Below are 57671 nucleotides of genomic sequence, written 5' to 3' on the forward strand. Positions count from 1 at the left end.
GTGGCAGTGGTGGCGCTGCTCACGTGGATAGTGTTCGGCAGCACGGCGAGCACGATGACCGTAGAGAGAGCTGACGTCACGGTGAGCGATGTCACACGTGGCAAGTTTGACGACTATGTGCGTCTTAACGGACAGGTGGTGCCCATCCAGGTGGTGCAGATATCGCCTGAAGAGGGAGGCATCGTGAGAGAAAAGGTTGTTGAGGAAGGCACTCGCGTGAAGAAAGGCGACGTGATATTGCGACTGAGCAACAGCAATCTGGACCTGCAGATTCTCAATGCTGAGGCTGAACTTGCCGAAAAGCAGAACCTGCTGCGCAACACGCAGGTGACCATGCAGCAGGACAGGCTCAACAACCGCACGGAGGAAGCCACGCTCGACATGGACTGCAATCGCAAGCTGCGTGCCTTTCAGCAGAACTCGCGCCTGTACAAGGAGAAGCTGATAAGCAAGGAGGTTTATCTTCAGAGCCGCGAGGACTATAATCTCGCTCAGCGCAAGCAGCGTCTTATAGGTCAGCGACTGAAGCAGGACAGCGTCTATCGTCACGTCCAGATGGCGCAGATGGAGGACAATCTTCAGAATATGTGCAAGAACGTGCTGCTCGTTCGTGAGCGCAAGAACAAGCTGGAGGTGCGGTCTGCCATCGACGGCGAGTTGGGACTGCTGGACGTGGAGCTTGGTCTGAACATACAGGCTGGTCAGAACATCGGACAGATAAACGATCTCAGCGACTTCAAGATAGAGGCGAAGATAGACGAGCACTACATCGACCGTGTGCGTCCGGGACTCATCGCCACCATCACGCGCGACGGCAAGCAATATCAGTTGCGTGTCCGCAAGGTTTATCCTGAGGTGCGCGACGGATCGTTCCGCACCGACTTCGTCTTCGTTAGCTCGCGTCCAGCACAGATGCGCAGCGGTCAGACTTACTACGTGGAGCTGGCTCTCGGCAAGTCGTCGCAGGCAACGCTAATCCCCCGCGGCACCTTCTTCCAGACCACCGGCGGCAACTGGATATACGTGCTCGACCGTTCGGGCAAGAAGGCGTACCGCCGCAAAATAAGCATAGCCCGCCAGAACCCGCAGTATTATGAGGTGACCGAGGGCTTGGAGCCTGGCGAAAAGGTAATAACCAGCGGCTACGAAGCATTCAAGGACAATGAAGTATTAATTTTAAAATAGTAATAATCATGATAAAGACAGAAAATCTTTCGAAGATCTTCCGCACGGAAGAAGTGGAGACAGTGGCTCTCAACGGTGTTAGCATAAACGTGGAAGACGGCGAGTTTGTCGCCATAATGGGACCGAGCGGTTGCGGCAAGTCGACGCTCCTCAACATCCTCGGACTCCTTGACAATCCCAACAGCGGCGAGTACTGGCTCGACGGCGAACCCGTTGGCAAGCTGAAGGAGAGCGAACGCACGAAGTATCGTCGCGGCAGGATAGGCTTCGTCTTCCAGAGTTTCAATCTCATCGACGAGCTTACCGTAGAGGAGAACGTAGACCTGCAGCTACGTTACCTCAATGTACCGTCCAAGGAACGCCGAGAACGCGTAACTGAGATTCTGCGCAAGGTGGGACTCTGCCAGCGTGCCAAGCATTATCCGCAGCAACTCTCCGGCGGTCAGCAGCAGCGTGTGGCTATAGCACGTGCCGTGGTGGGCAAGCCGAAGCTCATACTCGCCGACGAGCCGACAGGTAATCTCGACTCGAAGAGCGGACTCGCCGTAATGGAACTGCTCTCGCAGCTCAACGCCGAAGGAACCACCATCGTGATGGTGACCCACTCGCAGCACGACGCCAAGATGGCAAACAGAATTATCAACTTGTTCGACGGACAAGTAGTGGAGAATAAAAATATTCTTTAGGAGGATAGCGTATGAAAAGCTTATTATACATGTTTCGTCGCTACCGCGTAGCCACTCTGCTCAATCTCCTGGGCTTGGGTGTAGCCGTAGCCACGTTCTATTTGTTCATGACGCAGGTGATATACAACCGCACGTATAACCATAACATTCACGACTACAAGCACATGTATCGCTTGGAGATATATGGCAACTTTGGCGATGTATGGGGAGCTAATGTCTGTCGCCCGTTCGTGACATTACTCAAGGAAATACCGCAGGTGAAGGACGTCACCTATATCAGTCCGTATGTACACGATTCAGACGTCAAGGTGGGCAACCGCACCATAGCAGTTCCTGTGATAACTATGGGCATGCCTGGCATAGAGTTCTTCACAGGCAAGCTGCTGTCAGGCTCAAGCAAGACATGTGCAGATGGAAAACATAATGTTATTGTAAACCGAAGCACAGCCGAGAAGATTTTCGGCACGGCGAACGCAGTAGGCAAGACGTTTGAGGGTGAAAATAACAATGAAACCAAAACTACCGTTACCGTGGTAGGTGTGAGCGAGGATATGCCCGACAACTGCACCCTGCCAAACGGCGTGTATACATGCGAGAACGAGAGTGTGATGAATGAGTGGAGCGAATGGAGCTTTAATGTCTATATGCTACTCGACAAAGGTGCCAACCCTAAGAAAGTGGAGCGTGCCATAAAACTTGCCTTTATGAAAGAAAACGGCTATAGCGAGAAGGACGAGAAGAAGTTTGACAAGGAGGTCAACATGAAAATCCGCATCACTCCCGTGGACGACATATATTTCTCAGGCGTAGGTCCGAAAGACCGTGGCAATCGTGGCTTGGTGGATGTCCTGACCGTTGCGTCGGTGTTTGTGCTGTTCATTGCCATGCTCAATCTGCTAAACTTCTCGCTTTCTGAGGTGCCGATGCGCATGCGTGGCATCAATACCCGCCGTGTTATGGGAGCTTCTATAGGAAGTTTGCGAATGAAGATGATATTGGAGAATGTGGTCTTTGCCTTCGTGGGATTGGTTATAGGCATTCTGCTTATTGTTGCCTTCCAGCGCAGCGAGACCTGCATGAAGCTGGTTTCGGGCGACATCCATTTCGCTTCACACATGGTTCTGGCTGCGGCAATGGCTGTTTCGGCTCTCGTCGTGGGTGCCTTGTCGGCAATGATTCCTGCCTTTTACAGCACGTCGTTCGCGCCGGCAATGGTGCTGAAAGGATCGTTCGGACTCTCGCCGCGCGGCAGACGTCTGCGTATGGCTATCATGGCGGTACAGTTCTGCGTGGCTTTCGCATTGGCTATATATATAGGTGTGATGTCGAACCAGTCGAGCTACATCTTCAACAGCGACTACGGATTCAACAAGAACGAGGTGTTCTATGCTTGGCTTTCGCAGGAGGCGAAGGCTAAGAGGGATGCCATACGTGCCGAACTGAAGAAGCTTCCGTTCGTGGAAAGCGTCGGTTTTGCGCAGAATGCCATCGGCACAAGTGATGGTTATATGAGCTGGGGACGTGGCGTTAACGAGCATCAAATGACGCTTCAGGTGCTGCCTTGCGACTATGAATATCTGCGCACCATGCAGCTGAAGATTACGGAAGGTCGCGACTTCCGCGAGGCGGACATGAAGACGGGTGCCTACGTGCTCAACGAGGCTGCCATGAAACAATACAAATGGCTGGCGGTAGGCGACTCCATAGGTCGTCAGAACGAGTGGGGACCAACGAGCAATTATCTCATTGTTGGCACCTGCAACAACTTCAAACTCAAGTCTATGCGCTGCGACAACAGCAATGTGGCTGTGGCGTTCATCATCTTCGGTCCCGATATGGAACAGTGGGGCGATCGCTGCAATCAGGTGTTCGTACGAGTGGCGAAGGGTCAGGATAAGATAGAGGCAAAGCATCGCATAGCCGAAGTTCTGAACAAGCTGGACGGATCGCAGAAGTATGAGATGGATTTCCTTGACGACGACTTGCAGTGGACCTATATAGAAGAGTTCCGCTTCATCTCGCAAGTGAAGCTTTTCGCCATCATCTGCATCATCATAACCGTCATCGGCGTCTTCTCTCTGACAATGTTCGAGACCGAATACCGTCGTAAGGAGATAGCCATCCGCAAGGTAATGGGTTCGTCAGTAGGCTCCGTGGTCAGTCTCTTCGCTCTGCGTTACGCCGTTCCCCTCGTCGTAGCCTTCGTCATAGCGGCTCCGATAGGCTGGTGGCTCAGCAACAGCTGGCTGCAAAGCTTCGCCGAGCACACGCCAATACACTGGTGGCTCTTCCCCATAAGCTTCGTAGCTGTATCGGCAGTAGTGGTGCTGACGGTAGTGGTGCAGTCGTGGCGAGTGGCAACGGCAAACCCGGTGGAAAGCATAAAGACGGAATAATTGCAGTTTAGCGGTTGGGCTGCTATGGTAGGCAGTGCTTTTACAAGCAAATTCCCTCCACTTCCTGCACTTGTTCTGGCTTGAAATGGCGGTCGCCGCTGATGGTTATCTTTCGCATGAATGCGGGATTGAAGCGGGCGAAGGCTTGCTCGTCTATCTCGCCGGAGCAGACGTAAAGGAGGTTGCCTATTCTTATGCGTTCGCCACGGCGGCATCCTCGCAGCGTGACACGTACGAAGCCGAAGAATCCTGGGGCGAAATCGTACGAGACGGAATGGCTGTCTATGATGTCGAAATAGCGTGGGCGGAGAATAGTGTGAGCGCGTTGAACGTTGTCTGTCAGCGTGTTGTACGAGTGGTGACTGTAGCCGAAGATGCTCTCCGCTGTCACTCCATTGTCATGTACGGATGCTGACGGATAGCCTTCCGTGGGGACGGCTGGCTGCCAAAGGGCTGTCGCCATGTCGCCGTATGCAGGGTGGGGGATGTCCTCCGAGGCGTCCATAGTTTCTCCTTCCTCCGTCATCCATCTGCCGGCGTGGCAAGACATCCATCCTTCCTCAGTGCTCCAAGCGAACCGTTCGCCCATAATGTCGCTGCCGAAGAAGCTCACTGCAAGCGAGGCAGCCTCACGGCGAAGCAGCGAAGGGCTGGTCCGGACAGCCACAATGTTGGTGTCGGGGCGCAGGAAACGTGTCACGTCGTAGGTGGAGCAGGACGGCATTCGTCTGTCAGAGGGCGTATAGAGCGCCGTAGAGACGTTCCTGCCGTTGACGTAAAGAACATAACGGCAGTCGGCTGCTATGGTCACAGCGGCGCGATAAGGGCATTCCTTGGCGATGAAAGTGCGTCGGAACCAAAGGCAGTCCGTGCCGTTTGCGCCGCCAGCGGTCATCCAGCGTCCACCGAAGGGTTGCGCTGAGGCTGTGATGGCAGAGAAGACGATGATAAGAAGAAGGAGAATGCGCTGCATTTGTATGAAAGTGTGAAAGCGAAAAGGGCTTGCACCGTGAGTCAGCAATAGAGTCACATGGTGCAAGCCCTTGATGTTTGTATGTATTAATCTTTATGCGTCAATGTTGGCGTATGTGGCGTGTTCCTCGATGAACTTGCGGCGTGGCTCCACATCGTCGCCCATAAGCATTGAGAAAATCTCGTCTGCCTCGGCGGCATTGTCGATGGTAACCTGCTTGAGTCGGCGTGTTGCGGGGTCCATAGTGGTCTCCCAAAGCTGCTCAGGGTTCATCTCACCCAGACCTTTATAGCGCTGTGTGTGGATGGCCTTGCCGTCATCGCTGCCGTTGCCGTAGGTGTCGAGGAACGCCTGGCGCTCCTGCTCCGTGTAGCAGTACTGCTTCACCTTGTTCTTGTAAGAGCACTGGTAGAGCGGCGGGTTGGCGATATAGAGGTGTCCGTCCTGGATTACCTTCGGCATGAAGCGATAGAAGAGAGTCATGATGAGCGTGTCGATGTGCGAACCATCGACATCGGCATCGGTCATGATGATAATCTTGTCGTAGCGGAGCTTGTCGATGTTGGCCTCCTTGTCCTCCTCGCCGTCAACGCCGAAGCGTACGCCGATGCTCTGGATGATGTTCATTACCGATTCAGACTCGAACACCTTGTGCCACATCACCTTCTCCACGTTGAGGATTTTGCCTCGCAGCGGGAGGATGGCCTGAGTGTAACGGTCGCGTCCCTGCTTTGCAGATCCGCCGGCGGAGTCACCCTCGACGATGAATATCTCGCACTTGCTGGGGTCACGGTTGGAGCAGTCGGCAAGCTTGCCGGGCAGACCGCCACCCGTCATCGGGTTCTTACGCTGCACGCTCTCACGTGCCTTGCGTGCTGCGATACGTGCTGTGGCAGCTAAGATGACCTTCTCGCAGATCATCTTTGCCTCCTTCGGGTTCTCCTCCAGGTAGTTGCTGAGAGCCTCGCCCACTGCCTGCTGCACGGCTCCAGCCACTTCGCTGTTGCCGAGCTTGGTCTTGGTTTGTCCCTCGAACTGCGGTTCAGCCACCTTGATGGAGATAACAGCGGTGAGTCCCTCGCGGAAGTCCTCGCCTGCAATCTCAATCTTAGCCTTTTCGATCTGCTTTGAGATGGCAGGGTCAGCGTCTGCGTAAGCCTTGAGCGTACGTGTGAGAGCGGCGCGGAAGCCGGTGAGGTGCGTACCGCCCTCTATGGTGTTGATGTTGTTAACGTAAGAATGGATGTTCTCCGAGTAATCGTTGTTATACATGACAGCCACTTCGATGGGTATGCCCTGCTTCTCTGTCTTGAGATAGATGACGTCGTCGAAGAGGTGGGTGCGGTGACGGTCTACGTAACGCACAAACTCCTTCAGTCCGTCCTTGGCGTGGAATACCTCCTCGCGTGTCTTGCCTTCCTCGTCGGGGCGCATGTCGCGGAGCGTGATACGGATGCCGGCGTTAAGGAAAGCCAGCTCACGCATGCGGCGTGCCACGATGTCCCACTGGTAGTGAGTGGTGGTGAAGATGGTGGGGTCCGGCCAGAACTGCTGGCGTGTACCGCGCTGTGTGGTCTCGCCTACAACCTTTACGGGATAGAGCGGCTTGCCCTTCTCGTACTCCTGCTGATAGATTTTGCCGTCACGGAACACCTGCGACTTCATGTGAGTGGAGAGCGCATTTACGCAGCTCACGCCCACACCGTGCAGACCTCCGCTGACTTTGTAAGAGCCCTTGTCGAACTTGCCTCCGGCGTGGAGGACGGTCATTACCACTTCAAGTGCCGACTTGTGCAGCTTCTTATGCTCGTCCACGGGGATGCCTCGTCCGTTGTCCTGAACGGTTATCGACTCGTCCTCGTTGATGGTCACTTCGATGTCCGTGCAATAGCCCGCCATCGCCTCGTCGATGGAGTTGTCAACGGTCTCGTTGACGAGGTGGTGGAGACCCTTTTCGCTGATGTCTCCGATATACATCGCAGGGCGCTTGCGCACTGCCTCAAGTCCTTCGAGGACCTGGATGTTGCTTGCCGAATAGTTGTTACCGGCGTTCTGTGTTTCTGCCATTTTTGATGTTGTGTATTATAGACTACAAAGGTACTGATTTTTTGTGATTTTCAGAAATTATAATGTTAATATTTAGCCGTTTTGAATTTCTGTTTGTATGCTGATATTTCAGAAATTATCCATAATTTTGCAGTATGAATAGAAAAATGCTTTCGATTGTTATGTTACAGTTCGTCATGTCGATGCCGGCGGTTGCCGCAGCCGACTATTTCGACGTTGTGCCGCTGTCGTGCCGCGAGGGTTCGGGCAGCGTCAGGTATGAGGCTTCCGTCGACTTTCCTGTCGGTGGAGGCAGGGAGGTCATGGCTGCTGCAAAGGAATGGATAGGTGAGATACTTGAGGTGGATGGAACGATGGCTGAGCAGGACGTGAGCGGCATGTCTGCGGACGATTTCGGACGCTTGCTGGGCGCTGTGGCTGCCGATTTCGTAAAGACGGGTGACGGACACCGTGAGGTAAACATCACGTGGCTCTATGAGGATCCGACGTGCGTAAGCTACGAGGCGGTGGTGACGGATCGTGATTCGGTGGCGTGGATCGCCAGTTCGGTTGCTACATTCTCTAAGCGAGACGGCCACAGGATAACGCCGGAGGAGGTGTTCAGCTGCGACGAGAAGCAGATAAAGCGCCTTATGTGGCAGTATCGCGGCGACCTGCCGATGGAGGTGTCGTCCCCTGACGCTCTCTATGTAGGCGACGTGGCGTTCATTGACGGATGGGTGATAGTGATTGGTCCGGCAAGAGGCACGTCAGGAGCTGAATACAGGCTGCGCTATCCCGAGATAGAAAAATGGCTGATACCGGCAAAAGGAGAAGGCTATCTGAGCAGATGAGGAGAGTTGTGAGTTGAGAGTTGAGAATTGAGAGTTAAGAGTTGTGAGTTGAGAATTGAGAGTTAAAAAGGTAATCATAACTCTCAACTCTCAATTCTCAACTTAAAAAACTCTCAGCTTTAAACAAAAAAGAGGTCATATTCCTTGCGGAACATGACCTCAGTATGTTTTTGTCAGCAGACGGGCTTAGGCGAGCTTGCTGATATGCAGGCACAAGCTTGACTTCAAGTTTGCAGCCTTGTTCTTGTGGATGATGTTGGTCTTAGCCAACTTGTCCAGCATCTTCTGAACTGAAGGATAGAGCTTTACAGCCTCTTCCTTATCAGTCATTGCGCGCAACTTGCGAACAGCGTTGCGCATAGTCTTTGCATAGTATCTGTTGTGCAAAGCCTTTGCCTTGTCCTGACGGATTCTCTTTAATGATGATTTGTGATTTGCCATCTTGTTATTTCTTCTTTTTTATTTTTATTGTAGTCCCTAGGAGAGTCGAACTCCTCTTTAGAGAATGAAAATCTCTCGTCCTAACCGATAGACGAAGGGACCATTATTGACCTCAATTTTGCGGATGCAAAGGTACGACTTTATTTTAGGACACACAAATTTTCCTTCAAAATTTTTCGTTAAATCATTCATTTTTCAGTAATTTTGCCCTTAAATCGACCAAAATACACTGAAAATGCTCGTAAACACTCGCGCCATAGTGCTTAACACGCTGAAATACGGTGAGTCGCAAGTCATCGCTGATTTGCTTACAGAGGAGTATGGAAGACTCTCTTTCATCATCTCCGTGACACGTTCGAGGCGCTCCGTGCGCAAGACGCCGATGCTGCAGCCGCTGACCATCCTGTCAGTCTGCTTCGACCATCGCCCGCAACGTCGCTTGGGACGCATCAAGGAAGCCACCGTGGCTTTCCCTGCCGTGTCGATTCCGTTCGACGCAAGGAAACTCTCGATAGCGCTTTTCATTGCCGAGTTTACGAGTTACGCCACGCGGTCAGAGCAGCGCGACGACTGTCTCTACGCTTTCGTGGAGAACAGCATAAGATGGTTGGATGCCTGTCAGGGCGACTTTGCCAACTTCCACATCGTCTACATGCTACACCTTACGCGCTTCGTGGGCTTCTTCCCCAACCTGTATGACGCACAGGACGATGCCTGTTTCGATATGCGCGGCGGCTGTTTTGTCGACAATGCGCCCCCTCACCCCGACTTCCTTCCGCCCCATGAAGCATCAAAGATAAAGCTGCTGATGCGTCTCAGTTATGCCACGATGCACCTCCTGGCTATCTCCAGACAGGAGCGCGGGCGCATACTGGACGTCATCCTTACCTACTACAGGCTGCACCAGCCCGACTTCCCCGAAATGAAGTCGCTGCCAGTGCTGCGCACGCTGTTCGTGTGAGGTGCGTATATATACATTAATAATATAAATAAGGAAATAAAAATAAACCTATAACTTATATAGAAAATGAAAACAATCAGAATTGCTGCTTTGGACATTGCCAACCGTCATCCGCTTGGCTTGAAATGCCAGACCGACTCTACTTACGCCAGATTCGCCACCGAACTTGCCGAACTGCTGGCAAAACAGAATATACAGGGATTTGAGGGACGCAACGTCAAGGAACTCGCCATCGTGCTGACGATGTATTACGAGGACGTGCTCTCTGACCTGGGTATGTGGTATTCGTTCACGGAGCGCATGCACCAGCTCTACGGCCGCTACCTGCCTTTCTTCGACGTGGACGAGAAGCAGTATTATCGCGACGAGCCTAACAACGTGGACATCCGATTCCTCATCTGGCTCTTCATCTCGCGCACCGAGCCGGGATATATCGTTTCGCCCGACACGCTTGCCGTGGAGTATGCCTCAGAGGTGGTGGGCGAACTGATGGACCGTAAGTTCGAGGAGATGCCCGTAAACGAGGAGCTGAAGGAATATTTCGCTCATCCCGCTTTCGAGAACGTCTTCACCATGCAGCGCGACGCTCAGAAGTGGTTCTTCTTCACCAATTATCTCACCTGCAACGAGCACGCCATTGACATAACCATGCAACAGGGCATGCGCTTCTCACGCAACATGAACTGCCCGCCGCAGCTGGCGCTGAGAGTGTCGGAGTGTGTGGCTGTATACGAGAACAAGCTGCAGCCGCTGGCTCTGCGTCCGAACGAATGGCTCGGTATGCTGCTCGACTATAACGGAGCCAAGGAGGAGGCTGCCCGCGTGAAGGAACAGGAATACCTGCCGTTCGACTTCTACAAGATTGTTGAGGCTGAACACGGCAAGGGATTCACGCTGGAGACGCTCGAAGGAAAGAAGTTCCACGTAACGGACGAGGACATGGGTATGCCGTCAGACGACTGCTACAGCAGCAAGACCGTCCTCTCGTTCTTCGTTAAGTATGGCGACCGCTATTATCTCGGCACCGAAAGTTCTTGGGCGCCTGACACGAAAGCCTTCGACGAGGAGCGCAAGTCGCGTGAAGCGCAGCGCAATCAGAGCAAGGACGAGCGCGAGAATCTCATCGCAGACAACGGCGGATCGCCACTCTTCTATTTCGCCAACGCGGACAAGATGAAGTCGTTCCTCAAGGATACGGTGAAGATGCCGGCACAGCGAGTGGAGACCTTGCAGCTGCCGAAGGAACAGAACATCACCTTTACGCTCTTTGTCCGTGAGCGCGACCTCAACATCTGCTTCTATCCCGAGGTGGCTAAGTTTATCAAGGACGATAAGAATCCTTACTACGACGCAGAGTTTGCGAAGACCAATACATTCGCTCAGCTCTTCGGAATGGACGGCGACATGGTGCGCTATCTCGTTGGCAACGATATGCTGCCCGAGGCTACCATCAACTGTGAGGGCGGCGAAGAGGCAGGAAAGAAGATTGTCCATGACAACTTCGACTTCCTCTCAAGAATGATGCAGGGCAACCTCTACTAAACCGCAGAACTGATGTAAAATGCTGGTCTTTTAGTTTCTGACGAAGACAATATTTGCATTCCTGATGCTCAATACTATGAGCTTGGCGCACAACAAAATCTTTGGTGCGAAATTCTCGAGTTTTGAGCGTTTAGAAACAATGTGCTTATACACAGCGAGTTATACGGATTTCTGGCGAAGCGTTATGAAATCAGACTCGCAAATGAGCCTCTTTTCTCTGCAATAGCGCCACTTTTACACTCCAATAGTGCCACTTTTATCATACAATAGTGCCACTTTTACACTCTAATAGTGGCACTATTGTATGATAAAAGTGGCACTATTGTTAAGCATTGGTGCTGTTTGCACATCATAACACCGTAAAAACAGCAAATCTGACCTCTAGAATCAATTTTTATTTTGTAACAGGATTTTACTGCTTGTACGATATTTGCATGGCATAAAAAAACAACCGCGACTTGGTAACATCGTTACCATGCCGCGGTTGTTTTTTCGTTTTAAGTCTGCTATAACGTGGTTATTGCAGCGTTATGTCTGTTTGGTATGTTATGCAAGCAGTTTCTTCACTATTGCAGAGATGGTCTTGCCGTCAGCCTTGCCAGCCATTTTCTTTGAGGCAGTGCCCATGACGCGTCCCATGTCCTTCATCGTTGAGGCTCCAGTCTCGGCTATCACCGCCTTGACCACCTCCTCAATCTCAGCCTCTGTGAGAGGTTTCGGTAGATATTCCTCGATGACCTTCGCCTGAGCCAGCTCCACGTCGGCGAGGTCCTGACGACCTGCTGCGATGAACGTGTCGGCTGTTTCGTGGCCTTGCTTGGCGAGTTTCTGCAATATCTTCATGGCGTCAGCGTCCTCAAGGGTGTCGTTGGCTCCCGGAGCTGTCTTTGCTTCAAGGAATACTTTCTTGATGTTTCGCAGCGTGTCGAGGCGCACCTTGTCGCGTGCCTTCATGGCTGCCTTGATGTCTTCGCTTATAGTTTCAAAGAGTGCCATAATAGTGTGTGTGTTTATTGTTTATGTATTGTTGCCTTGTTATCCCTACAGCCGTTGCTTACTTGAAGGAAATGGTGCCGTGTACGGAGTCGTCCTCCTCCTTCTGTCTTGCCACAGTCTCGTTGTTGCCCTCGTTGATACGGCGGCGAAGCTCGTTTACCTGCTGCAGCGTGCGCTTGTATGTCGGGGTTGACTCAACGGTGAGGATAACCTCCTCGTTGTCGAGTTCTTCGGGACGGAAGCGATAGATGTGGGGACGATGCTTGATGATGGTGCCGCCGTCGTTGCCGGTACCGTAGTAGCGTTCGCGTCGTCCGTCCTTGCGGATGTCTATCTCGGTCTGCTTTTCCTCTTCCTCCTGAGTGTGTCGTGCGATGTGTGTGTCCATTTCGGGCACGTCCTTGATGCCGAAACCGGTGGCGAGAATAGTTACCTTCACCTTCTTGCCAAGCTCCGGGTCGAGCGCGATACCCCATTTTATCTCGAAGTCCGAGCCGAACTGTTCCATGAAGTCGTTCACCTCGTTCATCTCCTCCATCATCAAGCCACCTTCGTTCTGTGCCTCACCGTTGTTGCTCTGCTTGGCAAAGTTGATGCTGAGCAGAATCTTCTTGGCGTTGAACACGTCGTTGTCGTTGAGAAGCGGTGAATTGAGAGCGTCCTCAATGGCTTGCTTCACACGGCCTTCGCCCTCGCCGTAGCCCGTACTCATAATGGCCACGCCACCGTCCTTGAGCACAGTCTTGACGTCGTTGAAGTCGAGGTTGATAAGACCGTGGTTGGTGATGATCTCTGCGATAGACTTGGCAGCCACGCTGAGCGTGTCGTCAGCCTTCTCGAAGGCGCTGAGCACGGTGAGGTCAGGATAGATCTTGCGGAGGCGTTCGTTGTTGATGACGAGCAGAGCGTCCACGTTCTTCGCCATCTCCTCCACGCCGTCGAGCGCCTGGTCTATCTTGCGCTTGCCCTCGAAGCGGAACGGTATGGTGACGATACCTACGGTGAGGATGCCCATCTCCTTCGATACTCGTGCGATGACAGGTGCGGCACCCGTTCCGGTTCCGCCACCCATTCCTGCCGTGATGAAAGCCATCTTGGTGCCGTCGTTGAGCATTTCCTTGATGGCGTCGATGCTGTCCTCGGCAGCCTTACGTGCCTTGGCGGGCTTGTTGCCAGCACCGAGTCCCTCTTCGCCGAGCTGCAGCAGTACGGGCACGCTGGAGTCGCTGAGTGCCTGGTTGTCGGTGTTGCAGAGAACGAACGAGACGTCGTGAATGCCCTGCTTGTACATGTGGTTGACAGCGTTGCCGCCACCGCCACCTACGCCAATGGCCTTTATGATGGTGTTCTCTTTTTCTGGTGTTCCGAAGTCCACCATTGTGTTTGTATTGTTGTCTGGCATGGTAATGTCTCCGTTATGTTATGTAGTGTGTATGTGTCTTTAGTTGTTGTCGTTCTCAGGCTCGACGAGCGACTTGCCGAAGTTGGTGAGCGAGTCTTTCATTCTCTTGAAGAATGACGGCTTCTTCTTGCTTTCCTCCTTCTTCAGTCTTTCCTCTTCTTCCTGACGTTTTCTCTCCTCTTCCTCAAGGCGCTTTCTCTCCTCTTCCGCCTTGCGTGCAGCCTCTGCTCTCTGTGCAGCCATTGCTGCAGCGTCGATGGCGGTGCCGGTTGTAGCGGTGGTGGTCTGCGTGGTTGAGGTTGTAGTGGCGGTGTTGAGGTCGTCGCCGAAGAGAGTGTTGCTGAACTCGCGTCCTGCGCAGTTCATTGTTCCCTTAGAGACGAGGCTGAGAATGGTGTTCATGGTTCCGTCCTCTGCTATGCCGCGTACCGAATCCTTCGAGTTGATGTTGATGGCTGTGGTCTTTGCCACGCGTACCTTCTCCATATTGGTGGCGTTACGGAAGGCAGTCTCGATGTTCTTCATGTTGCTGCCGCCGCCGGTAAGCACGATGCCGCAGATGAGCTTGTCAGCGTATTCAGCCGGAATGAGGTTGCGCACGTTCTCGATGATTTCGAGTGTACGGGCTTCGATGACGTCAACGAGCTGCACGCGCTTGATGCTTCGTGTGCTGTCGATGTTGATAACCTCGTTGGGGTCGATAGTTGCGGGGTCGGTGTAAGCCGAACCGTACTTTGTCTTGAGCGCTTCTGCCTCGTTTTCCTCAAGCTGCAACGACTCGAGGTCCTTTGTGATGTTGTTTCCGCCGAGCGGGATGACAGCTATGTAGCGCAGCTTGTTGCGATAGTATACGGACATGGTGGTGGTCTCCGCACCGAGGTCGACGAGCACGCAACCGGCACGCTTCTCTGCCTCCGAGAGCACGTTGTCCGCCATTACGAGCGGTGCTATATACATCTCCGCAATGGTGATGCCTGCGTTCTCCAGACTCTTGTTGAGGTTGCGGTAGAATGAGCGGCGCCATACGATGTTGAGGAAGTTGCCTTCGAGGTGCTTGGCCTGGATGCCCACGGGATCGTCCTGATACTGCGAGTCAACCTTATATTCCTCTGTTACGGCGTCTTGTATCTCGTATTCGGGGTAGGTCATGTTGCGGTTGTTGTCCATCAGCTCGTTCACCATATCCTGAGATATGATGGCGTCGATGGGCAGATCCTTTATTACGGAGTTGTTGATGCTATGTATGCTCTGTCCGCCTATGCCTACGTATACTTGTGTTATGTCAGTTTGTAGTGTATTCTTGAGTTTGGAGATGATATTGCTGAGTCCTTGTGCTGTCTTGTCGATGTTGTAGACAACACCTTTGCGTATGTACGAGGTGGAGTCTTCTTTGGCAACAGCAAGGATAGTCATGCTGCCATCGGGGTTTTTCCTCCCTGCAATTCCGGTCATCTTCGACGACCCTAGCTCAATAGCTACTATAAATTCCTTTGCCATACGTTTCTTATGTATTGTTGTTTGTTTGTATTCCGGTTACTTGATTCTTTGTCTTAGGCATCAGCTGCCAATGGCGTCTTACTGCTTCTTGCTTTCCTTCTTGGAAGCTTTCTTGCTTTCCTTCTTTGAAGTATTCTTGCTTTCCTTGTCAGATGTCTTTTTGCCTTCAGCCTTGGAAGCCTTCTTGCTTTCAGCCTTATTTGTTCTAGTGTTGCTGTCAGCCTTTTCTTTCTTTTCGTCAGTCTTCTTCCCTGAATCAGTCTGACTGTCGGCTGCGGCTGGTGCAGCCGTGTTCTCTCCTTCCGAGAGCGCAGCTGGCTCATTGTTTGCGACGGGTGGGGCAGGGGTGGAGCTGGCGTGCAGGGCGGCATCTCGCTTCCGACAGATTATCTGGTTGTCGAATTGGATGTCGATGTACGAGTACTTGTTCCATCCCACGTTGTTCAGTCCGTACTTGTAGAACTTGACGAGTCGTCCCATCTTTCGTGCCATGAATTCCTGTATCTCCTTCTCGCCGTTCTTCCCTTTGTAAGCAGGCAGCGGTCCGAGACACACGATATGGTCGCCGACACGCGGCACTATTTCTACGCTTCTGTCCGGCAGGATGTTCACCTGCTCGATGATGTTCTTCCAGAGCTCGTTGCCCATTATCACCTTTCCGAGCGGCGAGAGATAGCGTGTGGCGTACTGTCTGTTGATGTTTCCCGTGGCGATGATGAGGTCAGAGGTGTAGCTGGAGCTTTTCATCACGCGGTCGTTGTCGTCCACGTAATAGTCGTCCCCGTTCTCCGCCTTTATCCTTATCACGGGCATTCGTTGAGTGACGGTGATATATACGTTGCCGCCCTCCGTCTTATAGCATTCCGCTGTCTTGACGAAGGGTGTGCGCAGCATGAGCGCTTCCTCGATGCTTCGTGTGTTTACGTCCGTCAGGGGTTTGTTGATGACGGGGTAGCATCCCGCTTTCTGCAGATTGTGCTTCACGGTGGCGGCGTCGAGGAAGCCGTTGGTCATTTCATCAGCTATACGTATGTCCACCTTGGAGCATACCGTCGTAGCGCTGCTCTTCTTGCTTACGGTTGTAAACGCGAAGAGCAGGTAAACGGCGAGTATTACATCGCTGGCGATGAAGAGTATTTTGCTCCAGTTCTTTTTCACTTTACGTCTTTCTTGTGATTGTGGATATTGATGTCTTTTGTTCTGTTAGCCTTTAGCCTCTATTATCTTTGCTATCTGCGGAACGTAGTTGTCGAGGTCACCGGCTCCGAGTATTACGAGCACGTCGAAGTCGCGGTTCTTCACGAGGTCGAGCACGTCTTCCTTGTGTATCATGCTCTTCTCTACGCCCGGCTTGAGATTGTCGTAAATCAGCTGCGACGTTACGCCCGGTATTGGCTGCTCACGAGCGGGATAGATGTCGCAGAGGATCACCTCGTCCAGCTGGCTGAGCGCATCTGCGAAGTCCTTATAGAAGTCGCGAGTGCGGGTATAGAGGTGCGGCTGGAAGATTGCTGTGATATGACGGTTGCGATAGAGTTCGCGTATGCTCTTGGCGCTCTGATAAATCTCCTTCGGGTGGTGGGCATAGTCAGAGAGGAGCACGTGCTTGTCGTTCTTTATTTTGAAGTCGAAGCGTCTCTCCACTCCGCGGTATGTCTTCATGCCGTACTTCAGTTCTTCGGCGTTACATCCGGCGAGCTGTGCCATTGCCATGGCAGCCACGGCGTTTTCGATGTTGATGGGAACGGGCTGCCCGAGCTCAACGCCCTTGACTGTCTCGATGGGCGAAACGAAGTCGAATGTTATCTCTCCGTTCTCGATGACGATGTTCTCGGCATGGAAGTCGCCCTCGTCGCGGCTGTAGTCGTAAACCTTTACGCCTTCCTGCACGTCCTGCTTCATCTCCAGGTCGCGGTGGATGATGAGTGCGCCGCCCGGCTGGATGAGTGTGGTGTAGTGGCGGAAGCTCTCGAGGTAGGCTTCCTTGGTGCCGTAGATGTCGAGATGGTCAGGGTCTGTGGCAGTGATGACGGTCATCCATGGACGCAGCCAATGGAATGAGCGGTCAAACTCGTCTGCTTCTATCACTACATAGTCACTTTGATCAGAAAGAATGTAGTTTGTGCCGTAGTTCTTGGATATTCCTCCAAGGAAGGCGTTGCAGTCGATGTGGCTTTGGTGCATGATGTGTGCACACATTGTGGAAGTGGATGTCTTGCCGTGTGTGCCAGCCACGCATAGTCCGTGGTGTGCGAGTGTGAGCGTACCGAGCACCTGGGCTCGCTTCTCGATCTCGAATCCTCCGTTGCGGAAGAACTGCAGTTCCTTGTGTTCGGCGGGTATCGCCGGTGTGTAGACTACGAGGCAGGATTTCGGGTCGCGGCATGCGTGCGGAATCTCGTTGACGTTCTCTTCATAGTGGATGAGCATTCCCTCGCGCTCAAGCTGGTGTGTCAGGGCTGAAGGTGTCTTGTCGTATCCAGCTACAACCACTCCCTTGCGGATGAAGTAACGTGCTATGGCGCTCATTCCGATGCCACCTGCTCCCACGAAATATACTGACTTGATATCTTTGAATTCCATTTTCTTCTTTGTTTTTTTTATTTTCCTGCAAGCTTCAGAACCTCTTCGGCGATGACGTCGGCAGAGTTCGGCTTTCCGAGTTTCTTGATGTTCTCTGACAGTTGTGCCAGTTGCTCGTCGTCCTTGACGGTGTCTACGGCGAGCTGTAGGAGTGTCTGGGGCGCGTCGGCGTCGCGGACATAGAGTGCGGCGTTCTTGTTTACGAGAGCCATGGCGTTCTTTGTCTGATGGTCTTCAGCCACATTGGGCGACGGTACGAGCACAACGGGCTTGCCTATGAGGCAGAACTCGCTGATGGAGCTGGCTCCGGCGCGGCTGATGACGAGGTCGGCAGCCTTGTATGCGGCTCCCATATCGCTGATAAAGTCGCACACTTTCAGCATCGGCAGCTTCTTGTGGTCCTTGAGGCGGTCAGCCACAGCGGCGCTGTAGTACTTGCCCGTCTGCCAGATAAACTGCACTCCGCTCTTCTCAACGAGGTCGAGATGCTGCAGAACGCTTTCGTTGACAGTGCGTGCTCCGAGGCTTCCTCCGACGAGAAGGATGGTCTTCTTCTGCGGATCCAGTCCGAACGACTCGATGGCTTGCTCACGTGTTATGGTTGTCTCGATGAGGTTCTGTCGCACTGGGTTGCCGGTGTTGATGATCTTGTCTGCGGGGAAGAATCTGTCCATGCCGTCGTAAGCCACGCAAATCTTCTTTGCCTTGGCAGCGAGATGCTTGTTGGTCACTCCAGCGTATGAGTTCTGTTCCTGGATGAGCGTTGGTATTCCGAGGCTGCTTGCGGCGTCGAGCGTCGCTGCGCTGGCGTATCCTCCTACTCCCACCACCACGTCAGGAGCAAACTCCTTGATGGTCTTCCTTATCATGCGCTTGCTCTTGAGAAAGTCGAGAGCCACTCCGATATTGGCAGGCGACCACAGCGGTCGCTTGAAACCTCTTACCGGCAGACCTATTATCTTGTATCCTGCGGCGGGTACGCGCTGCATCTCCATTCTGCCCAATGCTCCTACGAAAAGTATCTCTGCGTTGGGACGTTTTGCCTTTATGGCGTTTGCTATTGAGACGGCAGGGAATATGTGTCCTCCTGTTCCTCCGCCACTGACTATGACTCTGATGTCTTTTTCCATTTTCTCAAGTTTCTTTCAAATCACAAAATTAATCATTTTTTCTGACAAAGCTCAGTATTGCGCTGATTATTATTGTGCTATTTTTATGTCGTATGTTTATTCGCCGGCATTGTCAGTCTTGCTGGCGTTGTCGGTATTGGTTATGGTGCTTATTGGGCTGCTTTCCGAAGCGTCACTGCTTTGTGGCATTGGCTCCACCACCAGCTCTTGTTTGCGCTTGGCGGAGCGGCTGATACTCAGAATTACACCGATGTAAATGCAGTTGGTGATGGTGGATGTTCCACCCCTACTGATCAGTGGTAGCGGCTGTCCGGTTACGGGCGCCAATCCTACAGCCACCATCATATTAAACAGTGCCTGCGTGACGAGCAGCAGAGCCAGTCCCATAGCGAGGAACGCCGGGAAGCTTGACTCGCACCGGCTGGCAATTCTTCCGGTTCGGAACAGCAATATTATGTAGAGCATCGCCACGCCGAACGCTCCTTCTATGCCCATTTCTTCGATGATGATGGCGTAGATGAAGTCGGAGAACGCCTGCGAGATGAAGTCGCATTGGTCTGAGTTGCCGGGTCCTTTGCCCACCACGTTGGACGTGGCTATCGCCACCTTGGCGTACGACTCCTGCGCATCGTCGTCGAGGTCGACATCCTTAGGCGTAAGTTCCTTGCCGTCAAGGAACTTTTCTATACGTCCTTTCCATGTGTCGAAGCGGTGGAATACGCTCCCCATGATGGTCTTTTCCTTCTTCTCCTTGTTTTCTTTCTGCACCAGTTCGGTGAGGTTCTGCTTGTCTGCCTTTGGATTTTCCTCCGCATGGCCGAATACCATAATCATCGAGAGCATGAAGGCTCCCAATATGACCACTGTGCCAAGGAGTTTGCCTATCTGCTTCATCGGAACGCGTCCGATGAACATCATCATCAGTATGACAGCGCTCAGAAGTGCGGCTGTAGACAGGTTCTCCGACATAATCAGAGGTATTATTCCTGCGCTGGCCCACAAAATATACCTAAAGGCTCTGGGATCAGCTCCTTTTTCAGTCTGCAGTGAACTGAGAATCTGTGCCGTTGACAGTATCAATGCGCCTTTCGCTATCTCAGATGGCTGAAACTGTATAGGGCCGATATTTATCCATCGTTGCGCACCATTGGTGGCTGAACCGATGAAGAATACGACGGCAAGGAGGAGTATGGCGCCAAACAGCATGAATGGCGTCAGGACTTTGAAGTATCCGCAGTTGATATTGGCGGTCACCACCATTGCTGTCAGTCCCAAGCCGAGTAGGAAGATGTGCTTCAGAATCGGTGCAATGTAGCTTCCTCCTTTGTATGTAAGCATTGTAGAGGCAGAGTATACCTCCACGATGCTGACGATGCAAAGGAAGAAGAACACCATCCATATTCCCTTATCGCCTTTGAATAGGTTGCCTATTGTATTGCTCATATATTGTTATTGTCCGGGCTTATTGTGTGATGGCTATGGTTTACGTGGGGTCTATAGGCTTCGCACGAGCGTCTTGAACTGTTCGCCGCGGTCCTCCATGTTCTTGAAGAGGTCGAAGCTGGCGCAACAGGGGCTGAGCAGCACGGTGTCGCCGGGTTCGGCAAGTTCATGGCAAGCCTCCACACAGTCCTTCATGGAGTGTGTGTCGCGGATGGTGATGCCCATTCCGTCGAAGAAGTCGTGCAGCTTCTTGTTGTCGGCTCCGAGGAAAACGAGAGCCTTACACTTCTCCTTCACGAGTTCCTTTATCTCGTTGTAGTCATTGCCTTTGTCCTTTCCACCCAAGATAAGGATGGTCGGTGTCTTCATGCTGTCGAGAGCATACCAGCAAGCGTCCACGTTTGTCGCCTTCGAGTCGTTGACATACTGCACGCCTCCCACCTTGCAGACCTTCTCCAGACGGTGCTCCACACCGGGGAAGTCGCTGAGGCTTTGGCGTATCACGGAGTTCTTGATGCCGCTGATGTCGCCTGCAATACCTGCTGCCAATGAGTTGTAGATGTTATGTTTGCCGGTGAGCGAGAGCTCTTCCTGCTCCATGTTGAACGGTGTCGGCTTCTCGATGGTGTACTCGCCGTCAGCCATATATCCTATTGATCCGTGCTCCTTCAGCTCAGAGAAGGGATACTGTATGGCTTTTATGTCATACTTCTCCAGCTCGCGCTTGATGACGGGGTCGTCGTTCCAGTAGATGAATGAGTCGCTCTGTGTCTGGTTCTGTATGATTCGCATCTTGGCGTCCACGTAGTTCTGCATGCAGAAGTCGTAGCGGTCGAGGTGGTCAGGTGTGATGTTCAGCAGGATGGCGATGTCGGCATGGAAGTCGTACATGTTGTCAAGCTGGAACGAGCTAAGCTCTATGATGTAGTATTCGTGCGGATCCTCTGCCACCTGAAGTGCCAGTGAGCGTCCGATATTGCCTGCCAGTCCGGCGTCGTAACCAGCTGTCTTGAAGATATGGTAGATAAGCGACGTGGTGGTGGTCTTGCCGTTCGATCCGGTTATGCATATCATCTTCGAGCGTGTATAGCGTCCTGCGAACTCTATCTCGCTGATGATGTGTATGCCTTTCTCCATGGCTTTCTTCACCATAGGAGCCTCCTTGGGTATGCCGGGGCTCTTGATTATCTCGTCGGCGGAGAGGATTTTCTCTTCCGTGTGCTGCTTTTCTTCCCACTCGATGGCGTGGTCGTCGAGCAGCTTCTTGTACTTGTCCTTGATGGCTGACATGTCGCTGACGAACACGTCGAAACCTTCCTTCTTTGCCAGGACGGCTGCGCCGGCTCCGCTCTCGCCGGCTCCGAGTATAACGATTCTTTTCATTTCTTTACTGTTACGTTAGCCTTATCTTATCTTTAGAGTTATGATGGTCAGTGCCGCCAGGATGATGGTGGTGATCCAGAAGCGTATTGTGATTTTCGACTCGTGGATGGCTCCCTTCGGCTTGGTGAAGAGATAGTGACATTCGGGGTCGAGCTGCGACTGCTGTGTACGGAAGTTGTCGTGTATAGGAGTGCGTTTGAATACGCGCTGCTTTATGCCGCGACGCTTGCCGAGCTTGTAGTAGTAGACCTGGATGATGACACTCAGGCTTTCCACGAAGAAGATGCCGCAGAGTATGGGGAGCATCAGCTCCTTGTGTATGATGATGGCTGACACGGCGATGATGCCGCCGATGGTCAGCGATCCGGTGTCGCCCATGAACACCTGCGCGGGGTAAGCGTTATACCACAGGAATCCGATCAGCGCACCTACGAAGGCGCAGAGGAACACCACCAGCTCCTGCGAGTCGGGGATGTACATGATGTTGAGGTAGCTGGCATACTCGATATGCGAACTGACGTACGCCAGTATGCCTAACGCCACACCTATTATGGCAGAGTTGCCGGCGCACATTCCGTCCATTCCGTCGTTGAGGTTGGCTCCGTTGCTGACCGCCGTCACCACGAAGATGGTCATGATGACGAAGAGAATCCATCCTGCTGCCACGCGATGCTCGCCGAATACGCTCGTTATGCGCGAGTAGTCGAGGTTATGGCTCTTTACGAAGGGTATGGTGGTTTTCAGCGACTTATGCGCTTCAGTCTGATGCTTCACCACCACTTCGTTGCCTTGCTTGACGTACGTGAGGTTCTCGTTCATCTTGACGTCGGGCGATGACCAAAGCACCAGTCCTACGATAAGTCCTATGCCCAGCTGTCCGACAATCTTGTATCTGCCCTTCAGACCTTCCTTGTCGTGCTTGAATATCTTGATGAAGTCGTCCATTCCTCCGAGGAATCCCAACCATACCGTCGTTACGATCATCAGTATGAGATAGATATTGCGGAGGCGTCCGAGCAGCAACACGGGCACGAGAATGGAGACGATGATGATGATGCCACCCATTGATGGCACGCCGATCTTCTTGACACCGAACGGGTCGATGCTTGCGTCGCGTTGTGTCTCGGTTATTTGCTTGCTCTTGAGATACTTGATGAATTTCTCGCCGAACCATGCCGAGATTACGAGCGAGAGAATCAGAGCCAGCAGAGAGCGGAACGATATGTATCCCCACATGTGGGCGCCGCTGAAGCCGTATTGCTCAAGGAAGCGGAAAAGATAGTATAACATGTCTTGAATTTTGAATTTTGAGTTTTGAATTTCGAGTTGTTGCGGCAAGCCGTTACAACTTAAAAGCACTGGCGTACCACCTCATGGTCGTCGAAGTGGTGCTTCACGCCCTTTACCTCCTGATAGGTCTCGTGTCCCTTTCCTGCGATGAGGATTACGTCGCCCTTCTCTGCCATCATGCAGGCAGCCTTGATGGCTTCGCGTCGGTCAGTGATGGTTATCACCTTCTTCATCTGCTGGGCGTTCAGTCCTGCCACCATGTCGTTGATGATGTCCTGCGGCTCCTCGAAGCGTGGGTTGTCGCTTGTTATTATGACGCGGTCGCTCTGACGTACAGCCTCCTGCGCCATGAGCGGACGCTTGCCCTTGTCGCGGTTGCCGCCTGCTCCGCATACTGTGATGACGTGTCCCTTTCCGTTGAGCACCTCATGTATGGCGTTGAGCACGTTCTCCAGAGCATCGGGAGTGTGTGCATAGTCCACGACAGCCGTATAGCCCTCCGGCGACTGTATCGGTTCCAGTCGTCCGCTCACGCTGTGCAGTGTGCTCATAGCCACGAGCACGTCCTCCTTGTTGGCTCCGAGCATAACGGCAGCACCGTATACAGCGAGCAGATTGCTGACATTGAACTTGCCAATGAACTGTACGCCAACCTCATGGCCGTCCATCTCAAGGTACATTCCCTCGAAGTGGCACTCGATGATGCGTGCCTTGAAGTCGGCTGTGGCGCGAGTGGAATAAGTCTTCACCTGAGCCTTTGTGTTCTGCACCATCACCATGCCGTTCTTGTCGTCGGCGTTGGTTATGGCGAAAGCTGTCTTGGGCAGACCGTCGAAGAACGCCTTCTTAGCGTTGCGATAGTTCTCGAAAGTCTTGTGATAGTCGAGGTGGTCGCGTGTGAGGTTGGTGAATATGCCTCCAGCGAAGCTCAGTCCTCCGATGCGCTTCTGTGCGATGGCGTGTGACGAACACTCCATGAAGGCATACTCGCATCCCGCCTTCACCATCTTGTCGAGCAGCATATTCAGCTCTATGGGGTCCGGTGTGGTGTGGTCAGCCGGGATCTGCTCGTCAATGATGTAGTTGCAGACCGTTGAGAGCAGACCGCACTTGTGTCCGAGCTTCGTGAACATATTATATAATAAGGTGGCGATGGTGGTCTTTCCGTTGGTTCCGGTCACGCCCACGAGCTTCAGCTTTCTTGACGGGTCGCCGTAGAAAGTGGTAGCCACCTGACCTACGACATCCTCCGTAGAGTCCACCTGCACGTAGCATACGCCCTCTGCAGTCTCCTCCGGCATGTCCTCGCAGAGCACAGCCTTTGCGCCGAGCTCTATGGCCTTTGGTATGAATTTGTGTCCGTCTACTTGTGTGCCCTTCATGGCAATGAAGAGGTGACCCTCCTTGATGCGACGTGAGTCGATGTTCACTCCCGTGATTTCCACATCATCGTTGCCCTTGACGGCCTTTATGGTGATGTCCTTGAACAGTTCTTTCAGTTTCATAATATCTTTATGTTTGTTTTATTGTCATATCCCGTCGGTCGGCAATCTTTATGCCAATCTAAGGGAACAAGTCATTCCTTTCTTTATCTTTTCTCCGGCGCCGATGCTTTGTTCCACCACTTTGCCTCGGCCCTGGATTTTCACCTTCAATCCTCTTTTCTCTATGAGGTAGACGGCGTCGCGTGCGCCCATTCCGTGTACGTCGGGCATGATGTCCTTATGTGTCATGTCCTCCTTGGTGAACGTCACGTTGTGTCCGTTGTTGTCGGCGCGTCCCCAGATGGGGTTGCCGTGCATATAGTCGCCGTCCCAGTCGGCTCTTGGCTTGAGCCCGATCTGCGAGAGCACGTAGTCGGCAGCGAGGATGTTGCCGTTCTTCACGTCCGGCACCAGTATGGAGTTGCTGTCGCGTGCGTCAGATGCCTCCAGCTTCAGCTTGTTGGTCTGCGCCATGATGCCCTCCGAGATTTCGTGGAACACCACGCCGCTCATGCCGCCGCCTGATGCCGGCAGACCCGACTTCTGTATGCAGACGATGCAGCTGTACATAGGCTGGTAAGCGGGGAAGAATCCGGCGAACGAGAGCAGATAGTTCATCTGTCCGCTCTTATATCCGGCTGCACCCTTCGATATCTGTGCCGTACCCGTCTTGCCTGCCACGAGGAACGACGTCGATCCGGCTTTCTTTCCCAAGCCCAGACGCACCACCTGCTCGAGGATGGTGGTTATCTTCTTTATGGTGGTTTCCTTGGCGATGCTCTCTCTGAGCACCACGGGCGGAAATTCCTTCGTCATTCCCTCGTTGTCGCGTATCTCCTTGACGAATCTTGGCTGCATCATCTTGCCGCCGTTGGCTATGGCGTTATAGAAGGTCAGCGTCGATATTGGCGGCACCTGCGTCTCGTAGCCGATGCTCATCCACGGCAGCGCCGTGTCGCTCCAGTTTAGCCATTGTCTGCCCGTCTTGTCCTTCTTCGGCATACGGATGCGTGGCTTGGCAGCGCCGAGCGGTATTTTCAGGTCGTCGGCGAGTCCGAGACGATATATGCCCTTGACGAATTTCTCGGGGTTGTTATGATAGTGGTCGTCGATGATTCGGCTCACACCGATGTTGGAGCTCACCCACAGCGTCTGCGGCAACGTCAGCATGCCGTATCCTCCGCGTCGCCAGTTGTGGTCCTTCATCTCGCGCTTATACATGGGCCACACGCCGCAGCCCGTGTCCACCCGGTACGTCGTGTCGACCACGCCGTCCTCCAGCGCCACCATTATGGACGCCGTCTTAAACACCGAACCCGGCTCAAGCAAGTCGCTCACGGCATGGTTCTGTGCCTCGGCGTATTGTCCGCTCGGCATCTTCTGAAGGTTTACCATCGCCTTGATGTCGCCCGTAGCCACTTCCATGACGATAGCCACACCCACGTTGCCGTTTATCTTGTTCAGCTCCTTGAGCAGCGCTCTTTCGGCGAGGTCCTGCATCGACACGTCTATTGTGGTGACGATGTCATATCCGTTTACCGGCGGCGTATCGTCGATGGGCAGGTATCTGTTGAGCACCTTGCGTACGTGACGTATGCCTTTCTCGCCTCTGAGCAGCGAGTCGTAATAAAGCTCCAGTCCGCACACCGCCGAGTCTTTCTCGCCGAACAGCGAACCGATGGTACGCTTTGCGAGCGATCCGTAAGGTCTCTGTCGCGCCTCGTACGAGTCAGCCTTGAATCCTCCCTTGTTAGGATTGAGACGGAAGACGGGCAGCTTTCTCACCTCGCACATCGTGCTGTAGCTTACTCTTCTTTTCCATATAGCCCAGCTCGTGTGTCGCTTCTCAAATCCCTCCATGAGGTGTTCCTTGAATTCCTTCGCCGACTTCTCGGGGAAGATGGCGCTCAGTCCGTTGGCGATGGAGTCCAGTTTCACCTCGAAGAGCGAGTCGTTCTTGGCGTTGTGTATGGCGTTGAAGTCCACGTAGAGCTTAAAGTTAGGCAGCGACGACGCCATGAGCTGTCCGTCGCAGCTGAGGATGTTGCCTCTTATAGGTCGTGTGGTAATGCTGTCTTTCTTAACGCGGTTGCCCACCTGCGTCCAGAAATCGCGCTCTGCTGTCATTATATACAGAGTCTTCACCTGCACAGCCAGCGCTATAAATGTTATTATGATGGCGATGACACTGTATCGTGGCATTGATTTCTTATCGTTGAATAAGCTCATATCTTTCCCTGTTTCTTGTCTCTGTTTGTTCTTACTGCTGTGCCTCTTCCTTTACGTTTACGATGTAAGGTGGCTGTGTTGGGATGTGCAGGGTGCTGTCCTTGCTTTCTCTGAGGATGTCGAGCACCTTGCTTTCTCTTGTTTTCTGTGTCAGCTCGCTTCCGCTTGAGAGTGCTCTGTACTTGGCGTCTTTCAGTTCGGATTTCAGCTCGTTGATGCGTATGAGCGACTGCTGGCATTTATATCGGTTGGATATGTATACGATAAGGAATCCTGTTATGAGCAGAATCAGCCATATCTGTTTTCTGAGGAACTTGTTGTTGAGGAAGTCGCCACCGATGATTTTCTTGAACGTGATGTTCTTCGTTGGTGTGATGTCGTCCTCAAGGGCACGTTCGCGTATGATGGTTCGCAGCGAAACGGTGTCGTCCTCCGTCCGCTGTATGTCCTTTTCCGTCTTGTCGTCCTTTATTTCGGTGTCGTCCTGGGGTCTCATACTTTTAGCTTATCGTGTGAAGTTACGGGATTGTCTTTGCCTTTCGGCTTTATTTCTTTTCCGCTATGCGGAGCTTTGCGCTTCGGCTGCGCGGGTTGCGCTGCTGCTCGTCGTCAGAAGGCAGAATCACCTTGTTGTTGACCAGCTTGAACGGTGTCTCTACGCGTCCGAAGAAGTCCTGCACCACCTTTCCTTCCGGATTGCCCGCTTTCATGACGTTCTTCACGATGCGGTCCTCCAGCGAGTGGTATGTTATGACGGACAGTCTGCCGCCCTCGGCGAGCAGTTCGGTGGCGGCATGCAGCATCTCCTTGAGAGCGTCCATCTCGTGGTTCACCTCTATTCGGAGCGCCTGGAACATCTTGGCCATGTCCTTCTTCTCGCGTTCGCGTCTGAAGAGCGGCTCCACCGCCTTGAGCAGGTCGTTGGTGGTCTTCAGTTCGGCTTGGCTGCGTGCCTTGGCCACGGCAGCCGCTATGCGTCGCGAGTTCTTCAGCTCGCCGTATATATAGAGTACGTCAGCCAGCTGTTGTTCGTCGTAAGTGTTGAGAATGTCCGCTGCCGTCTTGCCTGCACGCTTGTTCATGCGCATGTCAAGGGGCGCGTCAAAGCGGAACGAGAATCCTCGTTCTGCATCGTCGAAATGATGTGACGACACGCCCAGGTCGGCAAGCAGTCCGTCGATATGGTCAATGCCGTAATATCTCATCCAGTTCTTGAGGTATCTGAAGTTGCTTCTGACGAACGTGAATCTTTCGTCCGGCTCGCCGATATTGCCTTCGGCGTCCGCGTCCTGGTCGAAGCTGAATAGTCTTGCCGTCGGGTCCAGCCGTGAGAGAATCTCACGTGAGTGTCCTCCGCCACCAAAGGTGACGTCCACGTATATGCCACCCTTCTTTATGTTCAGTCCACCTACGCTTTCGTCCAGCAGTACGGGCACGTGGTAGGTTTCAGCAGTCTTTATCTCCTTATACATTATATATGCGTATTTGGGTGTAAAGGTACATAAAAAAGCCCACATGGAATTAATTTTTATTATCATTTTTATTAAAAAGGCACATTTCTTGTGTTAAAGTGAGTGTATCTGAAAAAGATATGTTATTTTTGCACTGAAATAATTATCTACGTGCAAAAATAATGGGTGAGATAACAGAACACACAATCGACATAGACCGCATTCTTTCCGACAAGATGGGGCGCCGCGCTCGTTACGTGCCGCGCTTCCTGGTGTCGTGGCTTAAACGCCTTATCCATCAGGATCAGGTCAATAAGTTTATATGGGAAAGCCGTCACCTCAGCGGGGTGGAATGGCTTGAGGCGTGCGTGCGCTACCTGAAGATGGACATCGAGATTGTGGGCAAGGAGAACCTGCCAGCCGCTGACGACGGACGCCTTTACACCTTCGTCTCCAACCATCCGCTTGGTGGTCAGGACGGCGTGGCTCTCGGAGCTGTCATCGGACGACACTACGACGGACGCTTCCGCTATCTGGTTAACGACCTGCTGATGAATCTCCCCGGACTCGCCCCAGTATGCATCGGCATCAACAAGACGGGACGCAACGGACGTAACTTCCCCCTTATGGTGGAGGCGGGATTCAAGAGCGACAATCACATGCTGATGTTCCCCGCCGGACTCAACAGCCGAAAGCAGAAGGACGGGTCAATACATGACATCCCGTGGAAGAAGACGTTCATAACGAAGAGCGTTGAATTTCAGCGCGATGTGGTGCCCATTCATTTCAGCGGCACCAACTCGAAGCGCTTCTATCGCATCGCCAAGTTCAGCGACCGCTTCCTGCCGTTCAATCTTGCCATGCTGTTCCTCGTGGACGAGATGTACAGGAACGTGGGCAAGCACTTCCGCATAGACATCGGCAAGCCCATCCCGTGGCAGACCTTCGACCGCAGCCGCACGCCGGCACAGTGGGCTGTATACGTGGAGAACATCGTATACGACCTGCCCAAGACCAATGGAGGCGGAGCTTAACGCCGACACGCACACGACACACCCCACCAAATAAAGATAATGAACAGCCGTTCCGGAACATAGCCATACAGACTGCCGGAAAGACACATACATAGAAGAATAAGAGAGATAATGGAAGAGCCAATAATCCAACCCGTTAGCAAGGAGATTCTCAAGAGTGAGCTGACACCTGAGCGCCAGCTCCGTATGACCAACAAGAGCCATAACGAGATTTACATAATCACAGCCCATAACGCGCCCAACGTGATGCGCGAGATAGGCCGACTTCGCGAAATAGCGTTCCGCGAGGCAGGCGGAGGCACAGGCAAGTCGATGGACATCGACGAGTATGACACCTGTGAGAACTGCTACAAGCAGCTCATCGTGTGGAATCCCGAGGCGGAGGAGATAATAGGCGGCTATCGCTACCTGCTTGGCTCCGACTGGCAGTTAGACGAGAACGGTCAGCCATTGCTGGCCACCAGTCACATGTTTCATTTCTCAGACAAGTTTCTGCGCGACTACATGCCCTACACCGTGGAGCTCGGACGTTCTTTCGTGACGCTCGAGTATCAGAGCACGCGCCGTGGAGCCAAGAGCCTTTTCGCCCTTGACAACCTCTGGGACGGTCTCGGAGCGCTCACCGTCATCCAGCCTGACGTCAAGTATTTCTTCGGCAAGATGACGATGTATCCTTCCTATATCCGCCGTGGACGCGACATGATTCTGTATTTCCTCAAGAAGCACTTCGACGACAAGGACAACCTTATCATCCCGCTCAAGCCGCTCAAGATTGAGACGCCTGAGGAGGAGCTGCGCCAGCTCTTCTGCGAGGACGACTTCAAGAAGGACTATCTCATCCTCAACCGCGAGATTCGTGCCCTCGGCTATAACATCCCGCCGCTCGTCAACGCATACATGTCGCTCTCGCCCACAATGAAGCTCTTCGGCACCGCCATCAACTACGGTTTCGGCGACGTGGAGGAGACAGGCATCCTCATCGCCGTGGACGAAATTCTCGAGAGCAAGCGCGTCCGCCATATCGACTCCTTCATAAAGGAACATCCTGAGGCTCTGAAGATTACGAGCGGAGCCAACAATGTTATTTACAAGGATAAATAATTGGTTCGGAGTGTCTATGGGCGCAAATCCTTTTATTTGTGCACAGCACGCGCCCATAATCGGAAAAACAAGTAAAACACAAGGTAATAAGTAAAGAGATTGGAAGACAAGGCAAACATAGGAGGCTATGGCGTCCCGCCGTAGCCACGCAGCCTTCTATGGCAGCTTATCAATCAGCGCCGTGTAATACGTAACTTTGTACCACGCCGTGTCCCGAGGGGACACGTATCTATCAGAAACCCACTGCAAGCTCCGAAGGAGCGCAGCTGTGGGATAAGCATCACCTCACCCTCTCTTGGTTCCGCAAAGCGGGACCGACTATCATCCTCAACATCATAGGGGATGTGTCAGTCCCCCTTCGGGGAACTATATTTCGATGGAGGTGACGCACATACCCACAGCTGCGCTGCTTCGCAGCTTGCAGTGGGTTTCATGATATAGGTCCCGCTTCGCGGAACCAGCAGCTCATACTCAATCTGCTGTCGTCCGTGGGTGCGTGGCTACGGCTATGCAAATATCGTACAAAGAGTAAAAATCCGTTACAAAATAAAAATTGATTCTAGAGTTCCGGATTGCTGTTTTTACGGTGTTTTGCTGTGCAAACAGCACCCACGCCATACGATAGCGCCACTTTTACAGTCCAATAGTGCCACTATTAGACTGTAAAAGTGGCGCTATTGCATGATAATAGTGGCACTATTGGAGTGTAAAAGTGGCGCTATTGCAACCCTATGAGGCTTGTTTAGCCTGTTATTCATTGCACACTTCTCTTCTTGGTAGCGTAATCTACAGAGTGTCAGTATGTTGTCGCTGCACGCTCAAAACTCGAGAATTTCGCACCAAAGATTTCGTTGTGCGTTCAACTCGCAGTATTGAGCGTCAGGAATGCAAATATTGTCTTTGGCGAACCGCCAAAGAATTAGGAATTTTGAACTTTGGATTTTGAATTGTTCTTGGCTTCGCCTGCGATTTTGAATTGTTCACTTAATCTACTTGCCTGAACTTTAGCAAGTTCATTTATTAAAATTATGCAAATCCTTCGCATAATCATTACAAAATCAGTAAATTTGCATTTTGAAAAGAATATGGGCGTATTGCGTCCGTTCCACTCAGGCTGACCCCGCCGAAATAAACAGAACAATGGAAAATAAAGATACAAAAAATGCGTTTGTGCGCCAGGTGGCAGAACAGAAATACGAGTACGGATTCACCACCGACGTCCATACTGACATCATAGAGAAAGGACTCAACGAGGATATCGTAAGGCTTATCTCCAGCAAGAAGGGAGAGCCGGAATGGATGCTCGAATTCCGCCTCAAGGCGTTCCGCCACTGGCAGAAGATGGAGCAGCCGACATGGGGACACGTTCACTTGCCCGAAATCGACTATCAAGCCATTTCGTATTACGCTGACCCGCTGGCGAAGAAGCCCTCTGAAGAGAAGAAGGAGATCGACCCTGAGCTGATGAAGACCTTCGACAAGCTCGGCATTCCCCTGGAGGAGCGTCTGGCGTTGAGCGGTGTGGCAGTGGACGCTATCATGGACTCCGTGTCCGTGAAGACCACCTTCAAGCAGCATCTTGCAGAGAAGGGTGTGATATTCTGCTCCATCGGCGATGCCATAAAGGACCATCCCGACCTCGTGAAGGAATACTTGGGAAGCGTGGTGCCTTATCAGGACAATTTCTTCGCTGCTCTTAACAGCGCCGTCTTCTCTGACGGCTCGTTCGTATACATTCCCAAGGGCGTGCGCTGCCCGATGGAGCTTAGCTCCTACTTCCGCATCAACGCACGCAACACAGGACAGTTTGAGCGTACGCTTATCATTGCCGACGACGACGCCTATGTCAGCTATCTGGAGGGTTGCACAGCACCGATGCGCGACGAGAACCAGCTGCATGCTGCCATCGTGGAGATTGTCGTAAAGGACAACGCAGAGGTGAAATACTCCACCGTGCAGAACTGGTATCCGGGCGACGAGAAAGGAAAGGGCGGTGTGCTCAATCTCGTCACAAAGCGCGGCGACCTGCGCGGTGTCAACTCAAAGCTGTCGTGGACACAGGTGGAGACCGGCTCAGCCATCACATGGAAATATCCGTCATGCGTTCTACGCGGCGACGGCTCGCAGGCTGAGTTCTATTCTGTTGCTGTCACCAACAACTACCAGGAGGCGGACACCGGCACGAAGATGATACACATGGGCAAGAACACCAAGTCGACAATCATATCGAAGGGCATCTCTGCCGGACACAGCCAGAACTCGTATCGCGGACTCGTCCGTGCCACAAGCAATGCCGACAACGCACGCAACTACTCGTCATGCGACTCGCTCCTGCTCGGCTCGGAATGCGGTGCCCACACCTTCCCTTACATGGACATCCATAACGACTCGGCTGTCGTGGAGCACGAGGCAACAACCTCAAAGATATCCGAAGACCAGCTCTTCTACTGCAACCAGCGTGGCATCCCCACCGAGCAGGCCGTCGGACTTATCGTTAACGGATATGCCAAGGACGTGCTCAACAAGCTCCCGATGGAGTTCGCCGTAGAGGCGCAGAAGCTGCTGAGCGTGTCGCTTGAGGGAACAGTCGGATAATTAGAAAATTTAAATATGAGTTATCAATCTATCGATTCTTTGCAAAATGTATTGAAAAATGACGTGTTCTCACATACAAAAGACGCAAAAAAAGCTGCAGGTCGAGCCTTGGGCACAATGGTGGAAATCATAACCTACTATTTGCTTAGGGAGTGGGGATTGTGTGACTATATTTCAATAGAAAGAGGACTGCCAGAGTTTGGTGATGAAGAAATATGTCACAATGTGGAGTTTACTCTACACCCTATATTGCAATTATCAAAAATAAAGATGGAGGAGGAATCTCCCCTTACTGCGACAAAGATAATAAAAGCATTGGGAGAAGATGTAATGGGGGATTTTTCTCAGAAGAAATCGAATAAACTCATAGATTCAAACAATGTCTTAAGAAATTCGTGTCTATTGGCAGAAAATAATGAAAGCTTGTTGGTTGCGAATTTACACAAAGAAAGAATCGGAAAGTCTATTCATGTAGCCAAACAGTATCATTCTCCATTTGCAATGGTGGAGTGTAAACGTGTTGGTGTAGAGGAAGGCTGTAAGAAAGGTCCGCAAACCATAGAGAAAGCCAAACAAGGGGCTTATGTTGCACAGATGACATCTTCTCTACAAAAAATATGGCTTAACGGTCAACGTTATGGACTGATATGTGAAGAAGGAACACCACTTATCAAACCTTATGATGAACTTCTATATGAAATTGTAAACAACGACAAACCATTAAAAAAGTTCACATTATCAATCGGTGTTGTTAGCAACCATGGCAACTGGTTTACAGCTGAAAATAAAAATAAGGAGATGAAAGTTTTAGCAAATTCATATGATTGGCTTCTATTCTTAACAGATGCAGGTCTTTCTGAATTTGTTACTTCCTTGCTTCTTAAGCCCACCCTAAAATATCAGGTTGTAAAAAAAGCCTTTGCATCCAGCTATAAAGAAGGAAAAAAGGCTAATGTTTTTACAAAAACAAAAATAAACAAGGATGCACATGATGCACTCTGTGAGTATTTCTCTAAAAACATCAAGAAAATTGAGGGATGGTTTAATGTCATATCTCCAGAGGGTAATCATATTGACAACCTAAAAACAGCATTGATTAACATGGCAAATAAGAATTGGGAGGAAATCTTATGACAGCAGGTAGACATGTGAACACATTAAGCCAGTCTTGGGGGACACCACCTAAATATATCAATGCGGTGAAAAGTTTTTGGGGAGGACATATTGGATTAGATCCATGTTCAAATGAGTATTCTATTGTCAATGCAGACATTGAATTCATGTTGCCAGAAAAAGATGGGTTAAAAGAAGAATGGAACAGCAAAACCATATATGTAAATCCTCCATACGGAGCAGATCGCAACCGAGGAACTACCATTAAAGATTGGTTGGCTAAATGTGTTGATGCTCATAAAAAATATGGTTCAGACATTATAGCTTTAATTCCTGTTGCGCCAAATACAGGACACTGGAAGAAGTTTATCTTTGGACAAGCTGATGCAATATGCTTCTTATATGACACAAGACTTCGTTTTCTTGAAAACGGACAAGATACAGGAAAAGGCGCGCCAATGGCATGTTGCCTAATATACTGGGGAAGAGATAGTAATAAATTTATGTCACATTTCATAGAGTACGGAGCAACCGTAAATATTTCGAATTTACATCAATGTGAAATTGGGGTGGACAAGAAAATCCAAACTTTACAATTTGCTCCATATTAAATAAAGTAAATAGATTATGTTCAACAACATTCTCTTAACTACTATGCTCTTTGCTGTCCCTATTTCTATGTCCGCCGCCAATGACGAGGAGCCGTCATCACGCCGTTGGGCTGTCATCGCCGGCATGCACCTCTCTTGTCCGACGACAGCCGTCAATGAGCAGTCTGGTCAGTATGCTGACAAGGCAGCCTCGTTCGGTTCGGCTGAGGGCAATGTGATGGTGGAGTATTATCTTCGTAATCCTCATTTCTCCGTCGTGGGCGGATATAATGCAGAGACGATGGAATGGTACGGGAGCGACGTTGACGTCACGATGCACAACATAGCGCTCGGCGCACGTTATTATCCGCTCTCCACGGCTTGCGTCATACAGCCATACGCCGCCCTCATGACCTACACCAACGTAGGTCAGAGCAACGATAGGGGCACTATGAGCAGTTCGGGAGGAGGCTACAGCTACGAGCGACGTTACGAGATAAGCTCTCCGCGTGTGAGCGTAGCCCCAACGGTAGGCTTCGACTGCTACATCTTCTCCTCCTTAGCGTTGGAGTTTCAGTACGGCTTCCCGTTAGCCATCGACGGCAAGACCAATGTCAGCACCACATACGGCGGACAGCAGACCGCATACCGCATGCGCTCAGACATGCACCGCCACAACATACAGATAGGCGTGAAGGCGACGTTCCCCCTCCGCTTCACCACAGAAGACGGCAACAGTCTCTTCCGCATGATCTATATGGCACTCGGCATATACGACCCTGACGACGATCCCAAACCGGAAACAAAGAAGGAACGCCGCAAGTCGAGCCTGAACAAGGTGCTCAATTCTTATTAATAGCAAGTAGTTAGTAAATAGTCAAGTAGTTAGTAAATAGTATAGAAAGGCTTAAAGAGGCCCAAAAAGGCTTAGTAAGGCCCAATAAGGCCCAAAGAGGCCCAGAAAAAACAACCAAGATATGTTAGAAGTTAAGAACCTCCACGCCACCATTGCTGGCAAGGAAATACTCCGAGGCATCAACCTCACAATCAAGGATGGCGAGATACACGCCATCATGGGACCTAACGGTTCAGGAAAGTCAACGCTCAGCGCCGTCCTCACAGGCAATCCTCTCTATGAGGTGACAGAGGGCGAGGCATGGTTTAACGGCAAGAACCTCATCGAGATGAAGCCAGAGGACCGCGCCAACGAAGGTCTGTTCCTCTCATTCCAGTATCCCGTGGAGATACCGGGCGTATCGATGACCAACTTCCTCAAGGCTGCCGTAAACGAGAAGCGCAAGTATCAGGGACTGCCCGAGCTGAAGGCTGGCGAGTTCCTCAAGCTGATGAACGAGAAGCGCAAGATTGTGGAGCTCGACTCGAAGTTCACACGCCGCTCCGTAAACGAGGGATTCTCGGGCGGCGAGAAGAAGCGCAACGAGATATTCCAGATGGCTATGCTCGAACCGAAGCTCGCCATCCTCGACGAGACCGACTCTGGTCTGGACGTTGACGCCATGCGCATCGTGGCTGACGGCGTTAACAAGATGCACACAGCCGAGACCTCAGCCATCGTCATCACACACTACGAGCGCCTCCTCGACATGATAAAGCCCGACGTAGTGCACGTTCTCTATAAGGGCCGCATCGTAAAGACCGCCGGACCGGAGCTGGCAAAGGAGATAGAGCAGAGAGGATACGACTGGATTAAGGCAGAAATAGGAGAAGAATAATGGCTTCAGAAAAACAATATACCGACCTCTACCGCGAGTGCCGCAATCAGATCTTCGCTCACAGCGCCGACGTCATGAACGCCGTGCGCGACGCAGCGTTTGCCGATTTCGAGCGCTTGGGATTCCCGACACGAAAGGTGGAGCGTTACAAATACACCTCCATGGACAAGCTCTTCGAGCCTGACTATGGACTGAACATCAACCGCATACAGGTGCCGGTAGACCCGTACAAGGCGTTCCGCTGCGACGTGCCGAACATGAGCACTTCACTTTACTTCATCGTCAACGACGAGTTTCGCGCTGCCTTGCAGCCCAAGGAGAACCTTCCCGAAGGCATAACCGTGACATCGCTCTCGGAATATGCCAAGGAGCATCCTGAGTTTGTGGCAGAACATTACGCCAAGCTGGCTAAGACCGATGAGGACGGCATCACCGCTCTCAACACAATGCTGGCACAGGACGGACTGCTCATTCACGTGGAGAAGAATGTGGTGGTGGACAGAACGGTGCAGATCATCAACATCCTCCGTTCCGATGTAGACCTCATGGTCAATCGTCGTGTGCTCATCGTGATGGAGCAGGGCGCCAACGCCAAGTTCCTCTTCTGCGACCATGCAGCCGACGACCACGCTTTCCTCGCCACGCAGGTGATAGAGGCGTATGTCGGACAGAACGCTTCGCTCGAACTCTACTGCATGGAGGAGACACACTACAAGAACACACGCGTGTCGAACGTGTACGTGGAGCAGCAGCGCGACTCACGATTCAATCATAATGTCATCACCCTGCACAACGGCGTAACACGCAACCGCCTCGACGTGCAGCTCAAGGGTGAGGGTGCCGAGTGCTGGTGCAACGGATGCGTCATTGCAGACAAGTCACAGCACGTAGACAACAACACGCTCATTGACCATCAGGTCAGCCATTGCACCAGTCACGAGCTTTATAAGTACGTGCTCGACGATAAGGCTACGGGCGCTTTCGCGGGTCGCGTGCTTGTGCGCCACGACGCTCAGAAGACCGTCTCAGAGGAGGTCAATCAGAACCTTTGCGCCACGAAGACAGCACGTATGTATACGCAGCCGATGCTCGAGATTTACGCCGACGACGTGAAGTGTTCGCATGGATCGACGGTAGGTCAGCTCAATGACGCCGCTCTCTTCTACATGCGTCAGCGTGGTATCAGCGAGAAGGAGGCAAGGCTTCTGCTTGAGTTTGCCTTCATCGGAGAGGTGATAGACAAGATCACCCTTGAGCCGCTGCGCGACCGCCTCCATCATCTCGTGGAGAAGCGCTTCCGCGGCGAACTGACAAAGTGTGAGGGTTGCAAGCTCTGCAAATAAATTGAAAATTGAGGATTGAGAGTTGAGAGTTATGATATGTAATGGAATCATAACTCTCAACTCCCAACTTTCAACTCTTAACTTAATATACGCAAATGTACGATATAAATAAAGTCCGCGCCGACTTCCCGATTCTCTCGCGCACCGTATACGACCGTCCGCTTGTCTATCTCGACAACGCCGCCACCACGCAGAAACCGCTTTGCGTGCTCGATGCCATGCGCGACGAATATCTCAACGCCAATGCCAACGTGCATCGTGGCGTGCACTATCTCTCGCAGCGTGCCACCGACCTTCATGAGGCAGCGCGCGAGACGGTGCGCCGCTTCATCAACGCGCCCAAGACGGAAGAGATAATCTTCACACGCGGCACGACGGAGAGCATCAATCTGGTGGTGTCGTCGTTCTGCGAGGCTTTCATGGGTGAAGGCGACGAGGTAATCATCTCTGCGATGGAGCACCACAGCAACATCGTGCCCTGGCAGCTCCAGGCTGCAAAGCGCGGCATAGCTCTGAAGGTCATTCCGATGGACGACAGCGGCAAGCTGGACATGGAGGCTTACGAGAAGCTCTTCTCTGAAAAGACGCGCATCGTCAGCGTAGCCCACGTCAGCAATACGCTCGGAACGGTAAATCCCGTCAACGACATCGTCCGCATTGCCCATGACCATGGCGTGCCCGTCCTCATAGACGGAGCGCAGTCTACGCCCCACTTCGCTGTGGACGTGCAGGCTATGGACTGCGACTTCTTCGCCTTCTCAGGTCACAAGATATACGGTCCGACCGGCATCGGAGTGCTTTACGGTAAGGAGGAATGGCTTGATCGTATGCCGCCTTATCAGGGTGGAGGCGAGATGATAGAGAGCGTGAGCTTCGAGAAGACCACCTTCGAGAAGCTGCCGTTCAAGTTTGAGGCTGGCACGCCGGACTACGTGGCAACGCACGGACTCGCCGTAGCGCTCGACTATGTCACTGCTCTCGGCATGGACAACATCGCCCGTCACGAACACGAGCTTACCGAATACTGCATGAACCGCATGGCAGAGATTCCCGATATGCGCTTCTTCGGCACCTCCGAAGGCAAGGACGCCGTAGTGTCCTTCCTCGTAGGCAACATCCACCATCTTGACATGGGTACGCTTCTCGACCGTCTTGGCATCGCCGTCCGCACCGGTCACCACTGCGCCCAGCCCGTAATGGACCGCTTCGGTGTCCCCGGCGTAGTACGTGCCTCCTTCGCCCTATACAATACAAAGGACGAAATAGACACTCTCGTGGCAGGCATCAAGCGAGTTAGCCAGATGTTCTAAGAATAAAAGAAAGACAGCAAACTATGGCAAAAAAACTATATCCGATAGGCATCCAGACGTTCGAACTGATACGTAAGGACAATAACGCTTACGTGGACAAGACGGAGTATGTGTATGACATTACGCATACCAATGGTAAGTACTTCTTCCTGAGCCGTCCAAGACGTTTCGGCAAGTCACTGCTGCTGTCTACAATGAAGAGTTATTTTGAGGGACGAAAGGATTTGTTTAAAGGTCTTGCCATAGAAGGATTGGAGAAGGAATGGGCTGAATATCCCGTGATGCTGTTGAGTATGGCAAGCGCTAAACATTTGGATGCTGAAAGTCTGCAGCGATATCTTCTTTTCTTATTAAAAGACAATGAGGAGAGGTTTGGGATAGAGTGTGATGCAGCTGAACCCAATCTTAGATTGGCAAACTTGATAAAGAGTGTATGTCAGAAGACAGGACGTCCCGTTGTTGTGCTGATTGACGAATATGACGCACCGCTTCTTGATGTCGCGCACGACGAATCACGGCTTTCAGACCTCCGCAATGTGATGCGCAACTTCTACAGTCCGCTTAAGGACTGTGATCCGTATCTGCGTTTTGTGTTTCTCACAGGCATTACCAAGTTCTCGCAGATGAGCATCTTCAGCGAGCTTAACAATATCGTCAACATCAGTATGCAGGAAAGGTATGCCGGTATCTGCGGCATAACCAAAGACGAACTCCTGACGCAGATGTCTGACGATATAGACAGCCTTGCCAGCCAGCTTGCCATTACGAGAGAGGAGACAATAGATCAACTTACGTCCAACTATGACGGCTATCACTTTACGTGGCCGTCGCCGGATGTATTCAACCCTTATAGTTTGCTCAGTTGTTTTAGTGAAGGTAAGTTTGGTGCTTATTGGTTTGGAACAGGAACACCGACATATCTCATAGAGAAGATGCGACAGTTTGGTACGCTTCCTTCGGCAATGGACCGATTCTATGCGCCAAGCTCGTCCTTTGATGCTCCCACCGAAACAATGACCGACATAACGCCATTGCTCTATCAAAGCGGATATGTCACAATTAAGGGCTATGATGAGGATATCGACCTATATACACTTGAGATTCCAAATAAGGAAATAAGGGTAGGGCTATACAAGAGTTTGCTGCCAAATTATCTTAATACCGGGCAGACTCAAAGTCTGGTGACAATAGCCCATATGGCGGGTATGATAAAACAAGGCGATATGGATGGTGCTTTCCGCTTGTTGCAGACGTTCCTTGAAAGCGTACCTTATTGTGACAATACAAAGTATGAAGGACATTGGCAGCAGCTAATGTATATTGTCTTTGCCTTGCTTACACATTATCGCATAACTGTGGAGCAGCGAACAGCAAAGGGACGCACAGACATTACGCTTGAAACCGCTGACCATATATACATTATGGAACTGAAGTTCGGCAGCTCTGCTGATGAGGCTCTTGCGCAAATCAAAGACAACCGTTATGCTGAGGCTTTTGCTATGAGAGGAAAGAAGATAGTGAAGGTGGGCATCTGCTTTGATGTGAATGCGGAGCGAAATATAACAAAATGGATAATTGAATAAGACGTAGTCTTGACGTTCAAGATTCTATATAACAATAATAAGAATATAAAATAAGAAATAATAATGAAGAAGAACCTGAAACCCCTTTTCGCCTTACTGTTGATGGTCCTTGCAGTAGTTCCGGCTCTCGCGCAGCGCCATTTCTCGATGGACATCTGGCAGGCTAAGGCTCCTTATAAGAACGCACATGCCGACACGGCACGCATACATGTATATCTTCCGGACAGCAAGAAGGCTACGGGAAGGGCTGTTGTGATTTGTCCGGGTGGCGGTTATGAGCACCTTGCCATGCAGCATGAGGGCTATGACTGGGCGCCGTTCTTCAATAATATGGGCATCGCTGCCATCGTATTGCAGTACCGTATGCCGGACGGCAATCCTAAAGTGCCCGTCAGCGACGCTGAGGAGGCTATACGCACGGTGCGCCGTAACGCTAAGCAATGGCATATTGATGCGGACGATTTGGGAATAATGGGATTTTCTGCCGGCGGACATTTGGCTTCTACCATAGCGACACAGGCGAAGCCGGACGCAAGACCGAACTTCCAGATACTTTTCTATCCGGTCATAACAATGCTGGAGGGATATTGTCATCAAGGTTCGCGCGAAAACCTTCTTGGAAAAAATGCGCATAAGAAAGAGGAACAGAAGTATTGCTCAGACCTGCAGGTTACACGCGTAACGCCGCCGGCTTGCATTCTGCTTTCTGATGATGACCGCGTGGTGGAGCCGATGAACGGCGTCAACTATTATTCGGAGCTTTATCGTCATGACGTGCATGGCTCGCTATTTGTCTATCCTTCGGGAGGACACGGTTGGGGAATGATGCCGTCATTCAAGTATCATGTGGAGATGCTCCTCGACCTGAAGGCTTGGCTCGAGTCGTTCTAAAAAGAGCAATGGAAAGAAAGATTAATGTGAAAAGATTGTTTCAATAATTATTATACAGATGCATCCGTTAGAGAAATTCGAGTACTGCCCGAAGTGTGGCAGTCATCATTTTGTAGAGTCTGGAGCTACAAGCAAGAAGTGTGAGAACTGTGGTTTCGAGTATTTCATGAACGCAAGTTCAGCCAACGTGGCTATCATCAAGAACGCCAAGGGCGAACTGCTCGTAGAACGCCGCAAGAACGAGCCGGCAAAGGGCATGCTTGACCTGCCTGGAGGCTTCGCCATGCCGGGCGAGACAGCCGAGGAAGGAGTGCGCCGTGAGGTTCTTGAGGAGACTGGACTTGTGGTAAAGGATGTGAACTATCTCTTCTCACTCCCCAATGTCTATCGTTACAGCGGTATGGACATTCACACTCTCGACATGTTCTTTACCTGCGAGGTGGAGGACGAGACCGTGATGAAGGCGTCTGACGATGCCGCCGAGTGCATGTGGGTGGCTCCCGACGACATCCATACAGAGCAGTTCGGACTGCGTAGCGTGCGCTGGGGTCTCATCACTTACCTTGAGCGTCAGATAACTCATCGTCCGGAGAATGGTGAGGCGCTGCTATAACAAGCGTCGCAATGAACCATACAAAGACAGCCACATGTACGAGCAATGACTCGTACGTGAAGAATGCTGCCATGACGAATGCCACCTGGGCATGCAGATAGCGTAGGGTCTGACGCATAGTCACCTCGCTACCGAGTATGCTGGAATAGTATTGCCGTAACCACTCGAATGGAGATGTTACGGCTTTTTTTGTGCTCTTTACCAAGGCACGCAGTGATGTTGTTGCGATAGGGGTTTTGTGCTGAAGGGTGATGTTGCTTGCCATAGTCGTATAGTTGTTAGTTAATATTATTGTGAACGTCGATATATAATGTATTTTCTATATCTTTCGCTTGCAAAATTATCGGAATATATGGAATCAACATTTCAATCACCATATTTGTTTGTTAATAATAAAAAATCCCTGCATCGCAGTTATTGGACGAAACTGCTGATGCAGGGATTTCTCTTATGTGTTACTGACGGATTGTCAGTTGCTGATTAAAGGCTGTTGTCTTTACTTGATGATTATCTTTGTGGTCTTGCCGTTAGCCTGACGCACGATGTTCAGACCCTTCTGCAGCTGGTTCTGGCGTACGCCGTCAGCGCTGTAGATGTCGGTGATGGTGGTGTCGTCAGTTGCTGTTTCGATGCCGGTGGGAGTGAACTTCTCGCCGAACACTACGGTTATGCCGTAAGAAGGATAGCTCTCTGCGTAGCCGCCGAGGTCGAAGAAGAAGCGTCCGTAGAACTTGTCGCCCTGGCTCTTTGCTCTGGTCAGTGTCACGTAAGTGATATAGCCTTCCCATCCGCTCTGCTGCATAGCATATTCTGCCTTCTCAGCGCTGTATGTTGTAACGCCGTTTTCGTCGGTCTCGCCGTCAGCCACGAATGTGATGGCGTCCTCGCCGCCGATGTTAGGCACGCAGAATGTGTACTTGTTGTCGCCGTTAGGACGTACTGTGATGGTTGCTGACTCAATCTCCTTGTAGTCCTCGCCGCTGGTAACCTTCATAGTACCCGTGTAGACCACAGCCGGTGTGATGGGCTTGCCGAAGACAAGGCTTACGGGCATGTCGCTCAAAGCCATACCGTTAATCTCGAAGTAAAGCTCTTCACCGGCGATAGTACCCTTGAGGCTTACGTTTTCGAGTATTGTCATAGCTGTAGAAGGCGAGTTCTCGAAGGTTGCCTCCAAGCCGTTAGCGTCGATGACGACGTCGCCACCCTGCTTTGTATAGGGCACTTCCTTGATGATAAGATTACCCATATTGGCGTCGCCGGTGGTCTTGAACTGTACGTTGCTTATCATGATATCGGCGAATCCGTCACCGTAGTTGGTGACTGTCATTACCTTGTCTGTATAGCTCTGCTCCTCCGAGCTGAATGTTGTGGTGAGCGTATTTGTGTATTCGTTTACGGCAGGTGTGTCCACGTAGTATGAATATACTGCCTCCTTGTCGCCGAGCTGCATTGTGAAGTCGCCTGCAAGGAATGAGGTCTGACCGTAGAAATCCTTGATGCTTGCGCGGATTTCCTGACCCTTAGTGAGTCCGAGTGAGCTTGCCAGCTCGCCTGCTGTCTTAAGAACAGCGTTGGCTGTGGTGTCGTTGATGACTATGAAGCTGCTTGAGTTGTCGCCTGAACCTTCTGCAAGGTAGCCCTTGATGTTTGTGAACTTGAGGCTACCGAGATACTTGCCGTTGTGCGAGAGATCCTTGAGGATGATGGTGTAAACGTCGTAGTCGGTGGCTTGGAGGCTGATCTGAGCAGCGTCAAAGCGGCTGTACTTGCCGTCAAGTAGCATCTTAGCCGGGGCTGTATACTCTGTTGCGTCGGTTGCTTCGAAGGCAGTCTTCACCACACGGGCTGACTTATATGTAGCGTTACTACGTGTAGAACCCTCCTGGCTACCGAAGTGGAGTGTGTTATGATAGTAGAGCTTGACGAGCTGACCGGCGTCGAACACCTGCTGACCGTTGATGCGCAGACCGTACTGATAAGAGAAGTCGATGTTTATCTCGCCCTCAATGTCGGTCAATTCCTTAGAATACTTCCATGCTCCGTATGAGGCATTGGATGAGATATACCAGCAAGTGAGAGTCTTTGTGGCGGGAGTGTAATAGATGTGGATGTTTCCGGCGTTGGCTACGTTAGAGAACCAGGCGTTGATGTCGGTACCGATGGAAGCCACGTTCTCGTTCTCAGCGTCAGCGGCGCAAGTGGAAAGGTCAACCACTGCTACGAACTTCTCTGCATAATGGTCGATGTCGAAGTCCCAATCGAAAGCCTTTCCGGCTGGCTGATATCCGTCTTCGCCTACAACCTTATCAGTGGAAGCAGCTGGGAAGTCGTCCTCTCCGAACTCCACCTTAAGCTGTGTGTCGCGTGAGAACATCGTGATGAGGCCGTCCATAGTGGCGTAAGCCTTCTCGTCGTTCATCTTTACGAACACGTCTGTCACGCCGATAGAGGAGATGCCCATGCCCGATGACGTAACCGCACCGGTGAGAAGCTTGCCCTCAATGGTGGTGATGCCGTTGGCAGTTACGCCGTCAAGGTCAGAGAAAGTGAACGTACCGTAGTTGTCCTCATAACTGCCGTCTTTGTTGATGATGTTGTTGAACACCACGTCATACTTGCCGTTGCCCTTGTCGGTCACGGTGATGGTGGCGTTGTCCATCTCAGAGGGTTCGAGATAACCCACGGTCACGATGCGGTGGCCGGTGAATGTGGTTGCCATTGCCGTCAGTGTTAAGACGAGCAATGAAAGAAGAGTAAAGATTTTCTTCATGATTAATAGTGCGTATAAGTAATGTTATGTTTGTATTTTCTTAAAAACTATCTTAGGTTTTAGCTGTTTGTTTAATTAGCAATGCAAAGTTATAAAAAAATATTCTGAACGCAAAGAATCCCTGTATTGTTCTTTTTAATACTTCCGAACACAAAAAATCCCTGCATCGCAGTTCTTGGACGAAACTGCTGATGCAGGGATTCTTTTAATTATATTACTGATTTACTTTCAGTTCCTTTGATTAGATGTCACCGTTGTGGTCGAGTGAGTCGTTGAAGTCCTTCGGCTCGTGACGCTCACGGTTTTCGCGGCGTCCGTCGCGGCGGTCACCGCGCTCTCCACGGGGACGACGCTCTCCGCGCTCACCACGCTCTCCACGGGGGCGGCGCTCACGCTCTACGTATCCCTCCGGTTTCGGGAGGAGGATGCGGTGAGAGAGCTTATACTTACCAGTCTTCGGATCAATCTCCATGAGTTTCACCTTGATCTTGTCGCCTTCCTTGATGCCAGCCTCCTCTACGGTCTCGAGACGCTTCCAGTCGATCTCTGAGATGTGGAGCAGTCCGTCCTTGCCCGGCATGATCTCTACGAAGCAGCCGTAAGGCATGATAGAGCGAACAGTACCCTCGTAAACCTCGCCAACCTCAGGGATGGCAACGATGGCCTTGATCTTGCCGAGAGCAGCGTCAATGGCGTCCTTGTTAGGAGCAGAAACCTGCACCTTGCCTACGCCGTCTGCCTCGTCGATGGTGATGGTAGCGCCTGTATCTTCCTGCATCTGCTGGATGATCTTGCCACCAGGGCCGATAACGGCACCGATAAACTCCTTCGGTATCTCAATCTGGATGATGCGCGGAACCTGCGGCTTCATCTCGGCACGCGGCTCAGAGATTGTCTCCATCATGCAGTTGAGGATGTGCTCACGACCTGCCTTGGCCTGCATAAGGGCCTTCTCGAGAATCTCGAAGCTCAGACCGTCGCACTTGATATCCATCTGTGTGGCTGTAAGACCCTTGCGTGTACCGGTGGTCTTGAAGTCCATATCGCCAAGGTGGTCCTCGTCGCCGAGGATATCGCTAAGCACTGCGTACTTCTCCTCGCCCGGGTTCTTGATCAGACCCATTGCGATACCTGAAACGGGAGCCTTCATCGGAACACCAGCGTCCATGAGGGCGAGAGTGCCGGCACATACAGTAGCCATTGATGAAGAACCGTTCGACTCGAGAATCTGGCTTACGAGACGTACTGTGTAGGGGAAGTCTTCAGGAATCTGACCCTTCAGACCGCGCCATGCCAAGTGGCCGTGACCAATCTCACGACGGCCTACACCGCGCTGAGCCTTAGCCTCGCCAGTACAGAACGGCGGGAAGTTATAGTGGAGGAGGAAGCGCTGGTAGCCCTTCTCGAGCACGTCGTCAACGAGCTTCTCGTCCATCTTGGTACCGAGAGTACATGTAGAGAGGCTTTGTGTCTCGCCACGTGTGAAGATTGAGCTTCCGTGAGGCATAGGCAGCGGCGAAACCTCGCACCAGATAGGACGGATGTCAGTGGTCTTACGACCGTCGAGACGCTTGCCCTCGTCGAGGATGCAACGACGCATTGAGTCGCGCATAACGTCGGCATAGTAGCGTACCATCTCTGCGTGCTTCTCGTCAAGCTCCTCAGGAGTAAGCTCTGTGTGAGCAGCATCGTAAGCTTCCTGGAAGTCAGAGAGAATCTTGTCGAAAGCTTCCTCGCGCGACTTCTTGTCGTGGTCGCCAGCCTCTGCGATAGCATAGCACTTGTCGTAGGTCTCCTTACGAATCTGCTCGCGCAGCTCCTCGTCGTTAACCTCGTGGCAGTACTCACGCTTAACGTCAGTGCCGAGCTCCTTAGAAAGCTCAGTCTGGAGTTCGCACATCGGCTTGATGGCAGCCATAGCGGCCTTCAATGCACCAATCATGTCCTGCTCCGAAACTTCCTTCATCTCGCCTTCCACCATCATGATGTTCTCGGCAGAAGCACCAACCATGATGTCCATATCTGCCTCCTTCATCTGCTCGAAGGTCGGGTTGATAACATATTCTCCGTTGATGCGAGCTACGCGCACCTCAGAGATGGGGCATTCGAAGGGGATATCTGAACAAGCCATAGCGGCTGAAGCTGCGAATCCTGCGAGAGCATCAGGCTGGTCAACGCCGTCGGCGCTGAGGAGCATGATCTGCACGTACACCTCTGCGTGATAGTTAGAGGGGAAGAGCGGGCGGAGCACACGGTCTACGAGGCGAGATGTAAGAATCTCGTTGTCGCCTGACTTGCCCTCACGCTTTGTGAAGCCGCCAGGGAAGCGACCTGCTGCTGAATACTGCTCTTTGTAGTCCACCTGCAAAGGCATGAAATCTGTTCCGGGAACTGCATCTTTTGCGGCACAAACAGTGGCGAGAAGTACGGTGTTGCCCATACGCAGTACAACACTTCCGTCGGTCTGCTTTGCCACTTTCCCGGTCTCAATGCTGATGGTTCTGCCATCAGGCAATGATACTGTCTTTGTAATTACGTTCATCTAAAGTTTAAAATAACATCAAAAAATTTAATATGTGACAAAGTTAGTCATTTTCAGTGGGATTAAAGAACAAATGACAGACATTTTAGATTTTTTGTGGTTTAGCGCTCTTTGCGCCCCATTTCTAATGTCTTCGTTCTTACTTCTTCTTGTTCTTTGACTTTCCTTTGTTTTTGTCTGTGGTTTTCTTGTCGGCAGCTTTCTTGCTGTCCTTCTTGCTGTCTGCTGCTGTCTTCTCCTCTTCGGGAGTGGGCTGGAGCAGCTTTTCGTAACGCTCCTTGTCGGTGAGCAGCTTCACAGCCTCTGCGTACTGATTGTCATAGCGCAGCGAATTTTCTATCATGCCACCCTCAAAGTAGTATGCAGCCATGATGTCCGCGGCTAATATCTCCTTCAGCTTCTTCTTGTTGTAGGCATAGTCGAGGTCTTTCTCTATGTTGTGCTTCAGCTTCTTCTTCAGCGCCTCAAACTCGTCCTTGGCGTCATTGTAATATCCTTCGAAGCGTGCAAGGTCCTCCAGATCCTTGAGATACTTCTCGCTGATCTGGTCGTACGTGAATCCGCTCTTCAGCACAGCCTGCTTGAATGCCTCGTAGTCTGCTTCCGAAACCTCGAAGTCGGCGGGCTTTGCCACGGTAGGATGTGATGCCATATAGTCTATTTCGTAATTGAGCATCACGTCAGTGGTGTCTGCGCGCTCCAGATAGTAAGCTATGTTGGGCAGCGAGTCAGCCTTTACTTCCACGTCAGGCTTGATGCCACCGCCGTCGCGAACGATGCGTCCGCGTGCCGTGCGGAATTCATGCGTGAGCGAGTCTGCCACTTCCTGCGCCACGTATCCGTTGTCCGTGTGCTTGTATTTGCGTGCCTGGATGCAGCGTCCCGAAGGGATATAGTATTTTGCTGTGGTCAGCTTCAGCTTTCCTGCGTAGGGCAGAGGCACGTTGGGCACCTGCACCAGTCCCTTGCCGTACGTTCTTGTTCCCATCACCACGGCGCGGTCGAGGTCCTGCAGCGCACCGCTCGTAATCTCACTGGCGCTCGCCGTTCCCTCGTTTACGAGCACCACGATGGGCATAACCGTGTCGATAGGTTCAGCCGTAGTCTTGTATTCACTGTTGGCGTTCTTCACTTTTCCCTTCATACTGAGCAGATGCTTGCCCTTCGGGAGGAACATATTCAGAATCTGTATCGCCTCGCTTACCGATCCGCCGCCGTTGCCACGGAGGTCCAGAACGAGCGAAGTCATGCCGTTGTTCTTCATGTCGAGCACGGCGCGACGCACGTCCTTGGCACTACCTTCCACAAACTGGTTGTAGTTGATATATCCCACGCCATCCTTCTGCACGCCGTAATAGGGGAGGTAAGGCAACTGTATAGCCTCGCGCTGAATCTTCAGCGTCATCTTCTTGCCGGTCGAAGGACGCAACACCTTCAGCACCATCGTTGTGCCGGCGTCGCCTCTTAGGTGGTCAGACACGTACGGTGTCATCTTGCCTTCCATCGATTCGCCGTCGATGCTGAGGATGATGTCACCCTTGCGCAGTCCCGCCTTGGCGGCAGGCATACCCTGGTAAGGCTCGTTGATTACCACCTGCTTGCGTGTGAAGCTGTAGCTGATCATGGCTCCGATGCCGGCATACTTGCCTGTAAGCATTTGCTTATACTCGCCCGCCTTGTCCTCCGGATAATATTCCGTGTAGGGGTCGAGCGAGTGGAGCATGGAGCGGATGGCTGTGCCCACCACATCGTCAGCGTCAATCGAGTCGACGTAAAGCAGGTCCAGATTCTTGTATGCTGCATTGAAAATCTCAAGGTTCTTAGCCACCTTGAAATTATGGTCACTGCTGTTTTGCGCCGTCATCGACAGCGAGAGGAGCGTCAGGGCGATAATAAGAATTTTGCGCATGATGTATGTGTTAAGTATAATGTATCTGTTAATATATATGTGTAAGTTGCTATATTAATGCAAAAGTACTACTTTCGGTTAGTATTCGTCCATAAAAACCTGTTTTTTTTCTATTATTTTGGTCGCTTTGGGCACAAATGTGAATTAAAAGAATAGAAAAGTTGAAAAAAAAGTTGCAAAAGTTTTTGAGATTAAAAATTTCTTCATACCTTTGCATCCGCAATCAAGCAACAATAATTGCTTAGCTGCCAAGAATGCTTCAATAGCTCAGTTGGTTAGAGCACCTGACTGTTAATCAGGGGGTCGTTGGTTCAAGCCCATCTTGAAGCGCTAAAGAGTAAGCCTCGCAAGCAACAGCTTGCGGGGCTTTATTCGTTTATGGCTGTTGCCTAGGAGGCTATGGCGAGACGCCATAGCCTCCTATGTTTGCACTGTTTGCTCATTTATAATTTCACCGATAAACAGGAATTTATCTGTATCTGAGGTTTCAGCAAATCTCCTTTCTTGCCAACATTCCTTCTATCTTCTTCCTCACATACTCCTTAAATTCCTCGCAGCCCAATATCTCGATGTCGTCGTAGAGTCCGATGACGAAGCGACCAATGCCGAGGAACGACACTACGTCAGCGGAGAAGAGCCACTTGTCTTCGCCGTCGCTTGAGATGCAGTCTTCGGACTGAGGGTATTCTTCTATGAGGAGATTGTGCGAGAGCTGACCAAGACGGAGGTCGATGCGGTGGCGCGTCTCGCCGGAGAACATGAAGATGTCGGTGTAGATTTCCTTGTGGCGGTCCTCGAAAGCCCAGGGCACATCCAGTATCTCCACCCATCCCGTCCTCGATAACTTGAACGTCTTGTTGATGTGTGAGCGGATTTCGTGGCAGCGGATGTCGCGACAGTCGTTCATGAAGAGGTACGGCTCGACGATGCGGTCAGAAACGGTGTGGCTGTGTGGCGACGAATAGTCGTGTAGCATCACCATCTGACGTGTTGCCATCGCTTCCTTCAGCTTTGTTATGCTGGCGTTCACGCGTCGCTCAAGGTCTGGGTTGGCGCGGTTAGGGAGATTGAATGTGCGCGTCAGCTTCTGCCTCACCGACTGCGCCGTATAGTCCTTGCTGTCCGTGAAGTCCAGTTTACGGCATATATAGTCAGCCTCCGCTTCCGAGAGCGCAATGTTCTCGTGCAGTCGGCGGAAGAACGATGATGAGCGGTCGAGGCGGTAGCACGTGCCGCTCTTGATGAGATTAAATCCGCAGTCGCGAAGATAATCGAGATAATAATACACGTTTCGTCTTGTGATGCCAAGACGGTCTGCCAGCTGTTGGGTAGTATAATTGGCATTGTCCGTGAGCAGGAGTATTAGGTCCAGCTCACGGCCATATTTGTCCATGCGCATAATATAATAATGTAAGGTTAGTGGGGGAGGTTTTGTTAGTGGTGGTTGGTGTGGGTCAGTCCTCGAACTTCATTTCCAGTTGGGTGCTGCCGAGAAGGTTATAGCTCATTCGGTGGTATGGCGACGTGCCGTGCTTCTGTATGCCTTCACGGTGGGCACGTGTGGGATATCCCTTGTTCCGCTTCCAGTCGTAGAAGGGCCATTCCTCCGCTATGCTGTCCATATATTCGTCGCGGAATGTCTTGGCGAGGATGCTGGCAGCAGCGATAGACTGATACTTGCCGTCACCCTTTACGATGGTGGTGTAGGGGAGGTCTTGGTAGGGCGTAAACCGGTTGCCGTCCACGATGATGGCTTGCGGACGCACTTTTAGCTGGTCGAGTGCGCGGTGCATGGCAAGGAAACTCGCATTGAGGATATTTATGCGGTCTATCTCCTCCGGCGTGACGATGCCGACAGCCCAAGCCACGGCGTCGCGTACAATCTGGTCGCGCAACTCGCGACGACGCTTCTCGCTGAGCTTCTTCGAGTCGTTAAGGGCGGGATTGTCATAGTCGGGTGGAAGAATGACAGCGGCAGCATACACGCTGCCAGCCAGACAGCCTCGTCCAGCCTCGTCGCAGCCAGCTTCTATGAGGTCGGTATAGTAATGGGGTAGCAGATGATTGGGAGATTCTTTCTTGTTCATGTCGGATAATTTAAAGCACCCACAAATATACAAGAACTTTTTGAGCTGACAAAGGAGATATCTCGTTTTTATGGTAATCTTGTCGTAGGCTGCCCTAACAAAAAAGGCTTTAATGCTGGCCCTTTGAGATTCTGTTCTCGCTTGACCGGCATTAAAGCCTTCTTTATTTTTGATGATTTCTTTGTCTCTTAGAGAGTCTGCTTCACCTCAATCTCGGTGAAGGTCTCGAGGATATCACCCTGCTGGATGTCGTTGAAGTTGACGAGAGAGATACCGCACTCGAAGTTGGCGGCCACCTCCTTCACGTCGTCCTTGTAACGCTTCAGGGCTGCAATCTCCGCTGTGTGAACGACGATACCGTCGCGAACCACACGAGCCTTGTCCGAACGGTGAACCTTGCCCTCGGTGACGTACGCACCGGCAACAGTGCCGACCTTCGAGATCTTGTAGACCTCGCGTACCTCCACCTGACCGGTAATTACTTCCTTCTTAACCTTGTCGAGCATACCGATCATGGCAGACTTAACGTCGTCGATGGCGTCGTAGATGACAGAGTAAGTGTTGATCTCCACGCCTTCCTGCTCAGCCAGCTTGCGTGCGGCAGCCGAAGGACGAACCTGGAAGCCCACGATGATGGCGTCGGAAGCGTCGGCGAGCGTTACGTCGCTCTCCGAAATCTGACCCACTGCCTTGTAGATGACGTCCACCTTGATCTTCTCCGTAGACATCTTGATGAACGAATCGGAGAGAGCCTCGATACTACCGTCGGTGTCACCCTTGACGATGATGTTAAGCTCCTTGAACGATCCGAGAGCGATACGGTGTGAGATGTCAGACAGCGTAAGACGCTTCTGGGTACGCAGACCCTGCTCGCGCTGGAGCTGCAGACGCTTGTTGGCGATGTCGCGTGCCTCCTGCTCGGTCTCGAGCACGTGGAACGAGTCACCGGCTGTCGGTGCTCCGTTGAGGCCGAGGATGATGGCAGGCTCTGCGGGTCTTGCGCTCTCGATGCGCTGGTTACGCTCGTTGAACATGGCCTTGATACGGCCCCATGATGTTCCGGCGATAAGGTTGTCGCCTACGCGCAGCGTACCGTTGCTTACGAGCACCGTAGATACGTAGCCGCGACCCTTGTCGAGTGACGACTCGATGATTGATCCCGTAGCCTTACGGTTGGGGTTGGCCTTGAGGTCGAGCATTTCAGCCTCGAGCAATACCTTCTCAAGCAGCTCGCTGATGCCCACGCCCTTCTTGGCGCTGATCTCCTGACACTGATACTTGCCGCCCCATTCCTCCACGAGGAGGTTCATGCCGGCGAGTTCCTCGCGTACACGGTCGGCATTGGCTCCCGGCTTGTCTATCTTGTTGATGGCGAACACCATCGGTACGTTGGCAGCCTGGGCGTGTGCGATGGCCTCCTTGGTGGTGGGCATCACGGCGTCGTCGGCAGCGATGATGATGATGGCGATATCCGTAACCTGAGCACCGCGGGCACGCATGGCGGTGAACGCCTCATGACCCGGAGTATCAAGGAACGTAATCTTGCGTCCGTCCTCCAACTGTACGTTGTAGGCACCGATGTGCTGTGTGATGCCGCCCGCCTCACCGGCGATGACGTTGGTCTTGCGGATATAGTCGAGGAGTGATGTCTTACCATGGTCGACGTGTCCCATTACGGTAACGATCGGTGCACGCGGCACGAGGTCGTTCTCGTCGTCCTCCACCTCTGTGATGGCTTCCTGCACTTCTGCGCTGACGTATTCTGTCTTGAAGCCGAACTCCTCAGCCACGAGGTTGATGGTCTCGGCGTCGAGGCGCTGGTTGATTGACACCATGATGCCGACACTCATAAGTGTGCCGATAACCTGGTTTACAGACACGTTCATCATCGTAGCGAGCTCGGATACTGTCACGAACTCGGTGAGCTTCAGTGTCTTGCTCTCCTTCTTCTCCTCGCGACGCTCCTCATTCATCTTCTCCTGAGCAGCCTCACGTTTCTCCTTACGATACTTTGCGCCCTTCTTGTTCTGGCTCTGCTTGTTGGTAAGGCGTGCGAGCGTCTCCTTCACCTGACGTGCTACGTCCTCTTCGCTTACCTCAGCCGGCTTCTGCTGGCCGCGGTTACGGTTCTTCTTCTTGTTCTTTCCGCTTCCGCCGCCGTTACCTCCGGCGTTGGTGTTCTTTCCGCCCTGGTTTGCTCCGGGCTGGTTGGATGCAGCGTTGATGTCCACGCGCACCTTGTTGATGCGTTCGCGCTTCTTCTTGTTGTCGGCTCCGTTTCCGCCGCGCTGCTGCTGCGCCTTGTTCTCGCGCTCCTTGCGCTTCTCTTCCTTCGATTTCTTCTTGGGTCGGGTGCTCTGGTTGAGCGTAGAGAGGTCAATCTTTCCGAGGATGTTCACCTTCGGAGTGTTGATAATCTTCTTTTCGCTCTTGGTGGTGAAGAGCGTGGTTTCCGACTTCTGGTTGTCTGCCGGCTGCGTCGTAGCTGCTTCGGCGGCCGCTGCATTGTTTACAGACTTCGGCTCTTTGTTTTCTTGTTTGTTCTCTTGTTTCTGAACCACGGGCTTTTGATTTTGTATGTTTTCAGCTTTCTCTTTAGCTGTAGTTGTGGCAGCAGGAGCTGAGGCGCCCTGCACCGGTGCTTCTTTCTTTCTGTCGCCTTCCGACGGCTTCTGACTGACGGCAGCAGTCTTTGCCTGAGGCTTGGCGTGAGTCTCAGGCTTGTCGGTCTTGGGGGATGATTTCTGTGCGGCTGGTTTGCGTCCTATGCTGTCAAGGTCGATCTTTCCCAGCGGCTTGTATTGCTGCGGGGTGGACGAAGAGTGACTCTTCTCGGCACGGCTTTCGTCCTTGCCTTTCTTCTCCTTCGGCTTCTTCTGCAAGAGCTTCTCGGCCTGATTGCGCACCTCCTTGTCCTGCTGGAACGCTCCGACCAGTGCGTCGTACTGTGCGTCGGTCAGCTTGAAGCTCGGCTCCGCCTTCACTTCTCCCAGTTCGCTTCTCTTTTCGAGGAACTCCACTGCCGTCTGGAGTCCGATGTTCAACTCTCGTAATGCTTTGTTTAACCTGATGCTCATGTTTTGTCGTTTTAAAAGTAAAAGAGTAAAGAAGTAAAAGAGTAAAACGTCTGTCTATTCTTGCCTGCCGCATTCCATGGCTGGCGTTACTTCTAAACGTCTTTTCTTTTGCTTTAATAATAATTATCTGTTAGTGTAGGGAGGCGGCTTCCGCACGTCTCCTTATGATACCCGCTAAGGGAGCTTCAAAAAACAGCTTGTTTTTGAGACTCCCTTATCTTGCTGTGCCGATTCTTATTCGAACTCGGCGCGCAGCACCTTGAGCACGTTGTCGACGGTCTCTTCCTCGAGGTCTGCTTTCTCAACGAGCATGTCGCGGGGAGCTCCGAGCACTGCCTTGGCGGTGTCCAGTCCGATGCCCTTGATGGCGTCGATAACCCACTGGTCTATCTCGTCAGAGAACTCGTCGAGGTAGATGTCCTCGTCAGCCTCCTCTTCGCTTACCTCACGGAAAACGTCGATGGTATACTCGGTGAGCATTGACGCGAGCTTGATGTTCATACCGCCGCGTCCGATGGCGAGGCTCACTTCCTCCGGCTTGAGGTATACCTCTGCCTTGTGGTTCTCCTCGTCCACCTTGATGGTGGAAACCTTGGCGGGTGCAAGTGCGCGCTGGATGAACAGCTTGGTGTTGCCGGTGTAGTTGATTACGTCGATGTTCTCGTTGCAAAGCTCACGGACGATGCCGTGAACGCGGCTACCCTTCACGCCGACGCATGCTCCGACGGGGTCGATGCGGTCGTCGAAGCTCTCCACTGCTATCTTGGCGCGCTCTCCCGGCATACGTGCTATGCGGCGGATGGCGATGACGCCGTCGTTGATTTCGGGCACCTCAGCCTCGAGCAGACGCTGCAGGAAGGTAGAGCTGGTACGTGAGAGGATAATCTTCGGGTTGTTGTTGTCGTTGGTGACGCGCTCTATGACGGCGCGGATGGTTTCGCCCTTACGATATACGTCGCCCGGAATCTGCTCTGCCTTGGGGAGAATCAGCTCGTTGTTCTCGTCGTCCACTACGAGCACCTCGCGCTTCCACACCTGATAAACCTCGGCTGCGATAACCTGTCCCACGCGGTCCTTATACTTGTTGTAGAGCGAGTCGTGCTCCAGTTCAAGAATCTTGGAAGCGAGAGTCTGACGGAGGTTAAGGATGGCACGGCGTCCGAACTTGGCGAATTCCACCTTCTCAGACACGTCCTCGCCGACCTCATAGTCCGCCTCAATCTTGCGTGCCTCTTTCAGCGAAATCTGCTTGTTCTCGTCCTCCACCTCTCCGTCTGCCACAACCACGCGGTTGCGATAGATCTCGAAGTCGCCCTTGTCGGGATTCACGATCACGTCGAAGTTTTCGTCACTGCCGAATATCTTTGCCAGAACGTTGCGGAAGCTTTCCTCCAGAACGCTCACGAGTGTCGTGCGGTCGATGTTCTTGGTTTCCTTGAACTCCTTGAAGGAGTCGAACATGCTGACTGTCTCGTCTTTTTTTGCTGCCATAGCTTATTTGAAATTTATTAAGTATTTTGTATATTTCACTGTGTCCATCTGGAAGGTGCGGTCCACGCTGACGAGCTGCGGTCTCTTCTTGCCTTCCACTTTCTGCTTCTCCTCCACGGTCACCGTGAAGTCGCCACCGTCGACGCTCTTTAGAACGCCCTTGTATTTCTTTCCGTCGGCGTCGAGCACCTCGACGTCCTTACCTACGAAGCAGTGGTATTGCTGCGGCACCTTAAAGGGCTGTCCCAGTCCGGCGGATCCTACTTCCAGTTCGTAGTCTTCCTCGTCGCGGCTGAGGTGGTCTTCGATGTAACGGCTCAGGGCAACGCAGTCTTCAATCCACACTCCGTCAGCGTGGTCTATCTCTACTACGATGCGGTCGTCGGGGCTTATCTCGATGTCAACAAGGAAATACTCCTTGCCGTCAAGCCACTCTTCAACAATACTTCTTACGGTGTCTTTACTTATCATACATTATTTATTAGAATAAAAAATGAGGAGCTCTCTCGGAGCCCCTCATTCCACTGAACGATGCAAAGTTACGAATTTTTCGCAACGTAGGCAAGCGTTTGCCTGTATTTTCTGTGCTGTTTGGTCTGTTTCTGTACTTTCATAGCCAAGTTTGGACCATTTATGCCATGCTTGACAAAACAAACTTTACTTCATGAGCACCTTTGTTGTCCTGTTGCCACGCTTCATGATGTTTATGCCCTTTTGTGGCGCATTCAGGCGACGACCACCCATGTCGTAGTATTCTGCAGAGATGTTGTCCGTTGCCGAAACTGCATCAATACCGGTTGATGCTTTATATGTGAAATAGCCTGTGGTATAGTTCGCCATCTCCTTACCCACCTTGTTTTCGTCATAAGGCACAGCGCCCACAAGTTTCTTGCATTCCCCAAACATACTTCTATCCTCTAAACAAGCGGTAGTCACAAACTTATCGCTTGCATAGATAATAGCGAGGTTGCTACAAGCATAGAACATAGCACTCATATCCGTCACGTTCTGTGTGTTGAAATTTGATAAATCAAGGGAGGTGAGGTTGCTACATTGGAACATACAATAAATATCCGTCACATTCTGTGTGTTGAAATTAGATACATCAAGGGAAGTGAGGTTGCTACATCCACTGAACATAAAACCCATATTCGTCACGTTCTGTGTGTTGAAATTAGATACATCAAGGGAGGTGAGGCTCGTACAAGTATAGAACATACCACCCATATCCATTACGTTCTTTGTGTCGAATTTTGAGACATCAAGGGAGGTGAGACTCTCACAACTACTGAACATACTACGCATATCAGTTACGTTCTGTGTGTCGAATTTTGAGACATCAAGAGAGGTGAGGTTGCCACATTCATAGAACATAAGACGCATATCCGTCACGTTCTTTGTGTCGAATTTTGAGACATCAAGGGATGTGAGGTTGCTACATTCATTGAACATAGCAGACATATCCGTCACGTTCTGTGTGTTGAAATTAGATACATCAAGGGATGTGAGGTTCTCACAATTACTGAACATAAAACGCATATCAGTAATGTTCTTTGTGTCGAATTTTGAGACATCAAGAGAGGTGAGGTTTCTACAAGCTCTGAACATAAAACTCATATCAGTAACGTTTTTTGTGTCGAATTTTGAGACATCAAGAGAGGTGAGGGTCTCACAATTACTGAACATAAAACGCATATCAGTCACATTCTTTGTATCGAAGTTAGAGACATCAAGAGAAGTGAGATTTTCACAACCAGAGAACATTTCAGACATATTCGTTACTTTTTCAGTGTTGAACTTAGAGACATCAAGTGAGGTAAGAGCAATACTGTTAGTAAACATGGCTTGCATATTCGTCACATTATTAGTGTCAAAATTAGAGAGATCTAGTGAGGAAAGGGCTGTGCATACAGC

The 57671-nt window shown here is 51.7% G+C and carries 44 protein-coding genes and 2 tRNA genes (2 of these 46 cut by a window edge); 19 read left to right on the forward strand and 27 right to left on the reverse strand.

Annotated features, from left to right (window positions below):
• The 3 genes in view from CHL74_RS01045 to CHL74_RS01055 are tightly spaced (at most 11 nt apart) and all read left to right on the forward strand, a layout consistent with a single transcriptional unit that may run on beyond the window.
• A protein-coding gene (locus CHL74_RS01045) for an efflux RND transporter periplasmic adaptor subunit (RefSeq protein WP_094879277.1) crosses the window boundary here: on the forward strand, positions 1-1185 show its 3' portion. It extends 63 nt beyond the left edge of the window; the window shows 1185 of its 1248 coding nt (coding positions 64-1248); its start codon lies beyond the left edge, outside the window; its stop codon occupies positions 1183-1185.
• A gap of 8 nt (positions 1186-1193) precedes the next feature.
• On the forward strand, positions 1194-1871 hold the full coding sequence (locus CHL74_RS01050; RefSeq protein WP_094879278.1) for an ABC transporter ATP-binding protein: 678 nt from the start codon (positions 1194-1196) through the stop codon (positions 1869-1871).
• Positions 1872-1882: 11 nt separating this feature from the next.
• On the forward strand, positions 1883-4267 hold the full coding sequence (locus CHL74_RS01055; RefSeq protein ID WP_094879279.1) for an ABC transporter permease: 2385 nt from the start codon (positions 1883-1885) through the stop codon (positions 4265-4267).
• A 40-nt stretch (positions 4268-4307) separates the two neighbouring features.
• On the opposite strand, the gene CHL74_RS01060 is transcribed toward CHL74_RS01055, so the two are convergent.
• Positions 4308-5240, reverse strand: a complete 933-nt coding sequence (locus CHL74_RS01060; protein ID WP_094879280.1) for a hypothetical protein — start codon at positions 5238-5240, stop codon at positions 4308-4310.
• A gap of 93 nt (positions 5241-5333) precedes the next feature.
• Positions 5334-7307: a DNA topoisomerase (ATP-hydrolyzing) subunit B gene (gyrB, locus tag CHL74_RS01065; protein ID WP_094879281.1), complete on the reverse strand. Its 1974-nt coding sequence runs from the start codon at positions 7305-7307 to the stop codon at positions 5334-5336.
• A gap of 161 nt (positions 7308-7468) precedes the next feature.
• On the opposite strand from gyrB, the gene CHL74_RS01070 reads away from it, so the two are divergent.
• Positions 7469-8140: a hypothetical protein gene (locus tag CHL74_RS01070; RefSeq protein ID WP_094879282.1), complete on the forward strand. Its 672-nt coding sequence runs from the start codon at positions 7469-7471 to the stop codon at positions 8138-8140.
• Between the two features lie 186 nt (positions 8141-8326).
• Here the strand turns inward: CHL74_RS01070 and rpsT are convergent, their stop codons facing one another.
• Both rpsT and CHL74_RS15665 read right to left on the reverse strand, forming a co-directional pair.
• The gene (rpsT, locus tag CHL74_RS01075) at positions 8327-8581 is read right to left on the reverse strand and encodes a 30S ribosomal protein S20 (protein ID WP_094879283.1); all 255 of its coding nucleotides are present in this window, start codon (positions 8579-8581) and stop codon (positions 8327-8329) included.
• A gap of 30 nt (positions 8582-8611) precedes the next feature.
• Positions 8612-8683 (reverse strand) — tRNA-Glu (locus CHL74_RS15665).
• A gap of 133 nt (positions 8684-8816) precedes the next feature.
• On the opposite strand from CHL74_RS15665, the gene recO reads away from it, so the two are divergent.
• The gene (recO, locus tag CHL74_RS01080) at positions 8817-9542 is read left to right on the forward strand and encodes a DNA repair protein RecO (RefSeq protein ID WP_094879284.1); all 726 of its coding nucleotides are present in this window, start codon (positions 8817-8819) and stop codon (positions 9540-9542) included.
• A gap of 66 nt (positions 9543-9608) precedes the next feature.
• Positions 9609-11084 (forward strand): DUF3843 family protein, encoded by a 1476-nt coding sequence (locus CHL74_RS01085; RefSeq protein WP_094879285.1) that lies wholly within the window; start codon positions 9609-9611, stop codon positions 11082-11084.
• A gap of 546 nt (positions 11085-11630) precedes the next feature.
• Here the strand turns inward: CHL74_RS01085 and CHL74_RS01090 are convergent.
• The 13 genes from CHL74_RS01090 to rsmH all read right to left on the reverse strand — a co-directional run bounded on the left by CHL74_RS01090 (position 11631) and on the right by rsmH (position 27993).
• Positions 11631-12080, reverse strand: coding sequence for a GatB/YqeY domain-containing protein (locus CHL74_RS01090; protein ID WP_094879286.1), 450 nt, complete (start codon positions 12078-12080; stop codon positions 11631-11633).
• Between the two features lie 58 nt (positions 12081-12138).
• Positions 12139-13482 carry a cell division protein FtsZ gene (ftsZ, locus tag CHL74_RS01095; protein WP_094879287.1) on the reverse strand — a complete coding sequence of 448 codons (1344 nt, stop codon included), beginning with the start codon at positions 13480-13482 and terminating at the stop codon, positions 12139-12141.
• Between the two features lie 39 nt (positions 13483-13521).
• The gene (gene ftsA, locus CHL74_RS01100; RefSeq protein ID WP_094879288.1) at positions 13522-14979 is read right to left on the reverse strand and encodes a cell division protein FtsA; all 1458 of its coding nucleotides are present in this window, start codon (positions 14977-14979) and stop codon (positions 13522-13524) included.
• Between the two features lie 78 nt (positions 14980-15057).
• On the reverse strand, positions 15058-16137 hold the full coding sequence (locus CHL74_RS01105) for a cell division protein FtsQ/DivIB (protein ID WP_094879289.1): 1080 nt from the start codon (positions 16135-16137) through the stop codon (positions 15058-15060).
• A 45-nt stretch (positions 16138-16182) separates the two neighbouring features.
• Positions 16183-17562: a UDP-N-acetylmuramate--L-alanine ligase gene (gene murC, locus CHL74_RS01110; RefSeq protein ID WP_094879290.1), complete on the reverse strand. Its 1380-nt coding sequence runs from the start codon at positions 17560-17562 to the stop codon at positions 16183-16185.
• Positions 17563-17579: 17 nt separating this feature from the next.
• Positions 17580-18692, reverse strand: a complete 1113-nt coding sequence (gene murG / locus CHL74_RS01115; protein ID WP_094879291.1) for an undecaprenyldiphospho-muramoylpentapeptide beta-N-acetylglucosaminyltransferase — start codon at positions 18690-18692, stop codon at positions 17580-17582.
• 96 nt (positions 18693-18788) lie between these two features.
• Complete coding sequence (locus CHL74_RS01120) at positions 18789-20135, reverse strand: FtsW/RodA/SpoVE family cell cycle protein (protein ID WP_094879292.1); 1347 nt, start codon at positions 20133-20135, stop codon at positions 18789-18791.
• Positions 20136-20186: 51 nt separating this feature from the next.
• Positions 20187-21518, reverse strand: a complete 1332-nt coding sequence (gene murD, locus CHL74_RS01125; protein ID WP_094879293.1) for a UDP-N-acetylmuramoyl-L-alanine--D-glutamate ligase — start codon at positions 21516-21518, stop codon at positions 20187-20189.
• 21 nt (positions 21519-21539) lie between these two features.
• On the reverse strand, positions 21540-22808 hold the full coding sequence (mraY, locus tag CHL74_RS01130) for a phospho-N-acetylmuramoyl-pentapeptide-transferase (RefSeq protein WP_094879294.1): 1269 nt from the start codon (positions 22806-22808) through the stop codon (positions 21540-21542).
• 59 nt (positions 22809-22867) lie between these two features.
• Entirely contained in the window at positions 22868-24313 is a 1446-nt protein-coding gene (locus CHL74_RS01135; RefSeq protein ID WP_094879295.1) for a UDP-N-acetylmuramoyl-L-alanyl-D-glutamate--2,6-diaminopimelate ligase, read from the reverse strand.
• Between the two features lie 48 nt (positions 24314-24361).
• Positions 24362-26521: a penicillin-binding protein gene (locus CHL74_RS01140; RefSeq protein WP_094879296.1), complete on the reverse strand. Its 2160-nt coding sequence runs from the start codon at positions 26519-26521 to the stop codon at positions 24362-24364.
• A 31-nt stretch (positions 26522-26552) separates the two neighbouring features.
• Complete coding sequence (locus CHL74_RS01145; protein ID WP_254923186.1) at positions 26553-27017, reverse strand: FtsL-like putative cell division protein; 465 nt, start codon at positions 27015-27017, stop codon at positions 26553-26555.
• A gap of 49 nt (positions 27018-27066) precedes the next feature.
• Positions 27067-27993: a 16S rRNA (cytosine(1402)-N(4))-methyltransferase RsmH gene (gene rsmH / locus CHL74_RS01150; RefSeq protein ID WP_094879297.1), complete on the reverse strand. Its 927-nt coding sequence runs from the start codon at positions 27991-27993 to the stop codon at positions 27067-27069.
• A gap of 161 nt (positions 27994-28154) precedes the next feature.
• Here rsmH and CHL74_RS01155 point away from each other — a divergent pair, with 161 nt between their 5' ends.
• From CHL74_RS01155 to CHL74_RS01210, 12 genes are all read left to right on the forward strand, one after another.
• Complete coding sequence (locus CHL74_RS01155; RefSeq protein ID WP_094879298.1) at positions 28155-29006, forward strand: glycerol acyltransferase; 852 nt, start codon at positions 28155-28157, stop codon at positions 29004-29006.
• 111 nt (positions 29007-29117) lie between these two features.
• Positions 29118-30107, forward strand: a complete 990-nt coding sequence (locus tag CHL74_RS01160; RefSeq protein WP_094879299.1) for a GNAT family N-acetyltransferase — start codon at positions 29118-29120, stop codon at positions 30105-30107.
• 1140 nt (positions 30108-31247) lie between these two features.
• Complete coding sequence (gene sufB, locus CHL74_RS01165) at positions 31248-32702, forward strand: Fe-S cluster assembly protein SufB (RefSeq protein ID WP_094879300.1); 1455 nt, start codon at positions 31248-31250, stop codon at positions 32700-32702.
• Positions 32703-32717: 15 nt separating this feature from the next.
• Positions 32718-33836, forward strand: a complete 1119-nt coding sequence (locus CHL74_RS01170; RefSeq protein ID WP_141241189.1) for a hypothetical protein — start codon at positions 32718-32720, stop codon at positions 33834-33836.
• Positions 33833-34426: a DNA N-6-adenine-methyltransferase gene (locus CHL74_RS01175; RefSeq protein WP_094879302.1), complete on the forward strand. Its 594-nt coding sequence runs from the start codon at positions 33833-33835 to the stop codon at positions 34424-34426. The genes CHL74_RS01170 and CHL74_RS01175 overlap by 4 nt, the downstream gene beginning before the upstream one ends.
• A gap of 16 nt (positions 34427-34442) precedes the next feature.
• Positions 34443-35261, forward strand: coding sequence for a hypothetical protein (locus tag CHL74_RS01180; RefSeq protein WP_094879303.1), 819 nt, complete (start codon positions 34443-34445; stop codon positions 35259-35261).
• 121 nt (positions 35262-35382) lie between these two features.
• A complete protein-coding gene (sufC, locus tag CHL74_RS01185; RefSeq protein WP_094879304.1) occupies positions 35383-36138 on the forward strand; it encodes a Fe-S cluster assembly ATPase SufC in 756 nt (251 codons plus the stop codon).
• Positions 36138-37481: a Fe-S cluster assembly protein SufD gene (gene sufD, locus CHL74_RS01190; RefSeq protein WP_094879305.1), complete on the forward strand. Its 1344-nt coding sequence runs from the start codon at positions 36138-36140 to the stop codon at positions 37479-37481. Before sufC ends, sufD begins: the two co-directional genes overlap by 1 nt.
• Positions 37482-37576: 95 nt before the next feature.
• Complete coding sequence (locus CHL74_RS01195; RefSeq protein WP_094879306.1) at positions 37577-38791, forward strand: cysteine desulfurase; 1215 nt, start codon at positions 37577-37579, stop codon at positions 38789-38791.
• Between the two features lie 23 nt (positions 38792-38814).
• Positions 38815-40374, forward strand: coding sequence for an ATP-binding protein (locus CHL74_RS01200; RefSeq protein ID WP_094879307.1), 1560 nt, complete (start codon positions 38815-38817; stop codon positions 40372-40374).
• 102 nt (positions 40375-40476) lie between these two features.
• Entirely contained in the window at positions 40477-41265 is a 789-nt protein-coding gene (locus tag CHL74_RS01205) for an alpha/beta hydrolase (RefSeq protein WP_094879308.1), read from the forward strand.
• Positions 41266-41323: 58 nt separating this feature from the next.
• Positions 41324-41878 (forward strand): NUDIX hydrolase, encoded by a 555-nt coding sequence (locus CHL74_RS01210; RefSeq protein WP_094879309.1) that lies wholly within the window; start codon positions 41324-41326, stop codon positions 41876-41878.
• Here CHL74_RS01210 and CHL74_RS15470 read toward each other — a convergent pair.
• From CHL74_RS15470 to CHL74_RS01225, 4 genes are all read right to left on the reverse strand, one after another.
• A complete protein-coding gene (locus CHL74_RS15470) occupies positions 41820-42143 on the reverse strand; it encodes a hypothetical protein (protein WP_141241190.1) in 324 nt (107 codons plus the stop codon). The genes CHL74_RS01210 and CHL74_RS15470 overlap by 59 nt on opposite strands.
• Positions 42144-42374: 231 nt before the next feature.
• Positions 42375-44651: a calycin-like domain-containing protein gene (locus tag CHL74_RS01215; protein WP_094879310.1), complete on the reverse strand. Its 2277-nt coding sequence runs from the start codon at positions 44649-44651 to the stop codon at positions 42375-42377.
• A gap of 241 nt (positions 44652-44892) precedes the next feature.
• On the reverse strand, positions 44893-47193 hold the full coding sequence (gene pnp, locus CHL74_RS01220; protein WP_094879311.1) for a polyribonucleotide nucleotidyltransferase: 2301 nt from the start codon (positions 47191-47193) through the stop codon (positions 44893-44895).
• A gap of 139 nt (positions 47194-47332) precedes the next feature.
• Positions 47333-49102: a S41 family peptidase gene (locus CHL74_RS01225; RefSeq protein WP_094879312.1), complete on the reverse strand. Its 1770-nt coding sequence runs from the start codon at positions 49100-49102 to the stop codon at positions 47333-47335.
• Positions 49103-49358: 256 nt separating this feature from the next.
• Between CHL74_RS01225 and CHL74_RS01230 the strand changes: the two genes are divergently transcribed.
• Positions 49359-49432: transfer RNA gene (locus tag CHL74_RS01230), tRNA-Asn, on the forward strand.
• Between the two features lie 157 nt (positions 49433-49589).
• Here CHL74_RS01230 and CHL74_RS01235 read toward each other — a convergent pair.
• The 6 genes from CHL74_RS01235 to CHL74_RS16070 form a co-directional block, all read right to left on the reverse strand.
• On the reverse strand, positions 49590-50501 hold the full coding sequence (locus CHL74_RS01235; protein ID WP_094879313.1) for a helix-turn-helix transcriptional regulator: 912 nt from the start codon (positions 50499-50501) through the stop codon (positions 49590-49592).
• 55 nt (positions 50502-50556) lie between these two features.
• Positions 50557-51189, reverse strand: coding sequence for a ribonuclease HII (locus tag CHL74_RS01240; protein ID WP_094879314.1), 633 nt, complete (start codon positions 51187-51189; stop codon positions 50557-50559).
• A gap of 188 nt (positions 51190-51377) precedes the next feature.
• Positions 51378-54266, reverse strand: coding sequence for a translation initiation factor IF-2 (gene infB / locus CHL74_RS01245; protein WP_094879315.1), 2889 nt, complete (start codon positions 54264-54266; stop codon positions 51378-51380).
• A 234-nt stretch (positions 54267-54500) separates the two neighbouring features.
• Positions 54501-55757 carry a transcription termination factor NusA gene (nusA, locus tag CHL74_RS01250; protein WP_094879316.1) on the reverse strand — a complete coding sequence of 419 codons (1257 nt, stop codon included), beginning with the start codon at positions 55755-55757 and terminating at the stop codon, positions 54501-54503.
• A gap of 3 nt (positions 55758-55760) precedes the next feature.
• Positions 55761-56228 (reverse strand): ribosome assembly cofactor RimP, encoded by a 468-nt coding sequence (gene rimP, locus CHL74_RS01255; RefSeq protein ID WP_094879317.1) that lies wholly within the window; start codon positions 56226-56228, stop codon positions 55761-55763.
• A 186-nt stretch (positions 56229-56414) separates the two neighbouring features.
• Positions 56415-57671, reverse strand: partial view of a BspA family leucine-rich repeat surface protein gene (locus CHL74_RS16070; RefSeq protein ID WP_094879318.1) — the 3' portion only. Its footprint extends 405 nt past the window's final position; 1257 of the gene's 1662 nt are visible here — the last part of the coding sequence; its start codon lies off the right edge, out of view; the stop codon is at positions 56415-56417.

It is taken from the genome of Prevotella sp. 885 (assembly GCF_002265625.1).
Taxonomy (GTDB): domain Bacteria; phylum Bacteroidota; class Bacteroidia; order Bacteroidales; family Bacteroidaceae; genus Prevotella.

Bases quoted from the DNA above. Each gene is read 5' to 3' on its own strand.
- CHL74_RS01050 (WP_094879278.1), top strand. From the start codon at position 1,194: ATGATAAAGACAGAAAATCTTTCGAAGATCTTCCGCACGGAAGAAGTG.
- CHL74_RS01055 (WP_094879279.1), top strand. From the start codon at position 1,883: ATGAAAAGCTTATTATACATGTTTCGTCGCTACCGCGTAGCCACTCTG.
- CHL74_RS01060 (WP_094879280.1), bottom strand. From the start codon at position 5,240: ATGCAGCGCATTCTCCTTCTTCTTATCATCGTCTTCTCTGCCATCACA.
- gyrB (WP_094879281.1), bottom strand. From the start codon at position 7,307: ATGGCAGAAACACAGAACGCCGGTAACAACTATTCGGCAAGCAACATC.
- CHL74_RS01070 (WP_094879282.1), top strand. From the start codon at position 7,469: ATGTTACAGTTCGTCATGTCGATGCCGGCGGTTGCCGCAGCCGACTAT.
- rpsT (WP_094879283.1), bottom strand. From the start codon at position 8,581: ATGGCAAATCACAAATCATCATTAAAGAGAATCCGTCAGGACAAGGCA.
- recO (WP_094879284.1), top strand. From the start codon at position 8,817: ATGCTCGTAAACACTCGCGCCATAGTGCTTAACACGCTGAAATACGGT.
- CHL74_RS01085 (WP_094879285.1), top strand. From the start codon at position 9,609: ATGAAAACAATCAGAATTGCTGCTTTGGACATTGCCAACCGTCATCCG.
- CHL74_RS01090 (WP_094879286.1), bottom strand. From the start codon at position 12,080: ATGGCACTCTTTGAAACTATAAGCGAAGACATCAAGGCAGCCATGAAG.
- ftsZ (WP_094879287.1), bottom strand. From the start codon at position 13,482: ATGCCAGACAACAATACAAACACAATGGTGGACTTCGGAACACCAGAA.
- ftsA (WP_094879288.1), bottom strand. From the start codon at position 14,979: ATGGCAAAGGAATTTATAGTAGCTATTGAGCTAGGGTCGTCGAAGATG.
- murC (WP_094879290.1), bottom strand. From the start codon at position 17,562: ATGGAATTCAAAGATATCAAGTCAGTATATTTCGTGGGAGCAGGTGGC.
- murG (WP_094879291.1), bottom strand. From the start codon at position 18,692: ATGGAAAAAGACATCAGAGTCATAGTCAGTGGCGGAGGAACAGGAGGA.
- CHL74_RS01120 (WP_094879292.1), bottom strand. From the start codon at position 20,135: ATGAGCAATACAATAGGCAACCTATTCAAAGGCGATAAGGGAATATGG.
- murD (WP_094879293.1), bottom strand. From the start codon at position 21,518: ATGAAAAGAATCGTTATACTCGGAGCCGGCGAGAGCGGAGCCGGCGCA.
- mraY (WP_094879294.1), bottom strand. From the start codon at position 22,808: ATGTTATACTATCTTTTCCGCTTCCTTGAGCAATACGGCTTCAGCGGC.
- CHL74_RS01135 (WP_094879295.1), bottom strand. From the start codon at position 24,313: ATGAAACTGAAAGAACTGTTCAAGGACATCACCATAAAGGCCGTCAAG.
- CHL74_RS01140 (WP_094879296.1), bottom strand. From the start codon at position 26,521: ATGAGCTTATTCAACGATAAGAAATCAATGCCACGATACAGTGTCATC.
- CHL74_RS01145 (WP_254923186.1), bottom strand. From the start codon at position 27,017: ATGAGACCCCAGGACGACACCGAAATAAAGGACGACAAGACGGAAAAG.
- rsmH (WP_094879297.1), bottom strand. From the start codon at position 27,993: ATGTATAAGGAGATAAAGACTGCTGAAACCTACCACGTGCCCGTACTG.
- CHL74_RS01155 (WP_094879298.1), top strand. From the start codon at position 28,155: ATGGGTGAGATAACAGAACACACAATCGACATAGACCGCATTCTTTCC.
- CHL74_RS01160 (WP_094879299.1), top strand. From the start codon at position 29,118: ATGGAAGAGCCAATAATCCAACCCGTTAGCAAGGAGATTCTCAAGAGT.
- sufB (WP_094879300.1), top strand. From the start codon at position 31,248: ATGGAAAATAAAGATACAAAAAATGCGTTTGTGCGCCAGGTGGCAGAA.
- CHL74_RS01170 (WP_141241189.1), top strand. From the start codon at position 32,718: ATGAGTTATCAATCTATCGATTCTTTGCAAAATGTATTGAAAAATGAC.
- CHL74_RS01175 (WP_094879302.1), top strand. From the start codon at position 33,833: ATGACAGCAGGTAGACATGTGAACACATTAAGCCAGTCTTGGGGGACA.
- CHL74_RS01180 (WP_094879303.1), top strand. From the start codon at position 34,443: ATGTTCAACAACATTCTCTTAACTACTATGCTCTTTGCTGTCCCTATT.
- sufC (WP_094879304.1), top strand. From the start codon at position 35,383: ATGTTAGAAGTTAAGAACCTCCACGCCACCATTGCTGGCAAGGAAATA.
- sufD (WP_094879305.1), top strand. From the start codon at position 36,138: ATGGCTTCAGAAAAACAATATACCGACCTCTACCGCGAGTGCCGCAAT.
- CHL74_RS01195 (WP_094879306.1), top strand. From the start codon at position 37,577: ATGTACGATATAAATAAAGTCCGCGCCGACTTCCCGATTCTCTCGCGC.
- CHL74_RS01200 (WP_094879307.1), top strand. From the start codon at position 38,815: ATGGCAAAAAAACTATATCCGATAGGCATCCAGACGTTCGAACTGATA.
- CHL74_RS01205 (WP_094879308.1), top strand. From the start codon at position 40,477: ATGGTCCTTGCAGTAGTTCCGGCTCTCGCGCAGCGCCATTTCTCGATG.
- CHL74_RS01210 (WP_094879309.1), top strand. From the start codon at position 41,324: ATGCATCCGTTAGAGAAATTCGAGTACTGCCCGAAGTGTGGCAGTCAT.
- CHL74_RS15470 (WP_141241190.1), bottom strand. From the start codon at position 42,143: ATGGCAAGCAACATCACCCTTCAGCACAAAACCCCTATCGCAACAACA.
- CHL74_RS01215 (WP_094879310.1), bottom strand. From the start codon at position 44,651: ATGAAGAAAATCTTTACTCTTCTTTCATTGCTCGTCTTAACACTGACG.
- pnp (WP_094879311.1), bottom strand. From the start codon at position 47,193: ATGAACGTAATTACAAAGACAGTATCATTGCCTGATGGCAGAACCATC.
- CHL74_RS01225 (WP_094879312.1), bottom strand. From the start codon at position 49,102: ATGCGCAAAATTCTTATTATCGCCCTGACGCTCCTCTCGCTGTCGATG.
- CHL74_RS01235 (WP_094879313.1), bottom strand. From the start codon at position 50,501: ATGCGCATGGACAAATATGGCCGTGAGCTGGACCTAATACTCCTGCTC.
- CHL74_RS01240 (WP_094879314.1), bottom strand. From the start codon at position 51,189: ATGAACAAGAAAGAATCTCCCAATCATCTGCTACCCCATTACTATACC.
- infB (WP_094879315.1), bottom strand. From the start codon at position 54,266: ATGAGCATCAGGTTAAACAAAGCATTACGAGAGTTGAACATCGGACTC.
- nusA (WP_094879316.1), bottom strand. From the start codon at position 55,757: ATGGCAGCAAAAAAAGACGAGACAGTCAGCATGTTCGACTCCTTCAAG.
- rimP (WP_094879317.1), bottom strand. From the start codon at position 56,228: ATGATAAGTAAAGACACCGTAAGAAGTATTGTTGAAGAGTGGCTTGAC.